The 53,843-nt window shown below is 61.4% G+C and carries 60 protein-coding genes and 2 pseudogenes (1 of these 62 only partly in view); 29 read left to right on the top strand and 33 right to left on the bottom strand.

Annotation, left to right across the window (positions count from 1 at the left end; translation table 11 throughout):
- On the bottom strand, positions 1-3 hold the beginning of the coding sequence (locus NE852_RS16005; protein ID WP_258155824.1) for an endonuclease/exonuclease/phosphatase family protein. Its footprint begins 930 nt before the window's first position; only the first 3 of its 933 coding nucleotides appear in the window; it begins with the start codon at positions 1-3; its stop codon lies off the left edge, out of view.
- A gap of 286 nt (positions 4-289) precedes the next feature.
- Between NE852_RS16005 and petA the strand changes: the two genes are divergently transcribed.
- The 4 genes from petA (at position 290) to NE852_RS15985 (ending at position 3,823) form a co-directional block, all read left to right on the top strand.
- Complete coding sequence (gene petA, locus NE852_RS16000) at positions 290-868, top strand: ubiquinol-cytochrome c reductase iron-sulfur subunit (protein WP_008530762.1); 579 nt, start codon at positions 290-292, stop codon at positions 866-868.
- A gap of 14 nt (positions 869-882) precedes the next feature.
- Complete coding sequence (locus NE852_RS15995) at positions 883-2,151, top strand: cytochrome b N-terminal domain-containing protein (protein WP_008530763.1); 1,269 nt, start codon at positions 883-885, stop codon at positions 2,149-2,151.
- 25 nt (positions 2,152-2,176) lie between these two features.
- Complete coding sequence (locus NE852_RS15990) at positions 2,177-3,061, top strand: cytochrome c1 (RefSeq protein WP_008530765.1); 885 nt, start codon at positions 2,177-2,179, stop codon at positions 3,059-3,061.
- A 219-nt stretch (positions 3,062-3,280) separates the two neighbouring features.
- Positions 3,281-3,823, top strand: a complete 543-nt coding sequence (locus tag NE852_RS15985; RefSeq protein WP_258155823.1) for an adenine phosphoribosyltransferase — start codon at positions 3,281-3,283, stop codon at positions 3,821-3,823.
- Between the two features lie 18 nt (positions 3,824-3,841).
- Here the strand turns inward: NE852_RS15985 and NE852_RS15980 are convergent, their stop codons facing one another.
- Positions 3,842-4,309 (bottom strand): MaoC family dehydratase, encoded by a 468-nt coding sequence (locus tag NE852_RS15980; protein ID WP_008530770.1) that lies wholly within the window; start codon positions 4,307-4,309, stop codon positions 3,842-3,844.
- On the bottom strand, positions 4,306-4,797 hold the full coding sequence (locus NE852_RS15975; RefSeq protein ID WP_008530772.1) for a MaoC family dehydratase: 492 nt from the start codon (positions 4,795-4,797) through the stop codon (positions 4,306-4,308). The genes NE852_RS15980 and NE852_RS15975 overlap by 4 nt, the downstream gene beginning before the upstream one ends.
- Before the next feature lie 194 nt (positions 4,798-4,991).
- On the opposite strand from NE852_RS15975, the gene NE852_RS15970 reads away from it, so the two are divergent.
- Positions 4,992-6,065, top strand: coding sequence for a hypothetical protein (locus NE852_RS15970; protein WP_008530774.1), 1,074 nt, complete (start codon positions 4,992-4,994; stop codon positions 6,063-6,065).
- Positions 6,066-6,084: 19 nt separating this feature from the next.
- Here the strand turns inward: NE852_RS15970 and ychF are convergent, their stop codons facing one another.
- The gene (gene ychF / locus NE852_RS15965; protein ID WP_008530775.1) at positions 6,085-7,188 is read right to left on the bottom strand and encodes a redox-regulated ATPase YchF; all 1,104 of its coding nucleotides are present in this window, start codon (positions 7,186-7,188) and stop codon (positions 6,085-6,087) included.
- Between the two features lie 237 nt (positions 7,189-7,425).
- Between ychF and clpS the strand changes: the two genes are divergently transcribed.
- Complete coding sequence (gene clpS / locus NE852_RS15960; protein ID WP_008530776.1) at positions 7,426-7,737, top strand: ATP-dependent Clp protease adapter ClpS; 312 nt, start codon at positions 7,426-7,428, stop codon at positions 7,735-7,737.
- Positions 7,738-7,739: 2 nt separating this feature from the next.
- Here clpS and NE852_RS15955 read toward each other — a convergent pair whose 3' ends face one another.
- The 5 genes from NE852_RS15955 to NE852_RS15935 form a co-directional block, all read right to left on the bottom strand.
- Complete coding sequence (locus NE852_RS15955) at positions 7,740-8,192, bottom strand: GNAT family N-acetyltransferase (protein ID WP_008530777.1); 453 nt, start codon at positions 8,190-8,192, stop codon at positions 7,740-7,742.
- Positions 8,193-8,196: 4 nt separating this feature from the next.
- Entirely contained in the window at positions 8,197-8,916 is a 720-nt protein-coding gene (pth, locus tag NE852_RS15950; RefSeq protein ID WP_008530778.1) for an aminoacyl-tRNA hydrolase, read from the bottom strand.
- Between the two features lie 197 nt (positions 8,917-9,113).
- Entirely contained in the window at positions 9,114-9,827 is a 714-nt protein-coding gene (locus NE852_RS15945; protein ID WP_008530782.1) for an ABC transporter substrate-binding protein, read from the bottom strand.
- 24 nt (positions 9,828-9,851) lie between these two features.
- Positions 9,852-12,203, bottom strand: coding sequence for an EAL domain-containing protein (locus NE852_RS15940; RefSeq protein ID WP_008530783.1), 2,352 nt, complete (start codon positions 12,201-12,203; stop codon positions 9,852-9,854).
- Between the two features lie 185 nt (positions 12,204-12,388).
- Positions 12,389-12,997: a 50S ribosomal protein L25/general stress protein Ctc gene (locus NE852_RS15935; protein ID WP_008530784.1), complete on the bottom strand. Its 609-nt coding sequence runs from the start codon at positions 12,995-12,997 to the stop codon at positions 12,389-12,391.
- 303 nt (positions 12,998-13,300) lie between these two features.
- On the opposite strand from NE852_RS15935, the gene NE852_RS15930 reads away from it, so the two are divergent.
- Positions 13,301-14,761, top strand: coding sequence for a hypothetical protein (locus NE852_RS15930; protein ID WP_008530785.1), 1,461 nt, complete (start codon positions 13,301-13,303; stop codon positions 14,759-14,761).
- A gap of 68 nt (positions 14,762-14,829) precedes the next feature.
- On the opposite strand, the gene NE852_RS15925 is transcribed toward NE852_RS15930, so the two are convergent.
- Positions 14,830-15,735 (bottom strand): LysR family transcriptional regulator, encoded by a 906-nt coding sequence (locus NE852_RS15925; protein ID WP_008530787.1) that lies wholly within the window; start codon positions 15,733-15,735, stop codon positions 14,830-14,832.
- A gap of 117 nt (positions 15,736-15,852) precedes the next feature.
- Between NE852_RS15925 and NE852_RS15920 the strand changes: the two genes are divergently transcribed.
- The gene (locus NE852_RS15920) at positions 15,853-16,881 is read left to right on the top strand and encodes an aldo/keto reductase (RefSeq protein WP_258155822.1); all 1,029 of its coding nucleotides are present in this window, start codon (positions 15,853-15,855) and stop codon (positions 16,879-16,881) included.
- A 54-nt stretch (positions 16,882-16,935) separates the two neighbouring features.
- Here the strand turns inward: NE852_RS15920 and NE852_RS15915 are convergent, their stop codons facing one another.
- The 6 genes from NE852_RS15915 to lgt form a co-directional block, all read right to left on the bottom strand.
- Positions 16,936-17,868, bottom strand: a complete 933-nt coding sequence (locus tag NE852_RS15915; RefSeq protein ID WP_008530794.1) for a ribose-phosphate pyrophosphokinase — start codon at positions 17,866-17,868, stop codon at positions 16,936-16,938.
- A 105-nt stretch (positions 17,869-17,973) separates the two neighbouring features.
- On the bottom strand, positions 17,974-18,795 hold the full coding sequence (locus NE852_RS15910) for a hypothetical protein (RefSeq protein WP_008530795.1): 822 nt from the start codon (positions 18,793-18,795) through the stop codon (positions 17,974-17,976).
- Between the two features lie 102 nt (positions 18,796-18,897).
- Entirely contained in the window at positions 18,898-20,049 is a 1,152-nt protein-coding gene (locus NE852_RS15905) for a Xaa-Pro peptidase family protein (protein ID WP_008530796.1), read from the bottom strand.
- A 5-nt stretch (positions 20,050-20,054) separates the two neighbouring features.
- The gene (gene pgeF / locus NE852_RS15900; RefSeq protein WP_008530798.1) at positions 20,055-20,849 is read right to left on the bottom strand and encodes a peptidoglycan editing factor PgeF; all 795 of its coding nucleotides are present in this window, start codon (positions 20,847-20,849) and stop codon (positions 20,055-20,057) included.
- 99 nt (positions 20,850-20,948) lie between these two features.
- On the bottom strand, positions 20,949-22,049 hold the full coding sequence (locus NE852_RS15895; protein WP_258155821.1) for a class I SAM-dependent methyltransferase: 1,101 nt from the start codon (positions 22,047-22,049) through the stop codon (positions 20,949-20,951).
- A gap of 19 nt (positions 22,050-22,068) precedes the next feature.
- The gene (gene lgt, locus NE852_RS15890; protein ID WP_258155820.1) at positions 22,069-22,917 is read right to left on the bottom strand and encodes a prolipoprotein diacylglyceryl transferase; all 849 of its coding nucleotides are present in this window, start codon (positions 22,915-22,917) and stop codon (positions 22,069-22,071) included.
- 203 nt (positions 22,918-23,120) lie between these two features.
- Here lgt and NE852_RS15885 point away from each other — a divergent pair, with 203 nt between their 5' ends.
- The 4 genes from NE852_RS15885 (at position 23,121) to NE852_RS15870 (ending at position 25,506) form a co-directional block, all read left to right on the top strand.
- A complete protein-coding gene (locus NE852_RS15885) occupies positions 23,121-23,381 on the top strand; it encodes an accessory factor UbiK family protein (protein WP_008530809.1) in 261 nt (86 codons plus the stop codon).
- A 442-nt stretch (positions 23,382-23,823) separates the two neighbouring features.
- Positions 23,824-24,324 (top strand): YbjN domain-containing protein, encoded by a 501-nt coding sequence (locus tag NE852_RS15880; RefSeq protein ID WP_258155819.1) that lies wholly within the window; start codon positions 23,824-23,826, stop codon positions 24,322-24,324.
- Between the two features lies 1 nt (position 24,325).
- Positions 24,326-25,153, top strand: coding sequence for a pyrroline-5-carboxylate reductase (proC, locus tag NE852_RS15875; RefSeq protein ID WP_258155818.1), 828 nt, complete (start codon positions 24,326-24,328; stop codon positions 25,151-25,153).
- Positions 25,154-25,164: 11 nt separating this feature from the next.
- Positions 25,165-25,506 carry a tRNA-binding protein gene (locus tag NE852_RS15870; RefSeq protein WP_008530819.1) on the top strand — a complete coding sequence of 114 codons (342 nt, stop codon included), beginning with the start codon at positions 25,165-25,167 and terminating at the stop codon, positions 25,504-25,506.
- Positions 25,507-25,562: 56 nt separating this feature from the next.
- On the opposite strand, the gene NE852_RS15865 is transcribed toward NE852_RS15870, so the two are convergent.
- Positions 25,563-26,216, bottom strand: coding sequence for an MBL fold metallo-hydrolase (locus NE852_RS15865; protein ID WP_008530821.1), 654 nt, complete (start codon positions 26,214-26,216; stop codon positions 25,563-25,565).
- Positions 26,217-26,503: 287 nt separating this feature from the next.
- Here NE852_RS15865 and NE852_RS15860 point away from each other — a divergent pair.
- Together NE852_RS15860 and NE852_RS15855 are read left to right on the top strand one after the other, a co-directional pair.
- Positions 26,504-27,120, top strand: a pseudogene (locus NE852_RS15860) (DUF1236 domain-containing protein).
- A 174-nt stretch (positions 27,121-27,294) separates the two neighbouring features.
- The gene (locus NE852_RS15855) at positions 27,295-27,564 is read left to right on the top strand and encodes a hypothetical protein (RefSeq protein WP_008530823.1); all 270 of its coding nucleotides are present in this window, start codon (positions 27,295-27,297) and stop codon (positions 27,562-27,564) included.
- A 149-nt stretch (positions 27,565-27,713) separates the two neighbouring features.
- Here NE852_RS15855 and NE852_RS32755 read toward each other — a convergent pair whose 3' ends face one another.
- On the bottom strand, positions 27,714-27,881 hold the full coding sequence (locus NE852_RS32755) for an aminotransferase class IV (RefSeq protein ID WP_374991987.1): 168 nt from the start codon (positions 27,879-27,881) through the stop codon (positions 27,714-27,716).
- A gap of 341 nt (positions 27,882-28,222) precedes the next feature.
- On the opposite strand from NE852_RS32755, the gene NE852_RS15845 reads away from it, so the two are divergent.
- From NE852_RS15845 to NE852_RS15835, 3 genes are all read left to right on the top strand, one after another.
- On the top strand, positions 28,223-28,714 hold the full coding sequence (locus NE852_RS15845) for a MarR family winged helix-turn-helix transcriptional regulator (protein WP_008530827.1): 492 nt from the start codon (positions 28,223-28,225) through the stop codon (positions 28,712-28,714).
- Complete coding sequence (locus tag NE852_RS15840; RefSeq protein WP_258155817.1) at positions 28,715-29,416, top strand: response regulator; 702 nt, start codon at positions 28,715-28,717, stop codon at positions 29,414-29,416.
- 79 nt (positions 29,417-29,495) lie between these two features.
- The gene (locus NE852_RS15835) at positions 29,496-30,872 is read left to right on the top strand and encodes an ATP-binding protein (protein ID WP_008530834.1); all 1,377 of its coding nucleotides are present in this window, start codon (positions 29,496-29,498) and stop codon (positions 30,870-30,872) included.
- On the opposite strand, the gene NE852_RS15830 is transcribed toward NE852_RS15835, so the two are convergent.
- Positions 30,869-31,324, bottom strand: a complete 456-nt coding sequence (locus NE852_RS15830; RefSeq protein ID WP_008530835.1) for a helix-turn-helix domain-containing protein — start codon at positions 31,322-31,324, stop codon at positions 30,869-30,871. The two genes, NE852_RS15835 and NE852_RS15830, sit on opposite strands and share 4 nt — an antisense overlap.
- A 35-nt stretch (positions 31,325-31,359) precedes the next feature.
- Between NE852_RS15830 and NE852_RS15825 the strand changes: the two genes are divergently transcribed.
- A complete protein-coding gene (locus NE852_RS15825) occupies positions 31,360-32,232 on the top strand; it encodes an oxidoreductase (RefSeq protein ID WP_258155816.1) in 873 nt (290 codons plus the stop codon).
- A 112-nt stretch (positions 32,233-32,344) separates the two neighbouring features.
- Here NE852_RS15825 and NE852_RS15820 read toward each other — a convergent pair whose 3' ends face one another.
- From NE852_RS15820 to NE852_RS15810, 3 genes are all read right to left on the bottom strand, one after another.
- Positions 32,345-32,821 carry a BA14K family protein gene (locus tag NE852_RS15820; protein ID WP_008530844.1) on the bottom strand — a complete coding sequence of 159 codons (477 nt, stop codon included), beginning with the start codon at positions 32,819-32,821 and terminating at the stop codon, positions 32,345-32,347.
- Positions 32,822-32,968: 147 nt separating this feature from the next.
- Positions 32,969-33,184, bottom strand: coding sequence for a cold-shock protein (locus NE852_RS15815; RefSeq protein ID WP_003561293.1), 216 nt, complete (start codon positions 33,182-33,184; stop codon positions 32,969-32,971).
- Between the two features lie 486 nt (positions 33,185-33,670).
- Positions 33,671-34,561, bottom strand: coding sequence for a DMT family transporter (locus NE852_RS15810; protein WP_008530846.1), 891 nt, complete (start codon positions 34,559-34,561; stop codon positions 33,671-33,673).
- A 98-nt stretch (positions 34,562-34,659) separates the two neighbouring features.
- Between NE852_RS15810 and NE852_RS15805 the strand changes: the two genes are divergently transcribed.
- Positions 34,660-35,118, top strand: a complete 459-nt coding sequence (locus NE852_RS15805) for a hypothetical protein (RefSeq protein ID WP_008530847.1) — start codon at positions 34,660-34,662, stop codon at positions 35,116-35,118.
- A gap of 4 nt (positions 35,119-35,122) precedes the next feature.
- On the opposite strand, the gene NE852_RS15800 is transcribed toward NE852_RS15805, so the two are convergent.
- From NE852_RS15800 to NE852_RS15785, 4 genes are read right to left on the bottom strand one after another with little or no spacing between them, the layout of a single operon-like run.
- Positions 35,123-36,265 carry a PQQ-dependent sugar dehydrogenase gene (locus NE852_RS15800; protein ID WP_008530849.1) on the bottom strand — a complete coding sequence of 381 codons (1,143 nt, stop codon included), beginning with the start codon at positions 36,263-36,265 and terminating at the stop codon, positions 35,123-35,125.
- Between the two features lie 59 nt (positions 36,266-36,324).
- Complete coding sequence (locus tag NE852_RS15795) at positions 36,325-37,098, bottom strand: class GN sortase (RefSeq protein WP_008530851.1); 774 nt, start codon at positions 37,096-37,098, stop codon at positions 36,325-36,327.
- Positions 37,088-39,451, bottom strand: a complete 2,364-nt coding sequence (locus NE852_RS15790) for a marine proteobacterial sortase target protein (protein WP_258155815.1) — start codon at positions 39,449-39,451, stop codon at positions 37,088-37,090. The genes NE852_RS15795 and NE852_RS15790 overlap by 11 nt, the downstream gene beginning before the upstream one ends.
- 10 nt (positions 39,452-39,461) lie before the next feature.
- Positions 39,462-39,716 carry a hypothetical protein gene (locus NE852_RS15785; protein ID WP_008530854.1) on the bottom strand — a complete coding sequence of 85 codons (255 nt, stop codon included), beginning with the start codon at positions 39,714-39,716 and terminating at the stop codon, positions 39,462-39,464.
- A 120-nt stretch (positions 39,717-39,836) separates the two neighbouring features.
- Between NE852_RS15785 and NE852_RS15780 the strand changes: the two genes are divergently transcribed.
- From NE852_RS15780 to NE852_RS15765, 5 genes and pseudogenes are all read left to right on the top strand, one after another.
- Entirely contained in the window at positions 39,837-41,039 is a 1,203-nt protein-coding gene (locus tag NE852_RS15780) for a pyridoxal phosphate-dependent aminotransferase (RefSeq protein ID WP_008530855.1), read from the top strand.
- A gap of 53 nt (positions 41,040-41,092) precedes the next feature.
- A pseudogene (locus NE852_RS32750) lies at positions 41,093-41,203 on the top strand (prevent-host-death protein); the annotation flags it as partial.
- A gap of 246 nt (positions 41,204-41,449) precedes the next feature.
- On the top strand, positions 41,450-42,355 hold the full coding sequence (locus NE852_RS15775; protein ID WP_308821667.1) for a glycosyltransferase family 8 protein: 906 nt from the start codon (positions 41,450-41,452) through the stop codon (positions 42,353-42,355).
- Between the two features lie 47 nt (positions 42,356-42,402).
- Positions 42,403-43,269, top strand: coding sequence for a 3-deoxy-manno-octulosonate cytidylyltransferase (locus tag NE852_RS15770; RefSeq protein ID WP_258155813.1), 867 nt, complete (start codon positions 42,403-42,405; stop codon positions 43,267-43,269).
- Positions 43,270-43,361: 92 nt separating this feature from the next.
- Entirely contained in the window at positions 43,362-44,051 is a 690-nt protein-coding gene (locus NE852_RS15765; RefSeq protein WP_008530861.1) for a hypothetical protein, read from the top strand.
- Positions 44,052-44,094: 43 nt separating this feature from the next.
- On the opposite strand, the gene NE852_RS15760 is transcribed toward NE852_RS15765, so the two are convergent.
- A complete protein-coding gene (locus NE852_RS15760) occupies positions 44,095-45,192 on the bottom strand; it encodes a calcium:proton antiporter (protein WP_037173021.1) in 1,098 nt (365 codons plus the stop codon).
- A gap of 229 nt (positions 45,193-45,421) precedes the next feature.
- On the opposite strand from NE852_RS15760, the gene NE852_RS15755 reads away from it, so the two are divergent.
- Positions 45,422-45,709, top strand: a complete 288-nt coding sequence (locus NE852_RS15755) for a DUF2188 domain-containing protein (RefSeq protein WP_008530865.1) — start codon at positions 45,422-45,424, stop codon at positions 45,707-45,709.
- Here NE852_RS15755 and NE852_RS15750 read toward each other — a convergent pair.
- Positions 45,706-46,221 carry a GrpB family protein gene (locus NE852_RS15750; protein ID WP_037173029.1) on the bottom strand — a complete coding sequence of 172 codons (516 nt, stop codon included), beginning with the start codon at positions 46,219-46,221 and terminating at the stop codon, positions 45,706-45,708. The genes NE852_RS15755 and NE852_RS15750 overlap by 4 nt on opposite strands.
- A 63-nt stretch (positions 46,222-46,284) precedes the next feature.
- On the bottom strand, positions 46,285-47,187 hold the full coding sequence (locus NE852_RS15745) for a LysR family transcriptional regulator (protein WP_008530867.1): 903 nt from the start codon (positions 47,185-47,187) through the stop codon (positions 46,285-46,287).
- 94 nt (positions 47,188-47,281) lie between these two features.
- On the opposite strand from NE852_RS15745, the gene NE852_RS15740 reads away from it, so the two are divergent.
- Positions 47,282-48,304, top strand: coding sequence for an NAD(P)H-binding protein (locus NE852_RS15740; RefSeq protein ID WP_258155812.1), 1,023 nt, complete (start codon positions 47,282-47,284; stop codon positions 48,302-48,304).
- On the opposite strand, the gene NE852_RS15735 is transcribed toward NE852_RS15740, so the two are convergent.
- Entirely contained in the window at positions 48,301-49,101 is an 801-nt protein-coding gene (locus tag NE852_RS15735) for an aminoglycoside phosphotransferase family protein (RefSeq protein WP_258155811.1), read from the bottom strand. The genes NE852_RS15740 and NE852_RS15735 overlap by 4 nt on opposite strands.
- 202 nt (positions 49,102-49,303) lie before the next feature.
- On the opposite strand from NE852_RS15735, the gene NE852_RS15730 reads away from it, so the two are divergent.
- From NE852_RS15730 to NE852_RS15720, 3 genes are all read left to right on the top strand, one after another.
- Positions 49,304-49,618 carry a helix-turn-helix transcriptional regulator gene (locus NE852_RS15730; RefSeq protein ID WP_008530872.1) on the top strand — a complete coding sequence of 105 codons (315 nt, stop codon included), beginning with the start codon at positions 49,304-49,306 and terminating at the stop codon, positions 49,616-49,618.
- Entirely contained in the window at positions 49,615-49,971 is a 357-nt protein-coding gene (locus NE852_RS15725) for an SRPBCC domain-containing protein (protein ID WP_008530875.1), read from the top strand. The genes NE852_RS15730 and NE852_RS15725 overlap by 4 nt, the downstream gene beginning before the upstream one ends.
- A 62-nt stretch (positions 49,972-50,033) precedes the next feature.
- Entirely contained in the window at positions 50,034-50,645 is a 612-nt protein-coding gene (locus NE852_RS15720; protein WP_008530876.1) for an ATP-dependent Clp protease proteolytic subunit, read from the top strand.
- A 139-nt stretch (positions 50,646-50,784) separates the two neighbouring features.
- Here the strand turns inward: NE852_RS15720 and NE852_RS15715 are convergent, their stop codons facing one another.
- From NE852_RS15715 to NE852_RS15705, 3 genes are read right to left on the bottom strand one after another with little or no spacing between them, the layout of a single operon-like run.
- Positions 50,785-51,909 carry an alkene reductase gene (locus tag NE852_RS15715; RefSeq protein WP_008530877.1) on the bottom strand — a complete coding sequence of 375 codons (1,125 nt, stop codon included), beginning with the start codon at positions 51,907-51,909 and terminating at the stop codon, positions 50,785-50,787.
- Between the two features lie 25 nt (positions 51,910-51,934).
- Complete coding sequence (locus tag NE852_RS15710; protein WP_258155810.1) at positions 51,935-53,101, bottom strand: MFS transporter; 1,167 nt, start codon at positions 53,099-53,101, stop codon at positions 51,935-51,937.
- Between the two features lies 1 nt (position 53,102).
- Positions 53,103-53,396 carry a helix-turn-helix transcriptional regulator gene (locus NE852_RS15705; RefSeq protein ID WP_008530879.1) on the bottom strand — a complete coding sequence of 98 codons (294 nt, stop codon included), beginning with the start codon at positions 53,394-53,396 and terminating at the stop codon, positions 53,103-53,105.
- Positions 53,397-53,843: the final 447 nt, after the last annotated feature.

Below are 53,843 nucleotides of genomic sequence, written 5' to 3'. Positions count from 1 at the left end.
CATCCGCTCTGGTCCGGCTAGCTTGCGTGATTGCGACAGCGCCTATCACGACGGGTTTTTTGTTGCAATGCAGCATAATGGCAAGCCGGTATTTGCCTTAAAAAATTCATCCGAAATTTCCCGCGACATTGTGCCCTCATCCCCTTGTCAAGGCTGGACATAATTTGCGATCAAGCATAGAACGCGCCGGATTGCCGGGGAATCTATGGCCGAATTGTGTCCAGAGAGATTCGCCGGTAAAGGGGGCAGGGCGGAATTCCGCGACAATTGCGCAGAGGATGGATAAGCCGTGAGCGAACACGTAACGACAAGCGAGGCTTCAACAGAGCCCACTCGCCGTGATTTCCTTTATCTCACCACGGGCATGGCTGGTGCGGTCGGCGCCGTTGCGGTTGCCTGGCCGTTCATCGATCAGATGCGCCCGGATGCGTCGACACTGGCGCTCGCTTCCATCGAAGTCGATGTCGCGAGCCTTACGCCCGGCATGTCGCTGACGGTCAAATGGCGCGGCAAACCGATCTTCATCCGCAACCGCACGCCTGAGGAAGTGAAGGCCGCCGCCGACGTTGCGCTCTCGGACCTCAAGGATCCGATCGCCCGCAATGCGAACCTTCCTGCCGACGCTCAGGCAACGGGTGTTGACCGTTCGGGCGGCAAGGACAAGGAAAACTGGATCGTCATGATCGGCACCTGCACCCATCTCGGCTGCGTTCCGCTTGGTCAGGCCGGCGAATACAATGGTTGGTTCTGTCCCTGCCATGGCTCGGTCTACGACACGGCCGGCCGCATCCGCAAAGGTCCTGCACCGCAGAACCTGGCGATTCCGACCTTTTCATTTGTGTCCGATACCAAAATCAAGATCGGTTGAGGGGAGACTGATTCATGAGTGGCCATTCCAGCTACGAGCCATCAACCGGCTTGGAAAAATGGGTCGATGCGCGCCTTCCGTTGCCGCGCATGGTCTATGACAGCTTCATTGCATACCCGGTTCCGAGGAACCTGAACTACGCCTATACCTTCGGCGCCATGCTCGCCGTCATGCTGGTCGTGCAGATTCTGACGGGCGTTGTGCTCGCCATGCATTATGCCGCCGACACGACGATCGCCTTCAACTCCGTTGAAAAGATCATGCGCGACGTCAACCACGGCTGGCTCCTGCGTTACCTGCATGCCAACGGCGCATCCTTCTTCTTCGTCGCCGTCTACCTGCACATTGCCCGCGGCCTCTACTACGGCTCCTACAAGGCGCCGCGCGAAATCCTCTGGATCCTCGGCGTCGTCATCTACCTCCTGATGATGGCGACCGGTTTCATGGGCTACGTTCTCCCCTGGGGTCAGATGTCCTTCTGGGGTGCCACCGTCATCACCGGCTTCTTCTCGGCCTTCCCTCTGGTCGGCGAGTGGATCCAGCAGTTCCTGCTCGGCGGCTTTGCCGTTGATCAGCCGACGCTGAACCGCTTCTTCTCGCTGCACTACCTGCTGCCCTTCATGATCGCCGGCGTCGTCGTCCTGCACATCTGGGCGCTGCACGTCACCGGCCAGACGAACCCGACGGGCGTCGAGGTCAAGACGAAGACCGACACGGTGCGCTTCACGCCCTATGCGACGATGAAGGATGCCCTCGGCGTTTCCGTCTTCCTGCTGGTCTACGCCTACTTCGTGTTCTACCTGCCGAACTTCCTCGGCCATGCCGACAACTACATCCCGGCCGACCCGTTGAAGACGCCGGCTCACATCGTTCCGGAATGGTACTTCCTGCCCTTCTACGCGATGCTGCGCTCGATCACCTTCAGCGTCGGCCCGATCGACTCCAAGCTCGGCGGCGTGCTCGTGATGTTCGGCGCGATCATCGTGCTGTTCTTCCTGCCCTGGCTCGATACCTCGAAGGTGCGCTCGGCCGTTTATCGTCCCTGGTACAAGCTGTTCTTCTGGCTGTTCGTGATCAACGCGATCATCCTCGGCTGGCTCGGCTCGCAGCCCGCGGAAGGCTTGTTCACCACGATCTCGCAGATCTGCACGCTCCTCTACTTCGCCTTCTTCCTGGTCGCGATGCCGGTTCTCGGTCTGGTGGAAACACCGCGCCGCATTCCGAATTCGATCACCGAAGCGGTCCTCGAAAAGCGCAACAAGGTTGCTGCGGCCACGGCCTGAGCGAGCGACGGGAAGGAATAGAAATATGAAAAAGCTTGTTGCAAGCATTCTCTCCCTGGCTGTCGCTGCCGGTATCGGCAGCGCCGTCATGGCCGAGGAGGCGACGCCCGCCAACGGTGCGGCTCCGGCCCATCACGAGCAAGGCGCGACGCCGCACTACCCGCTGAAGGAGCCGAGGGAGCAGGAATGGACCTTCGCCGGTCCGTTCGGCCATTACGACAAGGGCCAGCTTCAGCGCGGCCTCAAGGTCTACACGGAGGTCTGTTCCGCCTGCCATTCGATGAACCTCGTACCTTTCCGCATGCTCGACGAGCTCGGCTATAACGAGGCGCAGGTGAAGGCTTTCGCGGCGAATTACGAAGTTCAGGACGGCCCGAACGCCAGCGGCGAGATGTTTACCCGCAAGGCGGTCCCTTCGGACCACTTCCCGTCGCCGTTCCCGAATGCGGAGGCGGCAGCCGCTTCCAACAACGGTGCTGCTCCGCCTGACTTTTCGCTGATCGCCAAGGCACGTGAGGTCGAGCGCGGCTTCCCGCGGTTCGTCTTCGACATCTTCACGCAGTATCAGGAAAACGGCCCGGACTACATCTACTCGCTGCTGACCGGCTATGAAGAGCCGCCGGCCGGTTTCGAGATTCAGCCGAACCAGCACTACAACCCGTATTTCCATGCCGCTGCCGTGCTGGCCATGCCGAAGCCGCTTTCCGATGGTCAGGTGACCTATGACGACGGCTCGCCGCAGACTGTCTCCCAGTATGCCAAGGACGTCTCCTCCTTCCTGATGTGGGCTGCCGAGCCGCATCTCGAGGAGCGCAAGCGCACCGGCTTCATGGTCATGATCTTCCTGGCGATCTTCACGATACTGATCTATCTGACGAAGCGCTCGGTCTACGCCAACAAGGACCATTGAGCGTTCCTTGCCGGAATTCGAAAGGCGGCTTACGGGCCGCCTTTTTTGTTGGTTCCGCCCCCGGCAATTGATAGGGTGCACAGGTTTCATGCCCTGAAGTGCGCCACGATCTTTCAAATTCGCTTGCCACGCTTCAGGTTTCTGGTTTTGCGACGTGTCGTGCGGGCAAAACCGCTGTACAATTTTGCGCGACATGCTTTAGCAGAATATGGACTTTCCATGGACAATACGACGTCGGAGCTCGCAGCCAGCATTCGCTCCATTGCAGACTACCCCAAGCCCGGCATCATTTTCCGCGACATCACCACGTTGCTCGGCAATCCCCGCGCGTTTCGCCGGGCGGTAGACGAACTCGTGCAGCCCTATGCGGGCACGAAGATCGACAAGATCGCCGGCATGGAGGCACGCGGCTTCATCCTCGGCGGCGCCGTGGCGCACCAGCTTTCCTCGGGCTTCGTGCCGATCCGCAAGAAGGGCAAGCTGCCGCACGACACCGTGCGCATCGCCTACAGCCTGGAATATGGTGTCGACGAGATGGAGATGCATCGCGACGCAGTTGAGCCCGGCGAGAAGGTGATCCTGGTCGACGACCTGATCGCCACCGGCGGTACGGCCGTTGGTGCGACAAAGCTTTTGCGCCAGATGGGCGCCGAGGTGGTCGGCGCCTGCTTCGTCATCGATCTGCCGGATCTCGGCGGCCGCCGGAAGCTGGAAGAGCTCGGCGTCGTCGTGCACACTCTGGTCGAATTCTCCGGACACTGAGCCCTTATTGGGAGGGTCTCAGTCGAACTCCAAGACACCACTTTCGAAGCGCAAGACGAAATCGCCGTTCTGATTGACGCCTTCGCAGAGAATGGTGTTGAGATGCCAGCCCGGCCGCGACGCGAGCGGCCGGCTGGAGAGGAAGGCGACGGAATAGCTGACGACATCGCCCGCGAAGACCGGCCGCAGCCATTGCAGTTTCTGGAAGCCGGGCGAGGGGCCGAGGTTCGGCGCCGTGAGACCCTGCTCTGCGAGCACCACACGCTGCCGTTCCCAAAAGGCGAGGAAGGTCCGCATCCATGCGGCCGTGGTGTGCCAACCGGAAGCGCACAGGCCGCCAAAGAGGGTCTCTTTCGCGGCTTCCTTGTCGATATGAAAACGCTGCGGGTCGTAGCGTCCGGCGAAGCGGATGATATTTTCCTCAGTGAAGGCGTAGCTGCCAATCTCGGCCTTCTCGCCCACTACGCAGAGTTCCGACATTCTCATGCTGACCGCCCCGAATCCATATTGGCTTCCTCCGGAAGAGCACGCGCGCGGATCATCACCGAATTCTCGGAGACGCAGACAAGTTCGCCGCGCTGGTTTTCCACCTCGTGGCGAAACTTGACGATGCCCATGCCGGCGCGCGAGCGCATCGGCCTGGTCTCGAGCACGATAGACCGACCCTGCAGCATATCACCTGCGAGCACCGGCTTTCGCCATTCCATAAGATCGATGCCCGGCGCGCCCTCGCAGAGCGCGTTCACGATGTAACTGTCTGCCATCATGCGCATGAGCATCGCGGAGGTATGCCAGCCGGAAGCGGCAAGCCCCCCAAGGATGCTGGCGCGGCCGGCGGCTTCGTCGAGATGCATCGGCTGCGGATCGAATTCGCTAGCGAACTCGACGATTTCCTCGGCGAGCACCAGTTTCGGGCCGAGGGGGAAGCGGCGGCCGGGCTCGAAATCCTCCAGGGACAGCTTTTCTGCCGACATTCGTTCCTCCGCCATATCAAGCGCCTAGAACAGGATGATTTTAGGCCGAATCGTCCTAAAAATCTGAATCCTGTTCTACGCTAAAGAGTTAGAGCATGATGTCGCTCGAAAACCGCTCACACTTTTCGGCATCATGCTCTAGTGCTTACAACAGCATCCGCGCGGGCTCAATGATTCCGGGGAGACAAACCGGCATGACGGAACTGAGATCGATACTCGACGAGGCGGCGCGCCAGGGGCTGATTTCGCCGGAGGCGGGCGGACGGCTTCTGCCGTTTCTGACCGAGCGCGGCGTGGCCGTCATCGCGACGCAGCCGGCCATGGCAGCCGAAGGGCAGGCCTGGTCGGATACGGAGACGCCGCGTTTCGTGCGTGGCTTTCACGACGTGCTGATCACCATCGGCGTCATCGTCGCGCTCGTCGGTCTCTGGGGCCTTGCGCCGCTTTACGCGGTGCCGGTGGCCATCATCGTGCTTTCGGAAATACTGGTGCGCCGCCAGCGGCTCGCCTTGCCGGCCGTCAGCCTGACGATCGCGCTGTTCTGCTGGACATTTCTGCTGATGTCGCGCGTCTTCACGCCGTGGACTTCCGAAATCGGGGCTGATCTGACGCAGTTCGTCGCCGGCTTTCCGATCCTTCTCGGTCTCTACTATGCCCGCTATCGCGTGCCGTTATCGCTGGCGCTTACCATCATGTCGACGCTTGCCCTGGTGCTCAGCCTGATTTTGCGTCTGGTGCAATGGCTGAGTGGCAATCCCGCATTTTTCGTCGATCATCTTGCGCTGCTGGCTGCGATTTCCCTCGTCTGCGCGCTCGGCCTCTTTGCGACGGCGCTCTATTTCGATCTCGGCGACCGGTTGCGCCGCTCGACGCGCTCGGATATCGCTTTCTGGCTGCATCTCGGTGCGGCGCCCGCGCTGCTCTACAGCACCGTTTCCTTGCTGTCCGTCGGGGAAAGCGGCCGTATCTTCGACCTGGCAAACATGTCTGCCCGGACGCCCGTGGTCGTCGCGACCGTTGCGGCGCTGATGCTGATCGGCCTTATCATCGACCGCCGCGCCTTCGTCACCTCGGGGCTGTTGTCGCTCGGCGCTGCGATCTTCAGCGTCTTCCGGCACGGAAGTGCGACTGTCGACACCTACATCTACACGACGTTGATCGTCGTCGGGGCGATCGTGCTCATTATCGGAACGGGATGGATGCCGCTTCGGCGGCTGGTGCTGCGTGCGCTGCCGAGCGCGATTTCAGAGAGACTGCCGCCAGGTTGAGGCGGCAGCCCGTTATTTCTTAGGTGTTGAAGCGGAAGTGGATGACGTCGCCGTCCTGGACGACATATTCCTTGCCTTCGTCGCGCGCCTTGCCGGCATCTTTCGCGCCGACTTCGCCGTTGAACTTGATGTAATCGTCATAGGCGATGGTGTTGGCGCGGATGAAGCCGCGCTCGAAATCCGAATGGATGACGCCGGCGGCCTGCGGCGCCTTGGTGCCGCGCTCGATCGTCCAGGCGCGTGTTTCCTTCGGGCCGACGGTGAAATAGGTGATGAGGTGGAGCAGCTTGTAGCCGGCGCGGATCAGCCGGTCGAGGCCCGCCTCATCGAGATCGAGAGCAGAGAGAAATTCCTTGGCTTCCTCCTCGGGAAGCTGGGCAACTTCAGCCTCGATCGCCGCCGAGATGACGACGGTTTCGGCACCCTGCTCTTTAGCCATGGCGGCGACGGCTGCGGTGAATTCATTGCCGGCGGAGGCATCGCCTTCGGCGACGTTGCAGACATAGAGCACCGGATGCGAGGTCAAGAGGTTGAGGCCCTTGAGGATGACGATCTCATCGGGGGCGAGCTTCGACAGCAGCGTGCGCACCGGCTTGCCTTCGTTCAGCAGCTTCAGCGAGGCTTCCATAATCGGCAGCATCGCCATGGAATCCTTGTCCTTGCCGGTGGCGCGCTTGCGCGTCTGCTCGGTGCGGCGCTCCAGGCTCTCTAGGTCGGCGAGCATCAGCTCGGTCTCGATCGTCTCGGCGTCCGCCACAGGATTGATGCGGCCTTCGACATGGGTGATGTCGCTGTCTTCGAAGCAGCGCAGCACATGCACGATGGCATCGACTTCGCGGATATTGGCGAGGAACTGGTTGCCGAGGCCTTCACCCTTCGAGGCGCCGCGCACGAGGCCGGCAATGTCGACGAAGGAGATACGGGTCGGGATCAATTCCTTGGACTTGGCGATGTCGGCGAGTTTGCGCATGCGCGGATCGGGCACGGCGACTTCGCCGGTGTTCGGCTCGATGGTGCAGAAGGGATAGTTTGCCGCCTGCGCGGCCGCCGTCTTGGTGAGCGCGTTGAAGAGGGTCGATTTGCCGACGTTCGGCAGGCCGACGATGCCGCATTTGAAGCCCATGGCTTGATCCATATCTATTGGTAACTTTGCCCTGCCTATGCGGGAATGGCCGCCCCGGGTCAAGGGTTTGCGGCATGAATTGGAAAACCGGCCCGCCCTCGGCTTGAAGATAAGGCGATTTGCCTTCTGCTTTCCGCTGACTGAGATTTACGTCATTGAACTGCCGTGCTCACGGTGCAATATAGTCCGGCGGATGGTTCTTCCGCCTTTTCATGTCATCAACGGGTGGATTTTCCGATGAGTGACAATGACGTTGCCCTGAAACCGAAGACCAAGGTGAAGCCGAGGCTGGAGAAGCCGAAGCTCTACAAGGTCATTCTCGTTAATGATGATTATACGCCGCGCGAATTCGTCATCGTGATCCTGAAGGTCGTCTTCCGCATGAGCGAGGAGACCGGCTACCGGGTGATGATGACGGCCCACAAGCTTGGTTCCTGCGTGGTCGTGGTCTGCGCTAGGGATATTGCCGAGACCAAGGCCAAGGAGGGGATCGACCTTGCCAAGGAGATGGGCTTCCCGCTGATGTTCACAACGGAGCCCGAGGAATAGGCTTAGAGCCGGCGGATCTGGTAGCCGGTCTTGTCCTGCAGAAAACCGCAATTCTCATAGAAGCGCAGCGTCGCCGGGTTCTTCGAGCCAGTCAGCAGCATCACCTTGTAGCAGCCCATTTTCCAGGCCTGTTCAACCGCATGGCCGATGACCGCGCCGGCGTAGCCGCGCCGGCGATGATCGGCATGGGTGACGACGTTTTCGATGAGTGCATAGGAGGCGCCGCCCCGCGTCAGGTTCGGCACGACGACCAGCGTGACGGTGGCGATGGCAAGATCACCCGTAAAGCCGATGAACACGGTCATGCCGGGCTGGGCGAGGATGGCGCAGAAGCGGTCTTCGGCCTTAGTGCCGTCGAGAATGGGATCAGTCGGGTTCAGATGGTGGTAGAGGACTGCAAGTGCCGGAAGATCGCCTGATGCGGCGGGACGGATGGTGAATTGCTGGTCCGGCACCGGCTCAGTCTCCCTTGCCGCCGAACATCTTCTTCAGCATGTCGGCCATCGGCCCGGTCGCCGGCAGCTTCGGCTGATTGTTGCTGCGGGCCTGGCGGATATGCGACTGGCCGGCCGGCTTCTTCTCTTCCTTCCGCGGCTTCTCCTCCTCGGCCTTGCCGCCGAGCGCCAGCGCGATCTTGTTCATCAGCTGCGAATCCTCGTTTCGCACCAGCATGTCGGCATTGTCGGCGAGTGCTTCGAGAAGCGGCTCCAGCCAGGCCTTGTCGGCCTTGGCGAAATCGCCGAGCACATGGTTCTGCACCATTTCCTTGATGCCGGGATGGCCGATGCCGAGGCGCAGCCGCCGGTATTCCTTGCCGCAATGGGCGTCCAGTGACCTGATGCCGTTGTGGCCGCCATGGCCGCCGCCGGTCTTCAGCCGCGCCTTGCCCGGGGGAAGGTCGAGTTCATCGTAGATCGCGACGAGATCCGAGGGCTGGAGCTTATAGAAGCGCATGGCCTCGCCAACGGACTCGCCGGAGAGATTCATGAAGGTCTGCGGCTTGATCAGCAGCACCTTCTCGCCGGCAATCTCGCCTTCGGCAATCTCCGCGCGGAACTTCTTCGACCAGGGTGAGAAGCTGTGGCGCCGGTGAATGGCGTCGACGGCCATGAAGCCGATATTGTGGCGATTGCCGGCGTATTTGCCGCCGGGATTGCCGAGACCCGCGATGATCAGCATGGCCTGTCTTCCCTTACTTGAGCATGTCGCGCAAAAATGTGCAGCGGTTGTGCGATCACGACATACGGAAAATCTAAGACCTACAGCGTGGCTGGCGAATCTGAAAGATCGCCACGCGCTATAGGTCTTTCCCGACGTTCACCACCCGGAAACGAAAGCAAAGTCAAGCGGAAAGGGCAATGGCCTGCCGGGCGGCGTCACTCCGACAGGTTCATCCCGTATTTCAGGTAGATCTGCTTCTGGACACCATCGGCGATCAGCTTGTCGAGGGCGGCCTGCATCTTGACGCGCAGATCGTCGGGAAAGCCCTTCTCGCAGGCGATGCCCATCGGCTGGGCTGAGAGCACGGTCACCATCTCCACCGGCTGATCGGCTTTCAGCTTTTCGAAATAGAGTTCGGAGATCGGCATCATGTCGATGCGCCCGTTCAGCAGCTTGCGCAGCGTGGCGTTGAAATCGCTGGCGACGTCGAGCTTGGTGAAACCACTCTCCTTCAGGATCGTCTCGGTATAATCCTCGCGCTGGGTGCCGATCGTATATTTCTTCGCCTCGTCCAGACTGCCGGCGGTGACGCCCGAACCCTTGCGGGTGATCAGGATATTGCGGTCGATGAGCAGCGGCTCGATCCATTTGAACAAGGGGTCCCGCGCGCTATTGTGGGCGGTCGCGAAGACGCAGGTCATCGGCGCCGTGCGGGCAAGGCTGTAAGCGCGCGCCCAGGGCATGACTTCGATCGTGTAGTCGACGCCGATCGCGGCCATCACCTTTTCGACCTGCTCGACGGTCGCGCCCTTGATTTCCTTACCTTCACGATAGTTGAAGGGCGCGTAATCCTCGGTGGTGAAGGCCACCGTCTGCGCATGGGCGGCGCAGGGCAGCGCCAGGCATGCGAGAAGCAGGAGTTTTTTCATCATGGCATCTCCTTCGTTCTTCGTTCACGAGGCGCGTGCGACGCTGGACTGCGGCGCCACCAATTCCTCGATGAGCTTGGCTGCATGCTGGGGACGATGGAAGAGATAGCCCTGGCCGTAGTCAAGGCCCATCTGGTGGAGCGTACGGCATTCCTCTTCGGTCTCGATACCCTCGGCGATCACGGTGCAGTTCATCTTGTGGGAGAGCGTGGTGATGCTCTCGATCAGCATACGGCTCTTCTGGCGGACATCGTCGTCGCCGTCGTTGATCGCGCGGGTGAAGGACTGGTCGATCTTGATGATGTCGACGGGGAAGCGGTTGAGGTAGCTCAGAGACGAATAGCCAGTGCCGAAGTCGTCGAGCGCAATCCGGCAGCCGAAATGGCGAAGCTCTGTGACGATCATGCGGATCTCAGGGTTGTCGTGCATCAGCACGGCTTCGGTGATCTCGACGACGATACGCTCGGGGCGGATGCCGTGGCGGCCGACGATGGCGGCAAGGCGAGCCGGTAGCGCGGCGTCGAACTGCAGCGGCGAGAAGTTGATGGCGAGATAGGTATCCTGCATGCCTGATATGCGGGAAATCTTCGCGAGGTGGGCGATCGCCTTTTCCATGATGACGTTGCCGACGCGGACGATCTTCGCCGTCTCCTCCGCGACGCTGATGATTTCGGCCGGCGGCATCAGTCCCTTCTGCGGATGGTTGAGGCGCATCAGCGCCTCGAAGCCGGCAATGCTGCGGCCGTTCAGGTTGACGATCGGCTGCAGGAAGGCCTCGAACCAGTTGTCGACGAGGCCGGCTTCGATATTGGCCTCGATCTCGGCGCGGCTGCGGGCGCGGTCGAGCATGACGCTGTCGAAGAGCTGCGCGCCGTTCTTGCCGTCGCGTTTCTTGGCATACATCGCCATGTCGGATTTCTGCAGCAGTTCGGCCGCCGTCGCTGCATGTCTGGGATAGATGGCGATGCCGACGGAAGCGCTGAGATGCATGTCGGGACCGAAGGGCGTTTCGAAGATCGAGGCGATCTGCTCGCACATCACCCTGGCCCGCTTCTCGGCGTCCCTGGCCGGCAGCAGGATGGCGAATTCGTCGCCGCCGAGGCGGGCGGCCTCGTCGGAGGGGGCAAGATGCATCTTCAGACGCGCGACGAGCTCGATCAGCGCCGTATCGCCGGCAGCATGGCCCATATTGTCGTTAATCCACTTGAAGCGGTCGAGATCGACGAAGAGACAGGCGAGTTCTTGGCCTGCGGCGTCGGCGGCCGCGATCTTATTGTCGAGAACGGCTTCGAAGCCCTGGCGGTTGAGAAGGCCGGTCAGGTGATCGGTGATCGCCTGGCGATGGTTGCGGTCCTCGGAGGCCTTGAGCTCGGTCACATCGGTCATGACAGACAGCGAGAGGCGGTCCTGGGCATCGGCTCCGGCTTCCGATTCCATGATGAGGATGTCCATGATGCGGCCGTCCATGCAGATGAACTTGACGGTGACGGCCATGCCGTTTTCCGCTTCGCGGCGCCTGACGAACTTGTCGCGGGTGCTCGGCGTGACGAGGTTGGCGAAGTTGCGGCCGATGACGGCGGCGCGCTGATAACCCGTGGCGAGCAGCCAATAATCGCTGACGGCGGTGATGCGATCTTCCTCGTCGAGCGAGAAGAGCATGGCGGGGGTCAGGTTATAGATGTCGGTGGCGCGGCGATGGGCGACCTTCAGCTCCTTCTCCTCGCTTTCGAGCTTGGTCTGCATCTCGTTGAAGCTGCGGGCAAGCCGGCCCATCTCGTCGTTCGACTGCCAGTCGACGTGATGGCGCGAGCCGAGCTGGCGCGTCGCCTCGATCGCGGCGGTCAGGCGCATCAGCGGCTGGATGACGAAGATCCGGTTGCCGATCAGCGCCGTGCCGAAAACCGCCAGCACCGCGAAGATGAAGATCGAGACGAAAACCACCTCTTCCTGCTTCAGGCCCGAGAACAGGCCGAGCGCCGGGTAATAGACGCTGATGCTGCCGAGGTTCTTCGGGCCGTCGACCGTGTTGTAGATGATGGCGCGCGACACCTGCACGAGCTTGCCGCTGAAGGAGCGCGGAATGGTGGACTGGCTGACGTCGAGCTGGCCCGATTGGTCGCGCACCTCGACCTTGACGATGGCGCCCTGGGAAACGACGGTCGCGCTGATCTGGGTGACGCTGTCCTCGTCGAGATCCCAGAGGGGTTTGGCGAGCGCTTGGGCATTGGCGACAAGAAGAACAGAGATATGGTCGCGTATTTCCTTGTCGGCACGTTCGGAAGAGAGAAAGAGGAAGAGAACAAAAAGCGGAGCCACAAAAACGAGCAGCGCTCCGCAAACTATCGCAAAAAATCTGTTCTCAACGGAATTGCTCATGGTTCCGTCTACTCCCCCGGCCGGCCTTATTTGCTGTCGCGCGTTGGGCGGGCTTCTTCGCAGCTGACGGAGCATGCTTCCATAAATTTCTTAAATGTTGCTGAAACGACAACCATTCCGGGCAACGAAAAAAGCCCGCTTTCCAAGGGAAAGCGGGCCATATGCTTTACAAATTGTCGAAGCGATCAAGCTCCGGCTTCGCCTTCCGCAGCGCTCTCATCGACGCCGCCAGCCGGGGCGATGATGGTCGCGATCGTGAAGTCGCGGTCGATGACCGTGGTGACGCCCTTCGGGAGGGTAACTTCCGAAATATGGATGCTGTCGCCGATCTTCTTGCCGCTGAGGTCAACATTGAAGAATTCCGGGATCGCATCGGCCGGGCAGTGAACTTCGACTTCGTGGCGAACGATGTTCAGAACACCGCCGACCTTGAGGCCCTGGGACTTATCTTCGTTGATGAAGTGAACAGGGATTTCGACGGTCACCTGGGTGTTGCCGGAGACGCGCAGGAAGTCGACATGCAGCGTGAAGTCGCGGACCGGATCGAGCTGGTAGTCCTTCGGCAGAACCTTGTACTTCTTGCCGTCGACTTCGATGGTCGCGACAGTGGTCATGAAGCCACCGGCGTGAATGCGCTTCGTCACCTCATTGGTGTTGAGAGCGATGGCAATGGGGGCCTGCTTGTCACCATAGATGACAGCGGGAATCAAACCGTTGCGGCGAAGTTCACGGGCGGACCCCTTACCAACCCGTTCGCGCGCCTCGGCCTTGAGCTCGTAAGTTTCCTGGCTCATGGCTATTCCTTTCGAGGTTATTTGGAGAGTTCGGCGGCGGCGGGAAGCCTTGTGCCATCGAACCGGAGGCGGATATGATCCAACCTCATCCGCGTTGCCTCCAAGGGTGTCTACGCGGACCGGTGGCCTATATTATAAGTCGCTCGGAAACGCAAGTTGCCGATTGCGGCGCGGTCGTGCGCGAAATCCGCCGCCGAAACAAGCGGCAAATTTGTCATTTCCACGAAAGCGCAAATTGACACGGACGCGCTTCTCATCTTTGGATGGCCGCAATCAAAAGAGCGGCTGAGGAGAAATCGGACTATGCGTCTCAAACTTGTCACGGCAACGAGCTTGCTGGCACTTTGCCTTGTCACTACAGCCCAGGGCGTCGAAATCAACCAGGACGGCGCCAATGCGGTCAAGGACACTCTGACGAAGCTGCTTCCCGAGGATCTGGCGAAGAGCGGTCTGATCACCGTCAATCCGGCCGGCACGCGCTACGAGATCATTTACGATCTGGCGAAGCTTTTGACCAAAGTCGATCCGGCGACCTTCACAATCAATGGTCTGACGCCATTCTCGACATTTGCCACGCCGCTCGACAGCGGCCTCTGGAACATCGAGGGCGATAACAGCCTCAACGTCTCCGGCCACTTAAAGGGCAAGGACCAGAAGCCGACGGATTTCACCTATTCGATCGCTTCGCTCGCCTACACCGGCGTCTTCGATCCCGCGATCAGCTATCTGCGTTCGAGCAGCGCCACGGCCAAGGACATCAAGGTCACAAGCAAGACCGATACCGAGGAAGTCAGCGCCAGCATGGCCAGCATGGAGCAGAAGCTGAGCTCCACCGACAGCGCCGGCGGCAACGGGCGTATCGATTTCGTTGTGGGCGGTTCGGTGTCGGGCTTCCTCGAGCAGGTTTCCGGCCAGCAGACGCCGCCTGTCGAACTCCGCGCCGACACGGTCAATTTCGACGGCAAGGTGAACGGCCTGCCGGCCAAGCAGATCCGCGACATGATCTTCTTCGTTCTCGACCATGTCGACGAGAAGGAATTGAGCCCCGAAAACACCACCAAGATAAAGGGAATCGTGAAGGATGCTTTCCCGCTTCTTACCTCATTCAGTGAAACGATCGGGGTCAACAATCTGACCGTCAGCACAGAAGTGGGCAAGGGCGGCGCCAAAGCATTCGGCTACAACGTCGCCATGGACGGGCCGACCGATGCCATGCGTTTCGGCTTCGGCTTCAACGCGCAGGACATCAGCGTCGACACGCCGCTGATGCCGGCGAGCTATTCGGCCTTTATGCCGACCAGTCTCGATCTGCAGCTCGCCGTTCCCAATCTGGATTTCGCAAGCTTCGGCGATGCCTTCATGGCGATGGATTTCAACGACAAGGCGGCGGAGAAGAGCGGCGAGGAGATGGGCAAGAAGCTCTTCCGGGACGGCCGTCTCGCTGTCGAGTTTCCGAAGATCAGTGCCAAGTCCGATGTCTACGACATCGACATGACAGGCAAGATCGAGGGCAGGGTCGACACCGAGAAGGACTATTCGATGGAGGCGACGATTCTTGCCCGCGATCTCGACAAGACGATCGCCGCGGTTCAGGAGCTCGCCAAGACCGACCCCGACCTCAACCAGGTCTCCTTCGGCATCATGATGGTGAAGGGCTTTGCCAAGACCGACGCTGACGGCCGCTCGCGCTGGGACATCAGCGTCGGTCGCGACGGTTCGGTCACGGTCAACGGCCAGGCGATCAAGGGTGCGGACCAGCCGTAACGCTGCCGGACCGGTCGGGCGGATCCGAATTTTCTCGTTCGAAGAGCAGCAGACGCGCCGCTGAGCTATCACCCTTTGCGGCGCAAGAGCGTCGAGGCCATGTCGAGAAAGACGCGCAGCTTTGGCTGCGCCTGCGAGCGGGCGGGAAAATAGGCGAAGAGGCCGGGCGAGGTCGGCAGAAAGGCCTGAAGGGCCCGTTCGAGCCGCCCCGCCGCCACAGCCTCGCCGACGGAAATGTCGGGCAGATAGGCAAGGCCAAGCCCGGCTTCGGCGAGTTCGAGCAGCAGCAGGAAATCGTTGACCATCACGCTGCCGGGCGCATCGACGGAGAAGTCGCGTCCGGCACGCTCGAATTCCCAGCGATAGATGACGCCAGATGTCGGGTAGCGATAGCGGATCGCCTGATGACGGGTGAGGTCCTCGGGCGTCGCCGGCCGGCCGTGCCGTGCGAAATAGCCGGGCGAACCGACGACCGTCCAAGTGATATCAGGTGTCAGCCGCATCGCGATCATGTCCTTTTCGATCGCCTCGCCGATGCGGATGCCGGCGTCGAAGCCACGTTCGGTAATGTCGATCGCCGCATCGTCGACTGAAATCTCCACCGAGATGTCGGGGTAGGCCTGGCGAAATCGCGGCATCAGCGGCGTAACGATCACAGGTACGGCCATGCGCGGCACGGTGAGTCTGAGATGCCCGAGCGGACGATCGCGGAAGTCCTCCAGCATGTCGAAGGCATCGGCGATGTCGGCTGCGGCGGGGCGAATCCGATGGAAGAGGGCAGCGCCCGCTTCGGTGAGCGCGACGCGCCGCGTGGTGCGGACGAAAAGCGGCATCCCGAGCCGTTTTTCAAGCGCGCGGATCGTCTGGCTGACGGCGGTCGGTGTCACGCCGAGCGACGCGGCGGCAGCAGTGAAGCTCCTGGCGTCGGCGACCGCCAGGAATTCGGTCAGTCCGGTGAAGGGATCGTGTGGCATGGTGCGATTGTGAAGCTAAACTTCATAAGCTTTATCGATCAGGCGGGTTTTTCGCAATAATGCTTTGGTGCATTGTCTGCTCATCCGATCACAACAATCCAACGGATGGAGGATGACATGCAGTACACGACCCTCGGACAAACTGGCCTTGCCGTTTCCAGGCTTGCCTTCGGCGCGATGACCTTTACATCGGGCGACCGCAGCATGGGTTCGATCTACAAGACCGAGGCCGACGTCGCCGACGCGCTTGTCGGCCAAGCGCTCGATGCCGGCGTCAACTTCTTCGATACGGCGGATGCCTATGCCTCCGGCCAGTCGGAAACGATCCTTGGGCAGGTCTTGAAGGCGCGGCGCAGTGAGGTGGTGATCGCGACGAAGGTCGGCTTCCGCACCGGTGCGCCGCTCGGCCAGGCCGGACTCTCCCGCCGCCACATTCTCTGGTCGGTCGATGAAAGCCTGAAGCGGCTCGGAACGGACTGGATCGACGTTTATATCGTTCACAAGGAAGATCCGTTCACGCCGCTGGAGGAGACGCTGTCGGTACTCGACGCCGTCGTGCGCTCCGGCAAGGTCCGTTATATCGGCTTCTCCAACTGGTCGGCCTGGAAGGTGGCGGCAGCGCTTGAAATCCAGAAGGCGAATGGGCTGGCGCCCTTCACGCATGGGCAGATGCACTATTCGCTGCTCGGCCGCGATGTCGAGCGCGACGTTCTTCCGATGATGCAGCGCTATGGCCTCGGGCTCACGGTCTGGAGCCCGCTCGCCTCCGGTTTTCTCTCCGGCAAATACACGCGCGAAACGCTCGGCGATCCCGAGAACCGCTATTCCGGCTTCGACATCCTGCCCTTCGACAAGGAGCGGGGCTTCGCGCTGGTCGAGCGCATGCGGGTGATTGCCGCCGCACACGGAGCGAGCGTCGCCCAGGTGGCGATCGCCTGGCTGCTTGCGAAAAAGGCGGTCTCCAGCGTGCTGCTCGGCGCCTCGAAGCCGCATCAACTGGCCGACAATCTCGGCGCGGCGGATTTGATGCTTGAGGAAGGCGAGCTTGCCGCGCTCGATGCGGCGACCGAGCCTGCGCCGGTCTATCCGAACTGGTTCATCGACAATCTCGTCGACCAGCAGCAAAAGGCGGCTTTCGGCCGCTGAACGTGAGCCAAGTGGTCTCTCCGCCGTGGAAATTCACGCGGCGGAGCTTGCCCGTCAGTCGAAAAGGCTGGAGACGGATTCTTCCTGGGCCGTTCGGCTGATGGCTTCGCCGATCAGCGGGGCCGTCGTCACGACGCGGATATTGTGCGCCGAGAGCACGGCCGTGGTCGGCTGGATCGAATCCGTGATGACGAGTTCGCGCAGCTTCGAAGAGGTGACGCGGGTAACCGCGCCACCCGAGAGAACGCCGTGGGTGATGTAGGCGGTGACGCTGGCGGCGCCCTTGGCGAGCATCGCATCGGCCGCGTTGCAAAGCGTGCCGCCGGAATCGACGATGTCGTCGATCAGCAGACAGTCCTTGCCGGCGATGTCGCCGATGATGTTCATGACTTCGGATTCACCCGGCCGATCGCGACGCTTGTCGACGATGGCCAGAAGACAGTCCAGCCGTTTGGCAAGCGCGCGGGCACGCACCACGCCGCCGACGTCGGGCGAGACGACCATGACGTTGCTGAGATCGTAGTGGCTCTTGATGTCGCGCGTCAGCACGGGCAGGGCAAAGAGGTTGTCCGTGGGGATATCGAAGAAGCCCTGGATCTGGCCTGCGTGGAGGTCGAGCGTCATGACGCGGTCGGCGCCGGCTTCGGTAATGAGGTTTGCCACCAGCTTGGCGGAGATCGGCGTACGGCCGGAGGCACGGCGGTCCTGGCGGGCGTAACCGAAATAGGGAATGACGGCGGTGATGCGGCGGGCTGACGACCGACGCATAGCGTCGATCATGATCAGCAGTTCCATCAAGTGGTCGTTCGCGGGAAAGGCGGTCGGCTGTACGAGGAAAACGTCCTCACCGCGCACATTTTCCTGGATTTCCACGAAGATTTCCTGATCGGCAAACCTTCGGACGCTGGCTCTCCCCAAGGGAACATTGAGATAGTTGCAGATCGCTTCGGCAAGTTGCCGGTTCGAATTGCCTGCGAAAACCTTCATTTTGGTCCGCCTGTTATGCGCTGATAGCCGCGCTTATTAGTCAGCTTCCCCGTGAATGCAAGGGCAAAGGCGCCACAGGGGTCCATATTTGCAAAAAGTTTGTGACTAACCGCCCTGAGTCTGCCGCCAGGAGGAGAATTCGGCGATGGTCTTCGAGCCGATCTGCTGCATCACCGAAGCCGGAACGCCCGCCCAGGGATCGGCCGCGGCCGCCGGCACGCTTTCCTGGCCCTGGATGCGGTGGAGGCGGGCGCCGCCATTGTCGAGAATATCCCAGACGTAGACAACGGTGACTTTGCCATCGTCGCTGAAGGCCGAGAGGTAGCCCTTCAGGATGTAGTCGCTGCTTGAATCGTTCGAACTCTTGATGGAGAGGCCGTGCGCGCGCGCCTCGGCGCCAAGCTGGCGCGAGAGGGGCGTCACCGCCTGCACCGGCGCGCCGATGATCGGCAGGAAGCGCACCGTATTGCCGCGGGCGGAGGAGGGGCCGGAATTGAGGGTGGCGGTCTGTTGGGGCTGCCGCACCTCGGCCGGCTGCGCGGCAGCCTGGCTGCCGGCCGCCGGCGGCAACGACTGTCCCTCGATCGGAGCGGAGGCGGCCGGTGAGGAGCCGTTCCTCGACAGGGCGTCGGCCTGCTCCTGCATTGTCGTCGGCTGTGCACCGGTGCCTGGCCGATAGGTCTGCTGCGATTGATCCTCGGTCTGAGGGTAGGCGGGATGGTAACCGCCCTGCTGCGGGCTTCCGGCGAAGACCTGCTGGCGTGTGCCCGCCAGACGCTCGGCTTCCCTTTGCGTTACCGGGCTCGACTGCACAGCGTCCGCGGAATCGCCGATATCGACCTGCGGCGTCAGCGCATCGGTGGTGTTGCAGGCGGCCAGCAGGGCCGTGACGATCAGGAGCGTGGGCACAATCGCAGCTCGCGTCATCCCTTGTCCGTCCTTCCCACAATCGCGTCAGCCCCGCCCGAATTTATGCGGGCGGGCACCGTCTTCTGTCAATTCCGGATTCTCACCGGTCAATCCCAGCGCTCAAAGACCGATGAAATCGAGCGGGTGGCGCGAAAGCGTGCGCGGCGCATCCGCCGTCGTCAGATAGGTCTGGCCGAGCGTCATCGCCGTGCCCGTATCGGAATCGGCGATGATCATGTGCACGAAGAGCGACATGTTCGGCTCGATCGGCTGCGGATTGCCGATATGGAACATCTGATGCTCCATCCAGGAGGGCGAGAAGCGGGCGCCGAGCGAGTAGCCGCAGGCATTCAGCCGATGGCGGGCGAGGCCGCGCTCGTCCATGATCTTGGCGTGCATGTCGAAGACATCGCCGAAGGTGTGACCGGGCTTCAGCACGGTCTCGATCGCCTCGATGGTCTCGCGGCAGGCGTTGTAGAGCTCGCGGTGGCGCTGCATCGGTTCGCCGATGACGATCGTGCGCATCATGGCTGCATGATAATGCGCGTAGGTGCCGGCCCATTCGAGCGTCAGCTGGTCGTTGGCGTCGAGCTTGCGGCGGCCGGCCTTGTAGCGGCAGAGCAGGGCGTCGGCGCTGGAGCCGATGATGAATTCGTTGGCGGGATAGTCGCCGCCGCCGGAGAAGATCGCGCCCTGCATGGCAGCGAGGATATCGGCTTCGTCCGCACCGGGCTTGGTCAGCCGGATCGCAGCGTCGAGCGCATCGTCGGCGAGAACGGCGGCGCGTTCGACATAGGCGACCTCGGTCGGGCTCTTGACGAGGCGCAGGCGGCTGACGAGATAGGAGGCGTCGACGATCTGGCCGAAGGTGGCCAGCTGCGCGTCGAGCAGGCGAGCGACCCGGCCGGTCATGCCGTGCGTATCATATTCGACGCCGATGCGGGCGCCGAGCAGATCCATGTCGACCAGCAGGTTCTTCAGATCGAGCGTCGGATCGGCATTGACCCTGTCGACCCAGACATGGATGTCGTCGAGGATCGAGGTATGCTTGGCCTGGCGAAGATCGGCCGAGCGGGTGATGAGCGCCATGGTGCCGTCGCTCTTGACGATCAGCGTCTGGAAGAAGCAGTAGCCGAAGGTGTCGTAGCCCGTCAGCCAGTACATGCTTTCCTGGGCGAAGAGCAGCAGTGCGTCGAGCTTTTCTTCCTTCATCTTTTCGGTGAGGCGCGCAAGCCGGCTTGCGAACTCAGCCTTTTCGAAGTGGAGTGCCATTCTGCTCAATTCTCCCTGATTGATATCGCTGAAATCTGGCGGCCGTAGTCCGGCTCCTTGCGATGTGTCGTCCTGCGGTAGGAAAAGAAGCGATCGCTGTCTGGATAGGTGCAGAGGCCGAGGCTCTCGGCGCGTACGCCGGCCTGGGCCAGTCGCTCGACGGTCAGCGCCGGCAGATCGAACATGGCGTGGCCTGATGTTGCGGAAGGTGCGAAGAAACGCTCGTAATCCGGGCTTTCGGCAATGAAACGATCGACGAATTCCGGGCCGACCTCGTAGCTTGCCTGGCTGATCGAGGGACCGAGGCAGGCGACGATGCTGTCGCGGTCAGCGCCCAGGGCCTCCATAGCGGCGACGGTATTTTCGATGATGCCGGTCAGCGCGCCTTTCCAGCCGGCATGGGCGGCGCCGATGACGCGGTTGCCCGGATCGGCAAAAAGGATCGGACCGCAATCGGCGGCGAGCACGCCAAGCGCAATGCCGGGTACTGCTGTCACCAGCGCATCCGCATCCGGACGGGCGCCGTCATAGTGGGCGCCGACCGTCACGACATCGGGCGAGTGAACCTGATGCACGGTTGCCAGCCGCTCGAGCGGCAGGCCGAACCAGGCTGCGACCCGGCGGCGGTTTTCCATGACATTGTCGCGCTCGTCGCTGGAGCTGAGGCCGACATTGAGGCCGCGATAGATGCCTTCGGAAACGCCGCCGGCCCGGGTGAAATAGCCGTGGCGGATGGTGCCGTCCGTTGCTTCGTTCAGCAGTGCGCTTTCGATCGGTGCTGGAAAGGCCGCGTGCTGCATCGGTGATTCCGGAGGTTTCGAAGGGGTTGTCATGTTTCCAAGCGCATCGTTCTTGCGGCGCGTTTCGCGCGGGATGTTGGCCCAGCCGCGTGCGGCCTGTCAATCCACAGGACGAAAGGGCATGAGATCGACTGCGGGATGGGAGACCGCCATGACCTTGAAGAGTTCGCCCATCCGGCCTTCACCGGCGCCGGCAAGCCTGTCGACCGCGGTCTGGATGACCTGCTGGGTCTGCGGCTCGCGGTCGCGGCCGAGGGCGGCTGCACGTTCGAGGATGCCGAGGCCGGTCAGGAAGTCGCCCTGATGCAGGGCGCCGTTCAGATGGAGGCCGGCCGAAAGCGCCGTTTCGGCAAGCTGCTGGAAATCGACATGGCTCGTCAGATCGGCTTCGCCGGGATGGGCGAGCGGCGGATCGAATTCATGCATGCGCACGGCCTGCAGCGTATCGCCGAAGCCGGTGACGAGATGGCCGTAGTCGATGGCGAGCGCCGTGCCGCCAAAGGCGCGCAGCCGCTCGCAGATCGCCATCATTACGGCCTGGCGGGCGGGCGAGATCTCGAAGAGCGTGCCGAGCGACAGGTTCTGCACCGGTTCCGGGAGAAGCGCGGGATCGAGGCCGGCGACGCCGGCGGCGAAGGTCAGTTCGCCATCGGCATCGAGCCCGACCATGCGCTCGCGGAAACCGGTCTGCGTGCGGATGAACTGGCGGATCGGGATCGCGTCGAACAGCTCGTTGGCGGCGATCAGCGTGAAGCCGGACGGTACTTCATCGAAACCGTTGTGCCAGGCGATCTTGTCGCCGTAATCCTCGAGCGTCTGGTTCTGGACATCGCGCAGGCGCTCGCTGGTTTCGACGAGATGCACGGTCATGGTGTCGAAAAGCGGCGGAGCGATGCGGGCGATGACGCGCAGCATGTCAGCCATCATCGTGCCGCGGCCGGGGCCGATCTCGACCAGGCGCACGCCGGCCGGCGTGCCATGGCGCTGCCAGGCATGGACGATGAAGACACCGATCATCTCGCCGAAGATCTGGCTGACCTCCGGCGCGGTGACGAAATCGCCGGAGCGGCCGAAGGGCTCGCGGGTGCGATAATAGCCGTGTTCGGGATCGGCGAGGCAGAGCGAGAAATAATCGGTGACGCTGATCGGGCCGTTGGCCTGGATGATCGCCTTGATCTTTTCGCCTAAAGCGGTGGTCATCTTGCTCGTCCTGCCGTTGTCAGAGCTGCAGCGCAGCCTGGCGGCGGGCCCTCAGCATTGCCCAGAGGCCAAGCAGGATCATCGGAGAAGAAAGCACCATGCCCATGGTCAGCCAGTTCGTGCCGAGGAGATAGCCGAGCTGGGCGTCGGGTTCGCGGAAGAATTCGACGAAGATGCGCGACAGCGCATAGCCGCAAACGAAGACGCCGGTGACGAAGCCCGGGCATTTCAGCGCGCGCATGCCATAGACGAGCGCGGCCAGCACCAGGAGCAGAACGATGCCTTCGAGGCCGGCCTCGTAAAGCTGGCTCGGGTGGCGGGCGAAGGGACCGCCAGTCGGGAAGACCACGGACCAGGGCACGTCAGTCAGCCGGCCCCAGAGCTCGCCATTGATGAAATTGGCGATGCGGCCGAAGAAGAGGCCGAAGGGAACGACGGCGGCGACGATGTCGAACAGGCTCCAGATCGGAATGGCATTGCGGCGGGCAAAGATGATCATGGCGATCGTCGTGCCGGTCAGGCCGCCATGGAAGGACATGCCGCCGTTCCAGATCTCGACCGCGCGGATCGGGTCGCGCAGGACGGCGGAAAGGTCGTAGAAGAAGATATAGCCGAGACGGCCGCCGAGGACGACGCCGAGGGCCGCCCAGACGATGAAATCGTCGAGCTGCGTACGCGATATCGGCGAGGCATTACCAGGCCACAGGCTGTCATTGGCGGCGATGCGGCGCGCATAGGCCCAGCCGAGCAGGATGCCGGCGACATAAGCCAGGCCGTACCAGTGAATCGCCAGCGGACCGATCGAAAAGGCGATCGGATCGATATCCGGAAAAGGCATGATGGCAAGGAGATTGGCTGCTGTCGGCAAGGTTTTCCCACCTGTTTTGTTGCGCGGAACATGCCGCCGCGATCCCGGACGGTCAAGTCCATTGTTCGTGATCGCTCTTTCGCGCTTGTCCCACGCAGGCCCTATCCCGCGCAAAGCGCTTGCATCGCGGGTGGCGAAGCCCTACCTCAATTCCCGAGGCCCCAAAGGGCTGAATTCACCTCATGCGAAGGGAGAAAAACGCCATGACGACCGGAACGAACCGCATCATGGACGAATTCGCCAAGCTGATGACCGATGCGGCCGGTGCCGCCCAGGGCGTCCGCAAGGAGATCGAGACCGCCTTCAACGCCCAGGCCGAGCGTTGGCTGAACAGCATGGATATCGTCAAGCGCGAGGAGTTCGAAGCCGTGCGCGAGATGGCGATCAAGGCGCGCGACGAAAACGAGGCGCTTGCCGCCCGCATCGCCGCACTCGAGGCAAAGCTTGCCGGCGAAAGCCGCTAAATACGGCGCGATCGCAGGGCCGCTGCTCATTTATGCGGGATCTGCCTCAAAGTCCCAATGCGACACAAGATGCGGCATGGCCTTATTGCCACATGCCGCATCTTTCATAAAAAATTCAGGTGAGTTTTTCCACCTGTGGACACTGCCAAAAAAGCCAATTCGCAGAGTCGCTTATTCTCCCTTCTGAATTGAATTTCGAAGAGCCTTTCCACAGTGGCTGGCCCTATTTTCCCTTCTGGGGGCTGGCAGGTGGCAAGGGGCGCTATACACTGATTTTAAATGATGATTCGAAGCGACTTGGTAAGCTCCGGGCAGGTTATCTGCGTTAAAGTCTGGCAGCGGTTCAACGATCATCCGATTGGTGGTTCCGGTATTTGCGTGTGTCTTTCTTGTGTTCGTACCCCAAGTTAGTTCGCATTCATTCCGGTCAAGAAGGTGCTGCATGAGCCTGATGGAATTGGAAGTCGAGCGTCAGTCGAACCCGGTCGATATGATCGAGTACGTGGCCTCCAACAACGACTGGTCGTTCGAACGGTCCGGCGAGGACGAGATCGCGATGACGGTCGAGGGCCGCTGGGCGGACTATCATGTCTCCTTCTCCTGGATGGAGGAATTCGAGGCGCTGCATCTCGGCTGCGCCTTCGATATCAAGGTTCCCGAAATCAGGGTCAACGAGGTGGTCAAGCTGCTCTCGGCGATCAACGGCCAGGTGCTGATGGGGCATTTCGACCTCTGGCGCCAGGAAGATGTCGTCATCTTCCGCCAGTCGCTGCTGCTTGCCGGCGGTGCGGAACCCACCAACCGCCAGGTGGAAGTGCTGCTTTCCAGCGCGCTCGATACCTGCGAGGCCTATTTCCAGGCATTCCAGTTCGTCGTCTGGTCCGGCATGGACGCGGCGAAGGCGATGGAAGCCGTGCTCTTCGAAACGGTCGGCGAGGCATAAGATGCCGGCGAACGCTTTCTCCTCCAAAAATCCCGTCGTCCTGATCGGCGCCGGAAACATGGGCGGGGCGATGCTCTCCGGCTGGCTGAAGAGCGGCGTGCCGGGCTCGGCCGTCATCGTCGTCGATCCCGGCCCGTCGCAGGCGATGCTGGCGACGATCGGCGAGGCGGGAGCGACCCATCTGACCGTCCTTCCGCCAAAATTGAAGGCGGGGGTGCTGTTCCTTGCGGTCAAGCCGCAGGTGATGGAAACGGTGCTGCCTGCCGTGAAGAGCGCTGTCGGGCCGGAAACGGTCGTCGTTTCCGTCGCAGCCGGCAAGACACTCGGCTTCCTCGAAAAGCATCTCGGCCAAGCCGCCATGGTGCGCGCCATGCCGAACACACCGGCCATGGTCGGACGCGGCGTCACCGGCGCCTTTGCCAATTCCGCGGTCAGCGCTCCGCAGCGCGAACGCGTCCATGCCCTTCTGCGCGTCTCAGGCCCGGTCGAATGGGTGCCTGACGAGGCCGATATCGATGCCGTGACGGCGCTTTCGGGCAGCGGTCCGGCCTATGTGTTTTATCTCGTGGAATGCATGGCAGAAGCAGGCCGTAAACTCGGCCTGCAGGCGGACCTCGCCATGCGTCTTGCGCGGGAAACGGTCGCGGGGGCTGGTGAACTTTTGCACCAGTCCCCCGACGAAGCCTCGCGGCTGCGGCAAAATGTGACCTCTCCAGGCGGCACGACGGCGGCAGCGCTCGCCGTGCTGATGGCCGAGGACGGCATGCAGCCCCTGTTCGATGCGGCCCTCGCCGCTGCGCGCAAACGGGCCGAAGAACTGGCCGGCTGACAGAGATCCAGATGGCCGAAGAGATCACCTATGCCGATTTCGAGCGCGTCGACATTCGTGTCGGCACGATCATCGAGGCGAGCCCCTTTCCGGAAGCGCGCAAGCCGGCATTCAAGCTGGTCATCGATTTCGGCCCCGAGATCGGCCTCAAGAAATCCTCAGCGCAGATCACCGTGCATTACACGCTGGAAAGCCTGGTAGGCCGGCAGGTGCTCGCCGTCGTCAACTTCCCGCCGCGCCAGATCGGGCCGGTCCGCTCGGAAGTGCTGACGCTGGGCTTCGAGGACGAGAACGGCGCGATCGTGCTTGCGGCGGTCGAACAGCCGGTGCCGAACGGCAAGAAGATGATGTGAGCGAAAGCTCACATCGCTTTGTCGGGCGTCTTGCATGATGCACCCGCGTCGAGTGCTTACCGAGGCTTGATTTCCTGCAGAAACGGATTGCTGCGCCGCTCGTCGCCGATGCGGCTGCCGGGGCCGTGGCCGCAGATGAAGCCGACGTCGTCGCCGAGCGGCAGCACCTTGTCGCGGATCGAATCGAGCAGCTGCTGATGATTGCCACCCGGCAGGTCGGTGCGGCCGATCGAGCCGTTGAAAAGCACGTCGCCGAGATGGGCGAAATTCTGCGCGCGGTTGAAATAGATGACGTGGCCAGGTGCATGGCCAGGGGTGTGATAGACCTCGAATTCGTGGGCGCCGAAGGAGACCTTGTCGCCATCCTTCAGCCAGCGGTCGGGCAGAACGTTGCGCAACCCCGTTATGCCGTATTTTTCGGCCTGGGTCTCGATGCGCTGGAGCAGAGGCAGGTCATCTTGATGCGGGCCGACCACATCGACGCCGAGGGCTTCCTTCAACTCCCTGGCGCCGCCCGCATGGTCGAGATGGCCGTGTGTCAGCCAGATTTCCTTGATGGTCAGGCCGCTTTTCTCGATCGCCTGAAGGATCAGCGGCACATCGCCGCCCGGATCGACGACAACACCTTCCTGGGTATCGGGGTCGAAGAAGACCGTGCAGTTCTGCTGGAAGGGTGTAACCGGGATGATGCCGGCCTGGAGCATGCCCATAAGTGCCTCGCGTGGTGTCTCGAATGCTCAGCATATAGTCCGAAACGACGGTGAGGGCAGCCGGAATCTTCTGCGTTTCGGGATTGTTTCACGGCCAAAAGACAGGCTGAAACAAGAATTTATGAATCTTTCCGCCATCGGCACGGGTCGGAAAAATCGCATTTTATCCAGATTATTCAAGCGTTTGCGTGATGCATCTCATGCGTGCCGTTTCCCGGCGGGCAACGCACGGGAACATCGTGGAACGCCGCGCGTTGTCCGGCCATCGAAACCAAGGAGACGCTCACATGACCTTGAAAAGAAACATCCTGTTGGCTGGAGCCGTGCTCCTGGCGAGCGGTGGTCTTGCGCAAGCGGAGATGGTGGCGACAACCATCAATGATCTCAACGTCCGCGCCGGCCCCGGCCCGCAATATCCGGCCGTCGGTCTTGCCACCCGTGGCTCGACCGCGGTGCTGGACGGCTGCATCGAGGGCAGCCGCTGGTGCCGCGTCGATTTCAATGGCGTGCGCGGCTGGGTCTATGCCGATTACCTGCAGGTCGACCGCGGCGGCACTCCCGTCATCGTCGAACAGCACCGCACCGAGATCGGCGTTCCGGTCGTGACCTACGAGTCGACCGCCAGTGTCGTGCCCGCTGAGCCGCAGCCGGCGCCTGGGATGAGTTGATCGGTCCTGTCGGGGCTGTCGAGACGATCACGCCACCGGAGACGGTGCGGACCTATATCGAGACCAATCCGGCTGATACCGTGCGGCTCGGCGGCGATGTCGTGGTCGGCGCAGAAGTGCCTGCCGACGTCACTTTCCAGACGATTCCGGATTACGAATATCGTTATACCAGGATCAACGACCGGCCCGTCCTGGTCGATCCCGGTACCCGCCGGATCGTTTACGTCTACCAATGACGCATGAGAAGTCACAAGCGAGGCGGTGTCGGGCCGCCTCGTTCCCACTTCTGCGCGCCTTAATCCCGCATCGGTTGATTTTTCTCACGCTTTTCTCCTGAATATGATAAAATACTAATATGCCGAGGGTTCGGCATGAACGGGCGATCGGGGAGATCGCCACAGGAGGAAAAAATGGAAGCGCTACTTCCGCTCGTCATCCAATTGATTGCAGGCGCCATCGGCGGCAACGCCGCAAGCGCCGCCTTGAAGCAGCAGGCGCTCAATGTCGTCGCTCGCACGATCGCAGGCGCGATCGGCGGTGTGGGCGGCGGAATGCTGCTCAGCATGGTCGGCGGCGAAGCGGCTATGACCGGGCTGATCGCCGAGGGCATCGGCGCCCTCATCGGCGGCGGCATTCTCTCGACGCTCGCCGGCGTGGTCATGGCGCGGGCGCATAGGTAAAAGCTTCGGCAGGTTTCCCTGGCCGGATCGATTTGCATGAGGCGTTTATTCGGCGGCGACCGCCGCCGGATAGACTTCCACCATATAGTCGTTCAGCAGCGTTTCGGAGCTGAAGCCGGGAAGCTCTTCCGGCTGGATCGAGCGCTCGATCACTCGATGCCGCGGCGCCTGGCTGGTTCGATGACGGTCCGGCGGGTGATGCCGTTCAGGAAGCAATCCGGGACCGGCGTCTGGATGACGCCGTCCTTGATGAAGAAGATGTTGGCGCCTTTGGCTTCGGGCGACCTGGGATAGTCGAGCATCATAACTGAAGCCATCCTCAAACTCCTCCGGCGCTTCATGCGCCATGCCTGTTGATTGTTGTCCCCATTACGTTTTATCCACAGACGCAAGGGGAAATCACGTATTGCATCGGAGTTGCGGGCGGGCCTTGGTTTTTCCTGCATAGTTCCTCAAATCGGAATCGATTTGAGAATGACGTTATGCAGCAATTCAAGTGCTACAAATCCTTTGCCCGTCTGAAAGACTGCGGCGCTGTAGGGTAATACAGTCCGGACGGGGCTCCCGCAGAGTTCCGGGAAGCAGATGGCGACGCAAAAACTGACATATCTTCGCGAAGCATTTCCGAAATGCGCGGAAAGAGAAAGGAAAATGCCGAGTGTCACGACAGACCGGAGCGAAAGCAGGCAAGCCGGAGCCGCTGGCCACGCCGATGGAAGATACCGACATCATCGATTTCGAGATCATCGAGCTGTTTTTCTTCGCCTATCGCGACTTCGTTTCCGATCCTGACGCCATTCTCGAAAAGAGCGGTTTCGGCCGGGCCCATCACCGCGTCGTGCATTTCGTCAATCGCAATCCCGGCATGACGGTGGCCGATCTTCTCGATACGCTGAAGATCACCAAGCAGAGCCTTGCAAGGGTGCTGAAACAGCTGATCGATTCAGGCTATATTCGCCAGGTGGCCGGCCCTGAAGACCGGCGGCAGCGCAAGCTCTATCCGACGAAAACGGGGCGTGAACTGGCGCTTGCCCTTGCGGAGCCCCAATCGCGCCGCATTGAGCGGGCATTCGATGGTGCTTCTGCGGAGGCGCGAGAGGGCGTAAAGGCATTCCTCAGAGGCATGCGGGACAGACAGAAGGCGGATTGAATGGCGGTCAAGACAGGAATTTCCGACGATGCGGCGCATCTGCTGGTGGTCGATGACGACTCCCGCATCCGCGCCCTGCTCAATCGTTACCTCGCCGAGAACGGCTTCCGCGTCACCGTCGCCGCCGACGGCGCTGAGGCGCAGCGCAAGCTCGCCGGGCTCGATTTCGACCTCATCATCATGGACGTGATGATGCCCGGAGAATCCGGCATCGACGTCACCCGTGGGCTTCGGGCCATCAAGAACGTGCCGATTATCATGCTGACGGCGCTGGCGGAATCGGGCAACCGCATCGAAGGCCTGGAGGCGGGTGCCGACGACTATCTCTCCAAGCCTTTCGATCCGCGCGAGCTGGTGCTGCGCATCAACAATATCCTGCGCCGCAACGCCGGCGGCGAGGGGCCGAAGATCGAGCAGGTCATGTTCGGGCCCTATACTTTCTCGCTCACCCGCAAGGAACTGAAGAGAGCGAGCGAGGTGATCCGGCTGACCGACCGCGAACAGGAGATCATGCTGCTCTTTGCGCGGCGCGCCGGCGACACGATTCCCCGCCACGAACTGATCGGCAACGACACCGAGGTCGGCGAGCGGACGATCGACGTGCAGATCAACCGGCTGCGGCGCAAGATCGAGGACGATCCGGCCAACCCCGTCTGGCTGCAGACCGTGCGCGGTATCGGATACAGGCTGAGCATCGACTAGAGCAATTCCAGCAAAAATGTGAACGGTTTGCGTCCGGAATTGCGCTAAAACAAAGAGATAGAGATCAGGACCGGCGCTGATGGTGACAATGGACAGCTTGCGGCGGGAAGACCGCACTCCCGCGCAGGGCTGGCGCTGGATCGTCCGCTGGCTGCGCCGCCGGTTGCCGACCGGGCTCTATGCTCGGTCGCTGCTGATCATCATCATTCCGATGGTGCTGTTGCAATCGGTCGTCGCCGCCGTCTTCATGGAGCGCCACTGGCAGATGGTAACGGAGCGGCTGTCGCTTGCCGTTACCCGCGACATCGCCGCGATCATCGAGATCGTCGAGACCTATCCGCAGAATTCGGACTATGGCGATATCACTCGCATCGCGCGCGATCAGCTCAACCTGCAGATCTCGATCGAGCCGGACGGCGACCTGCCGCCGCCGCGCATGAAGCCGTTCTTCTCGATCCTCGACGGCATCCTCAGCGATGAGATCACCAACGAGATCCATCGGCCGTTCTGGATCGACACTGTGGGTAATTCGAACCTCGTCGAGATCCGCATCAAGCTCGAGAACAAGATCCTCAGGGTGCTGGCCAAGCGCAGCCAGACCTATGCTTCGAACACCCATATTTTCATCGTCTGGATGGTCGGCACCTCGCTGGTGCTGATCGGCATATCCATCCTCTTCCTGCGCGGGCAGATCCGGCCGATCCTGACGCTGGCGCGGGCGGCCGAAAGCTTCGGCAAGGGGCAGAAGGCCGACAATTTCTATCCGCGCGGCGCCGACGAGGTTCGGCGCGCCGGCCTTGCCTTCATCCAGATGCGCGAGCGAATCGAGCGGCAGATCGAGCAGCGCACGGCAATGCTTTCGGGCGTCAGCCACGATCTGCGCACCATCCTCACCCGCTTCAAGCTGCAATTGGCGCTCGCCGGCGACAATCCCGACCTGCACGGTTTGAATGATGACGTCAACGACATGCAGACGATGCTGGAGGCCTACATGGCCTTCGCACGCGGCGAGGTCGAAGAGGATGTCGGCGAGCTGAAACTGAGCGAGATCTTCCAGAAGCTGGAATCCGATTTCGCCCTGCGCGGCAAGACGTTCAACTATTCGATCGAAGGCGACGACGACATATCCGTCCGGCCGAACGCCTTCATGCGCCTCGTCACCAACCTGGCCTCGAATGCGCAACGTTATGCGCACAGGCTCGACATCGAGGCCAAGCACAATGCCAAATGGCTGACCGTGGTCTTTGACGACGACGGGCCGGGCATTCCGGAAAAGAACCGTGAGGACGTCTTCAAACCGTTCTTCAGGCTGGATTCGGCGCGCAATCTCGATGCGTCGGGCACCGGGCTTGGCCTTGCGATCGCCCGCGACATTGCCCGCAGCCACGGCGGCAACGTCATGCTCGGCGACAGCCCGCTCGGCGGGCTGAGGGCGACGATCCGCATTCCGGCTTAACTCGCTGCCGTCAGCTTCACGGCTTTGCGTGCATCGAAATCGTCCAGACGTTCGACGATCCAGCGCCAGAGCGTTACGACCTGCATGAGGAGATCGCGGCCGAGCGGCGTCAATTCATATTCGACCCGCGGCGGAATCTCGGGATAGAGCGTGCGGATGACAAGGCCATCGTTTTCGAGGGTGCGCAGTGTCTGCGTCAGTACCTTCTGGCTGATGCCCTCGACCCTTTCCAGCAGGCGTGAGAAGCGCAAGGGTGCGCCGGCATCGGAGAGCGTGTGCAGGATGCGCAGCGGCCACTTCGCCGCGGCCCGCTCGATCAAGGTGCGCGCCCGCAAATCCTGTTCGTCCGTCATGTTGCAGCAGAAATCGAATATGTCGCTGGTCACTTCAGTTACCTCGAGGTGCGTATAGATCTTGCCGGTACCTTCTTTCGATCGGAAACAATAGAACATACATGGGCCGGGAGCCAATCAAGGAGAGGTTTCCGATGTCGAAAGTGTGGTTGATTACGGGGAGTTCGCGCGGTCTCGGCCGGGCGCTGGCCGAGGCGGTTCTGGCCGCCGGAGACAATCTGGTGGCGACGGCGCGCAATCCCGACCAGCTTGCCGATCTTTCCGAGCGTTATGGCGGTCAGGTATTGACGCTGCCGCTCGACGTGACCGACGAGGCGGCGGCAGCCGCGGCGGTCGAGGCCTGCGTGGCGAGATTCGGGCGCCTAGACGTGCTCGTCAACAATGCCGGTTTTGGCAATGTCGGCTCGATCGAGGACACCAGCCTTGCCGATTTCCGCGCCCAGATCGAGACCAACCTGTTCGGGACCATCATCATGACCAAGGCGGTCATTGCGCTGATGCGCGGGCAGGGCACGGGCCGTATCATTCAGTTCTCGTCCGTCGGCGGGCGCATCGGGCCTGCTGGACGCGGCGCCTATTCGGCGGCGAAATTCGGCGTCGAAGGTTTTTCCGAGGTGCTGTCGAAAGAAGTCGCACCTTTCGGCATCAAGGTAACGGTGATCGAGCCCGGCGGCTTCCGGACGGATTTCGCCGGCGCCTCGACGGTGCTGGCCGAGGGACGGGCGGAGTATGCGGATACGGTCGGGGCGACGGTGCGTTTCCAGCGTGAGTATGACGGCCGACAGCCCGGCGATCCCGCCAAAGCGGCCGCGGCCGTCATCCATATTGCCGGTCTCGAAGAACCGCCGTTGCGACTGCTGCTCGGCAGCGACGCGGTGCGCAATGTTGAAAAAGCCGATGCGGTGCGCATCAGGTCGGACCAGGAATGGCGCGCTGTCAGCGTCTCAACCGATTTCGATCGGGATACGGAAGTGGGGCCGATGCCTTGGGAGAAGAAGGCCGGTTAAGGAGGCCAAAATAAAAGCGCCGCGGGAAGGCGGCGCTTTGCGTAAAAACAAAAATTTAGAGCGGTTCTGCGCTTCCATGAAAAGGTGAGCCGCTCTAGGGATCGTTGAGCGATCAGCCGGCGGTGCAGAAGTGGCTGCGGCCGTCACCGCCAATATAGGTGCCGCTGCGCGGATCGAAGGAGCGGTAGCGGTAGGAGCAGTAACGCTCCCATTGCGGCGACCAGGGCTCTACCGCCGTGCGAACCGGAGCATAGTATCGCGGCTGCTCGACATACTGCGGCTGCTCGACATATTGCGGTTGCTCGACATAGACGCGGCGCGGGGCGCGGTAGACCGGAGCGGGCTCATAATATCCCGACTGGTAGGGCGGGTCGATGTAGCGGGGCTCATCGTAAACAGGACCGTTGTTGGCGTTGGCGATGGCCGAGCCGACGATCAGGCCGGTGGCGAGGCCGACAGCGCCGCCGACGAGGGCGTCGTTGTTATGATGGCGCCAGTGGTGGTCACCGGCCGATGCTTCGCCGATGACGGAGAGAGTGAGCGCGGCAGCCGTTGCTGTCAGAAGAAGAGTTTTGGCGAGCCTGTTCATAAGTGTAGGTCCTAATCCCCGGGAACCGAACGCCGGTTCCTTCTCGATGGTGATAGTCCTAAAGAATTATAGCTGAACGAAGGCTGAACGACAAAACCCGGCATTGCTGCCGGGCTTCAACTCGAATTCGACAGCCTTGTTAAGGGCTCAGCCGGCAATCTGCAGATTGACTGCCTTGGGGCCCTTGCCGCGGCGATCCGGCTCCGTGTCGAAGCTTACCTTCTGATTTTCCGTCAGACCGGCCAGGCCAGAGGCCTGAACGGCAGAAATGTGAACGAAGATATCGGCGCCGCCCCGGTCCGGCTTGATGAAGCCGAAGCCTTTGTCGGTATTGAAGAATTTTACAGTGCCAGTCTCGGCCATGCCTCAGGTCCTTTTCTCTCTGCCCGCCATCCACACGGGCAGCATCATAGCATTGCCTCCTTGCGGGAGGTGTTGGCAGGCAATTCTTGAAATGTGAGAAAAAGGTCCCCTCTACCTCGGCCTGTTCCAGGCAGAACTTTCGCCTGCCTTATCGGAACCGGCTGACCGGGATATTAGCGTTCCCGGCGCGCAAATACTGAAGGACTTCCCATGCTCGCAAAATGCCCGAACGAGCCGAGAGTGCTGCGTTTAAAGGATTTTGGCAAGCAAAAGTTTTTTAACGTATCCTTGCGGGCACACCCCCGCCGATATCCAAATTGCGCAAAAAAGCAAAATTTCCGCCGCGAATGGGGAATGATTAACGTTTTATATCGTCTGCAATGTAAGTTCCGGGCAGAATTTGCCAAAAATGCAACGTAAACGCGCTTTTGCACTCCATTTGAAAATTTTTTCGAATCCGGCATTCACCCATATTTGGACGCGTGTTCAGCTGGCTGGCAGGCGCCGGCGGGCAAATCCGGGAACGAGCTCGACTACAAGCATAGCGATAAACATTAGCGCGCAACCTGTATAACCAGTCGCCGGCATCGTCTCGCCGAGCAGGAGGGCTGCGAGCGACGCGCCGAAGAGAGCTTCGGACGAGAGAAAGATCGCCGCCTGCGAAGGCGAGGTGTAACGCTGGCCGATCACCTGCAGCACGAAGGCGAGGCCCGAGGAGAAGATGCCGACATAGAGGATCTGAGGTGCCGCCGCCCATATCGCCGAAAGGCTGACCGGTTCGACAGCTGCGGCAATGGTGAGCGCGCAGACCGCGGTGACGGCAAATTGCGTGGCCGAGAGGGCGAGCGGCCTTCCGGTTTCGGAAACGGTGGTGCCGGCAAGCGTGATCTGGATCGCCCAGAAGACGGCGCAGACGACAGTCAGAAGATCGCCCACCGTCAATGCCGAGAGATGACCGCCGGACAGAAGATAGATGCCGGCGACAGCCATCATTGCGCCCGGCCAGATGATCCAATGTGGGGCACGGCGCAGGAAGAACACGGCGATCAGCGGCACGAACACGACATAGAGGCCGGTGATGAAGCTGGAATTCGTCACCGTCGTCGTCTGCAGACCGATCTGCTGCGTGGCTGCGCCGCCGAAAAGGGCAAGGCCGGTCAGGATGTAGAGTTTTGCATGGCGCGCGCTTGTCTTTGCCCTTGCCTTGCGGGCTTCGAAGACAACGAAGGGCACCACAGCCACTGTGGCGACGGCAAAACGCAAGGCGATGAACCAGAAGGGGCCGATTGCCTTCATTGCCGTCGATTGCGCGACGAAGCCGCCGCCCCAGATGGCGGCTGCAAGCAACAGAAGGAGATTCGCCTGAACGCGCGTCATGTCGTCCTCGATTGGGAAGGGAGGTATGCCCGGCGGTTAGCAGTTGCGTTTCTTATAGGCAAGGGCGAAGACTTCACGCCAATCGTTGGAGGTAAGGCATGCAAGGCAACGAGCGGTCGGCCGCGAGCCGCATGGAGGCAGGATATTCCGGGACTCCGCTTGCCAGGAAGCTCGGCCTTGCGCCGGGGCAGGTGGCTGCTCTTCTCGATGTTCCCGAAACGATCGGCGAGATCAACGGTTTCGACGGTTTTGCTTCGCTGGTGCGCGCGCTTCCCGCGTCGCCTGAACGCATATTCGACTATGTGCACCTGTTCACCGCTGAACGAGCGCTGCTGGAGGCTGTTGCGCCCGTGCTTTTACATATCCTGAAACCGGACGGCATGATCTGGATCTCCTGGCCGAAGAAGAGTTCGCACAGGCCGACCGACGTGACAGAGGGCGTGCTGCGGGAGATCCTGCTTCCGACCGGTCTGGTCGACGTCAAGGTCTGCGCTGTCGACGATGTCTGGTCCGGATTGAAATTCGTCATCCGCAAGGAATTGCGCGGCTCGCTCTGACCTCTCAGCCGTTGTTGGCTTCGGCTCTGGAGATCCTCAGCAGCGCGCCGTCGTCCTCGTCGGTCACCATCAGCAGCGCGCCGTCGGGCGCGACGATGACATCGCGGATACGGCCGTATTCGCCTTCGAACAGGCGCTCCTCGGCGACGAAGGCACCGCTCTCGTCACGCTGCATGCGCGAGAGCAGCTGGAATTTCAGCGCCGCGACGAGAAAATTGCCGTCCCATTCCGGGAACATGGCGCCGCGATAGACGACGAGCGCGCCGGGCGCCATTGATGGATCCCAATAATGCAGCGGCTGCTCCAGCCCTTCCTTGGCGGTGCCTTCGCCAATCTTGGCGCCGGAATAGTCGCGGCCGTAGGTGATGATCGGCCAGCCGTAGTTCTTGCCCGGCTCGGGCTGGTTGATCTCGTCGCCGCCGCGCGCGCCGTGTTCGACGGTGTAGAGTTTGCCGTCCTTGGCATCGAAGGTGATGCCTTGCGGGTTGCGATGGCCTTTCGACCAGATTTCCGGCAGCGCCCTACCGCCGTCCTTGAACGGATTATCGGCCGGGATGCTGCCGTCGGCATTGATGTGAACGATCGAGCCGGCGTCGTCCTTCCAATCCTGCGAGCGGTCGCGGTCGCCGCGGTCACCGACGCTGATGAACAAAGAGCCGTCGGGAGCAATCGCGATGCGCGAGCCATATTGGATACTGCCCGAGGTGAAGAGCCGCATGGTGAAGACGGGCGTCACGGCCTCGAGCCTCTTTTCATCGGCGGAAAGCGTGGCGCTGAAGGCTTCGGTGCCGGAGCCTTTGCGGTTGGCGATGGCGGCGGTGAAATAGAGTTTGCGGGATGTCTTGAAGTCCGGTGCGAGCGCCACGTCCATCAAGCCGCCCTGGCCACGGTCGCTGACCTTGGGCACGCCGCCGATCGGTACGGAGACTTTGCCGTCACGGACGATGCGCATGCGGCCCGGCCGCTCGGTGACGAGATAGCCGCCATCGGGCAACACCTCGACCGCCCAGGGATGCTCGAGTCCGTCGGCGAGTTTTTCGACGTGGAGGGTCGGGCCTTGCGTGTTGACGGTATCGGCCGCGTCGGCCGAAACGGCGCTCGCCAGGACCAGCGCTGCGGCGAAATGGAAGGCGGATATTCTGTTCATTGGCTTTTCCGTCGTCTCTCCATGCGGAACGTGGAGCGGGCAGGGGACGGCTTCAACCCTCACTCGGCCTGCAATAACGGCTTTGTGTTCGCCGGTTGAATGGAGCCGGTCGCCTGGCTGTCGACCAGCTCCGCTTCGACGATATAGCGCAACGGTCCACGCTCGGAGGCATTGAAGGGCCAGCAGGTGGCGAGCACCAGATGGCGGCCGTCGGAGGCGGGATCGATGCCGCTTGCATCCCATCGGGCGATGCGGCCTTCACCTGCTTTGAAGGTCAAGACCTTGCCGTCGCGGCGGGTGACCTCGATCGCATCGCCCGGCCTTATATATTGCAGCCAGCGAAAATGCGTGTCGCGATGGGCGGCGATGACGGAGGTGCCTTCGTCGCCGGGCTGCGGTGTGTTGGAAAGCCAGGCCGGACCGAAGGCGAGCGCTTCGCCGGAGGCGCCGGCGAGTACGATCGCCTCCTTGCCGAGGCGCGGCGCGCGCACCTTGGCTTCCGTGGTGAAATCGGCCCAGGGCCAAGGCTTGCTCTCTTCGCCGCGCAGCTCGGCGGCAAAGGCGCGTTTCAGCAAGACCTGCGAGAGCTCCGCCTTCGCCTTCAGCAGGAAACCGTCGCCGATCAGTGCCAGGCCGTAAAGGGCGAGACCGGCAATTGCGAAGGCGATCATCCTTTCGATCGGCGAAAGACGCCAAAGGAAGAAGCCTTTCCTTCTCCGCGTTTTCGGCCTGTCGTGGGCCGTGGCAGCGGCCATGGCGAGTTCCAGATAGGTTGGAAGCGGCTCGAATTCGACCGCTTCCTCAGCCTGGCTTTGGGGGAGCCTAGAGACCATTGCGTTTGGCTCCGGGTGTGATCAGGCCCTTGAGGCGGCGGCGCCAGACGGCGAGCCCGCTTGCCGCCGTCAGTGCCAAGAGCAGCATGGTGAGCCCGCGCATGATCTGTTCGTCGGCGCGGGTTGCCGTCTGCGGCAGGTTCACGGTCGAGGTCTTCCGCGCGATCAGGGTGGCGGCTTTCGCCGTCGGCGCCGCGGCCATCATGCTAGCGATCTCGGGCGTTGCCGCTGCGGCCTGTTCCGGTTCGGCACTTCCATCAGGTGTGGCTGCGCCGTGACGTTCCGTGCCGTCAGGCGGCACGGCATTTTCGCCGAAGACCTTTCCGAAATCCCAGCCCTCGGGCAGGTTGAGCGGCAGCTTCGCTGAGCCGAGCGGCTCATTCGCCGGCCGCGAGGGGGTGACGTCGACGGCGACCAGGCTGGTGACGCGGGAGACGAGATGGTAGGCAAGGGCCACCGTCTCGATGTCCTTGTCGAGCGCTGCCGGCTCCTGACGCTCATAGGCGCGGGCTTCGAAATCGTCGATCTTGCGCCGCGCCCAGAGCTTGGAGATGCCGGTTCCGTCGGCGGCATTGGCGATGTCCATCTCGACGCGCCAGGGCTGATCGCCCGTCTTGCCGACGATCTGCAGTTTGCCGGCCGGCTTTACCTGCGGCAGTTCCGCGGTCAGCACGACGGGTTCGCCACTATAAAGGTCAGGCATCGGATTCGGCGTGATGTCCTCGGCCGTGATGCCTTCGAAGCTTGCAGCGATATCGGTCATAGCGGGATTCTGCAGCTTGGCGAAGAGTTCGCCCATGCGGCTTGCCACCTGGTCGGTCGAGCCGATCTCAGTGAACGTGCCGCGGCCGATCTCGGCCGCCTTGGTCATGAAATAGGTGTTGGGCGCCGAGCCGATGCCGACGGTGAAGACGCGGGCATCGCCGCGGTTTGCCGCGATTTCCTGGAAAAGCTGCTGTTCGTTGCCAATCGCGCCATCCGTGAGAAACACGACCTGGCGCAGCGCTCCCGCCGCGACAGGTCCCTGATTGCGCAGCGCATCCTCGAGGGCCGGCAGCATTTCGGTGCCGCCGTCGGCGGTCAGGCCGTTGACATAGGCGATGGCCTTTTCGCGGTTGTCGGGTGTCGCTGCGACGAGGCCCTTGAAGTAATCGGTCATCGTGTTGTCGAAACGGATGACGTTGAAGCGGTCGTCCGGGTTCAGCCTGGAGATGGCAAGCGCCAGGCTCTGTCTTGCCTGCTCGATCGACTGGCCGGACATGGAGCCGGAATTGTCGATGACGAAGACCACCTCGCGTTTTGGCGGGGCTGCCGCATCCGGCGCGGTGGGCGGGGTGACGAAGGCGAGCAGATAGGTCTTGCCATCCGTCACTTCGCGGAACAGGCCGGCGCTCGGCGTCTTGCCCGGCGCGGCCTTCCAGGTGAGTTCGAAGTCCTTGTCGGCGGGAACGGCGTCGCCCTTCAGACTGATCGTCCTCGTCTGGTCGCCATCCTGCCGGATATCGACTTCGTGGAAGGAGGATTTGACGTCGCCGAGCGGGAAGCCGGCCTTGAGATTGACGGTCAGCGCGACCGGATTGATCCTGGCGTTTTCGCGCGGATCGAGCACGGGGGCTTCGATCTTGTCGCGGTTTTCCACCGGGTCGGATGGCGCTGCGAAGCCGGCGCCATTGTTGAACTCGACGGTCTGGACGATCGGCGCCGGATTGTAGCGCGGCGCTACGACCATCGGGAAGCGGAGCGAGAATTCGCCGCCGGATTGGTGGACCGTCTGCTGGTATTCGATCTGCACGACGATCTCTTCGCCGGGGCCGATATTGGCGACCTGGTTGGTGAAGATGTTCGGCCGCTGCTGTTCGAGAAGTGCGGTCTTCTTGCCTTCGGCCTTGGCCTGCTCGTAGATCGCGCGAGCCTCCTGGCGCGGCTTGATCTGGCCTTCGATGAAGCGTTCGCCGATCTGCATCTTCAGCGCGTCGACGGCGGAATTATCCGGCAGCGGGAAGACGTAAGTGCCCTCGACCCAGCCTTGGCTCGGGTTGCGGAAGCGCTGCGTCACCTTCACCCTGGCGATCGGGCCGGAGACGTCGATTGCGACATCGGTCTTCAGCCGCGGCGCTTCGACAAAGAAGCCCGGCTCCTTCGACGGGAAGAGCAGCGAGCCGCTGTTGACGTCGTTCGGCCGGACAAAGGCGACGAACTGGCTGGATGCCTGCCGCGTCTCGGCGCGGGCGGCGGAGGCAAGTCCCGCCATCGCGGTGATGCAGGCGACAAAGGCGGTGATGGCGACAAGACATGAAATGGAGACCCGGCGCATGCGCATGCGCCGGACGGCAAACTCATCTTCCAGGAACATTGGCCTACCCTCAATAACCAATTTTGGATGAGAGAATGATGCGGCTTCGATCTCGGCGGGCTCGCGACGGAATTGCGGCGGCGCGCGGCATTTGTTGCGGCTTATTCATGGCGATCGCCGAATCCGACGATGCTTCTGATTTCAAGGGATAAATCCGGACGACTTCAGAAATTGATTCAAAATTTTCGGAGGGCGATTTTGCCGCCTGCAGCCGTTTGTCCAGAGCGGTCGGCCGGTCGGGTGGCCGGTGCTGCGAAACGATCAATAAGAATCATTGCCCCCATCACGCCTTTGCGCTTGAAATGCTGTCATACATTGGACATAGAGCTAACCGCAGAACTCCGGTCCCGGCTTTCTGCCCGTTTCAACCAATAGGACCGATATCATGGCCTTCCTTGCCGATGCTCTTTCCCGTGTGAAGCCTTCAGCCACCATCGCCGTTTCCCAGAAAGCGCGCGAGCTGAAAGCCAAAGGACGCGACGTGATCGGCCTCGGCGCAGGTGAGCCGGATTTCGACACGCCGGACAATATCAAGAAGGCGGCCATCGACGCGATCAATCGCGGTGAGACGAAGTACACGCCGGTCTCCGGTATCCCCGAGCTGCGCAAGGCGATCGCCGCGAAGTTCAAGCGCGAGAACGGTCTCGACTATTCCTGGGAACAGACGATCGTCGGCACCGGCGGCAAGCAGATCCTGTTCAACGCCTTCATGGCGACGCTGAACCCCGGCGACGAAGTCGTCATCCCCGCACCTTACTGGGTGTCTTATCCCGAGATGGTGGCGCTCTGCGGTGGCACGCCGGTTTTCGTTTCGGCCACCCAGGAGCATAACTTCAAGCTCCAGCCCGCCGATCTCGAAAAGGCGATCACTGCGAAGACCAAGTGGTTCGTCTTCAACTCGCCGTCCAACCCGACGGGTGCTGCCTATACGCATGCCGAGCTGAAGGCGCTGACCGACGTTTTGATGAAGCATCCGCATGTCTGGGTGCTGACGGACGACATGTACGAGCACCTGACCTATGGCGACTTCAAGTTCGCCACGCCCGTCGAAGTCGAGCCGAAACTCTACGACCGCACGCTGACGATGAACGGCGTCTCCAAGGCCTATGCGATGACCGGCTGGCGTATCGGCTATGCGGCCGGCCCGCTTCAGCTCATCAAGGCGATGGACATGATCCAGGGGCAGCAGACCTCGGGTGCGACGTCGATCGCCCAGTGGGCTGCCGTCGAAGCTTTGAACGGCACGCAGGACTTCATCCCGGCGAACAAGAAGATCTTCGAAGGCCGCCGCGATCTCGTCGTTTCCATGCTGAACCAGGCCAAGGGCATCGTCTGCCCGGTGCCGGAAGGCGCCTTCTACGTCTATCCGTCCTGCGCCGGCCTGATCGGCAAGACGGCGCCGTCGGGTAAGGTCATCGAAACGGACGAGGATTTCGTTTCGGAGCTTCTGGAATCGGAAGGCGTTGCCGTCGTTCACGGCTCGGCCTTCGGCCTCGGTCCGAACTTCCGCATCTCCTATGCGACATCGGAAGAGCTTCTCGAAGAAGCCTGCCGCCGCATCCAGCGCTTCTGCGGCGCCTGCAAGTAAGCGGATTGCTGCAGCATCGATCAAAGGCCCGCCGGCGACGGCGGGCCTTTTGTTTGGGCGGCGTTGACGATGTGGCTGCATGTGTCGAGGTGTGCGAGACCGTGGTGGTGACACGCAACGGCCGGCCGGTATTCGATCTCGCGCCGCATCAGAAGCGCGGAGGGAACGCTTGCAGCTTGTGATAGTCAACCGGCTGCTCGCAGATCATCTGCTTGCGTTGCGGCTCTGATCTCACATTCGGATTCAACAGGCTGCGCATTGGATTCCGCTTCGCCTCGCAAGTCATTGAAATCCGATTCAAAACGTGACGAGGTGCGACGGTTCGGCGGGTTATCTGCGGTTGCGGGCCGACGCCAAACCAACTAGATATCCGGCATCAAGTTTAAGTCGCCACTTCGGGAGCCGTGATTTTGCAGCAGAGCGCCGTTATCGTATGTTCGGATGTCAACATGTTGCCGGCCGCCTGCTGCACCCTGCTTTCCGTCAAGCGCAATCTCGCAGGCTCTCCCGTGGAGTTCCTGCTTCTCGGCATCGACCTCCAGCCGAAGGAGATCGCAGAGGTCGAAAGCTTTGCGCGGGTGCACGGCATGACGATCAAGGTGCTGCCCTACGAGACGCCGGATGCAGCGCGGCAGACCCGGGGACGCTGGTCCATGGCGACGCTGGCGCGGCTCTATATGGATCTGCACGTGCCTGCTCATGTCGAGCGCCTGCTTTATCTCGATGCCGACGTGCTGGCGGTGGCGCCCCTCGACGAGCTCTTTACAATGGATATGCAAGGAAAGGCGCTCGCCGCGGTCGATGATTACATCATGGCCTTTCCCGAGAAATCAGGCGCGCGGCAGCGTAAGATCGGCATGCGCGAAGGCGGCCGCTACTTCAATGCCGGCGTGCTGCTGTTCGATTGGTCGGTCTGCCGGGCGAGGGGGCTTTTCGCCACGACGCGGGCAACCTTCGAAGAGCGGTCGCATCTTTTCCAGTACAACGACCAGGATGTGCTGAACGTCACCTTTGACGGCGACTGGCTGGTGCTCAATCTGCGCTTCAACACGCAGACGGGGCTTGTGCCTTTCGTCGCCCGGCCGGCAATCTTCCATTTTACCGGAAGACGGAAACCATGGCAGGCGACCGTTCCCTGGGTGCATCGCCGGATGGCCAAGCGCTACGTCGAGGATCTCCGCGATACGCCGTGGGCCTCCTTCTGCACGCAGCCGTCGGTGACGCGCCGTATCGGGGGGTTCTTCAACTATCTTGGAAAGCGGATCAGCGGCCGGACGCGGTTCGCCCAGACGCGCGCCTATTTCGGCAACAGCTAATGCGGCGTGCAGAGCCCATCGTCCTTGGAAAGTGCATGTGAGCCGATATGGAAGCAACCCCCAGCAATACGCAGATCAACGCCCCGGACGGCGGCTTCAACTTCCTGACGCCAGAGGCATGGAAGGCGCTGCTGTCGCGCTATTCCCATATCGTGCTGGTGGCAAACAGCGAGGCGGTCGATTTCGAGCGGCTGCGCAGCGAATTGCCCGGAACGGCGCTCTACGTCTTTTTCAACAAGGTCTACAAGGTTCTCGACGAGCCTTTCGTCGGCAATGCCGTGCTGGTGGCCCGCAGCGGTGTGATGGGCGCCAATATCGTGCACAGGCGCGAAGTGGCGGATGTCCTGCGCTTCTTCACGGGCGACGATTTCCTCGGAATCGTCAATGTTCGCGTCGCCACGGAGGAAAATTTCAGCGAGGAGAGCCGCTTCGAAGGCGCGAAAGCTCGCCACCTTGATCTGACGCAAATACTCGGCGATCTCTATCCGGTAGGCAGGATCGCGACGAGCGGCTTCGCATTGGCGCTGTGGCTCGCCGACCTGCAACTGCCGGGCAAGATCGTGCTTGCCGGTTTTTCGGCGAAGAGGAGCGAGAAGTGGAAAGTCTTCGACGTGCACGACTGGACGTTCGAGCAGATCTTCCTGCGCCTCTTTGCCAGAATGGGGTCGATCTCGATGATGGGCGGCGTCGATGCCAGCCCCTATTCGGCGCTCGCCAAACGCTTTCCCCAGGTGCCGCCGATCGAGATCGCGATGACGGCGGCCGAAGTCTTATCGGAGCGGCTCGACAATGCGAATGGCCAGATCGACAGGCTCATGTCCGTCACCAAAACCATCCGCGCCATTGAGAATTTCTTCCGGCGCTTCAAGCCGAAAACCCGTAAGCAGCGCTTTCTCGAAAAGTCGAAGGAATGACTGTCGCAGGCCCTTGCCGGCAGGCTCGGGCTGCTTCGAATACCGGTTCAACTCTTTATAACGCTCACGACCGTGGGCCATCGAGGTAGAAAATGGAACAGCAGACCGTCCGGATTTTCGTGGGATTCGATTCCAAGGAAGTCGTCGCCTATCACGTCCTCGCACAGAGCATCATCGAGAAGTCGTCGATCCCGGTGGAGTTCTCGCCGATCGTGCTTTCCAATCTCGGCGGGGTCTTCACCCGCGAGCGCAACGCACTGCAATCGACGGAATTCTCCTTTTCGCGTTTCCTGACGCCCTATCTCAGCGGCTATCAGGGCTGGAGCATCTTCATGGATTGCGACATGCTGATGCGCGTCGATATCGCCGAGCTGTGGGCCTTGCGCGACGATCGTTACGCCGCCATGTGCGTCAAGCACGACTACCAGCCGAAGATCGAGACGAAGTTCCTCGGCCAGACGCAGACCAAGTACGAAAAGAAGAACTGGTCGAGCTTCATCCTCTTCAACAATGACAAATGCCGGGCCTTGACGCCCGACTTCGTCAACACGGCGACGGGCCTGCAGTTGCATCAGTTCAAGTGGCTCGATAACGACGACCTCATCGGCGAATTGCCGGTGACCTGGAACTACCTCGTCAACGAATACGACTATCGGGAAGACGCCAAGAACGTCCATTTCACCGATGGCGGGCCGTATTTCGAGGAGTACAAGAACGACGACTATGCGGAAGAGTGGTTCGCGGCTCGTGAGCGCATGCTCTTCGTCCAGCAGCGCGCTTAAGACTGCCTGCTCTCCTTCTCCCCGCCCGGGAGGAGGAGAGACCTCACAGCCCCAGCGCCGTCAGCATGATGAAGGTGGCGAAGAGGATGAAATGCGTCATGCCCTCGATGGCGTTGGTTTCGCCGTCGTTGAGGTTGATCGCTGCCGCAATCAGCGTGATCGCGACCATCACCGTCTGCACAGGCGTCATCGCCATGATGAAGGGCTGGCCGGTATAGAGCGCGATTCCCTCCATGACCGGCACCGTCAGGATCACCGTCGATAGCGAGGCGCCCATGGCGATGTTGACCGTCGCCTGCATGCGATTCCTGAGTGCTGCCCGCAATGCTGTGAGGATCTCCGGGGCTGCCGAAATCGCCGCGACGACGGCGGCTGTCACCGCGACCGGCGCGCCGCTGCCGCGCAGGCCTTCGGTCATGAAGGCCGACATGAACTCCGCAAGCCCGCCGATGACGACGACGCCGACGAGAATGGTGACGATCGAGACTGCCGTCGACTCGTCGGAGCCGTGGTCGTCTTGGCTTTCCGTCTTCCGCTCAGGGCGCGGATAGCTGTAGCTGAAGAAATAGCTGTGCTGGCCGACCTGCATGCGCAGGAAGAGGCCGTAGAGCGCGATCATCGCAATGATGGTGAAGGCGGAATAATAGTGCCATTTATCGCGCGGCACGAATTCCGGAACGATCATCGAAATGCCCATGGCGGTGAGGATCATCACGCCGTAGGTCTTGCCGGAATTGTCGTTATAGGGCTGCTCGCCATGCTTGAGGCCGCCAAGCAGGGCGGCGAGTCCGAGAATGCCGTTGATATCGAGCATCAGCGCCGAATAGATTGTGTCGCGCACCAGCGAGGCAGAACCCTCGCCAGTCATCATCATGGCGAGGATGATGACTTCGACGGCGACGGCCGAAAGCGTCAGGATCATCGTGCCGTAGGGATCGCCGACCTTGACGGCAAGGAGTTCGGCGTGATGGGCGACACGGATCGAGACGAGCACGATAGTGCCGATGAGGGCAGCGGCGGCAATCAGGGCGACGCCGCGTCCCATTTCGATGACCGCGTGTTCCGTAAAATAGGCGATCACCGCCACGGCGAATGCGATGACCAGAAACTTTTCCTCTTTAAAGCGTGACGCGATCTTCAAGGCCCGGCTCTCGTTCCGATTCATGCCTTGTATCTAAGTCACTGATTTCGGATGGGAAGCGCGCTCCGGTACTCTGCCATTTGCAGTCTTGGCCGTTTAATGAAATACTCGACGTCATCGGGGCCGGAATGCAGATCGCGGCGTCCTCGAATTCTCGTCAAGCAGCCGCGATGATCCGGACTCTGTCCGGAAGCGTGCGATTGCGCCAGAAGAAGATGAGGAGACATGCATGATCAAGGTGGTCTATGAAGTCGTGCCGCACGACGGCGGCTGGGCCTACCGACTGGGAGGCGTCTATTCCGAAGCATTCCCCAGCCATGCCGACGCGCTTGAGGCCGCCCGTATTGTCGCGGCCGAACAGCAGGTCGGCGGCGATTCCGCCGAGATCAGCTGGCAGGACGAGAACGGCAAGTGGCATGAGGAATATGCCGAGGGCGGTGACCGTCCGGAAACCGAAGTGGTGGATGGTCTCTGGCATGAGCGCGCGTCCGGAGCATCGCAGAGCGCCGGACGCTAGCGGCTCCCCGTCAATGCCTGCATGACGATCGTATCGACGAATTCGCGTTTCTCTGCTGTATAGCGATCGCCGTCCATTCTAAATTCCGCAGCCAGCCTATGTTTGAGCGCGGCATAATCGGTCGCCGCCTGCGGATGTGCGATCAGATAATCCCGGAAAGCCAGTCTGTTTCGATGCGTGCGGTTGCCGGCCGGACAAAGATAGACCCGTTCCGCTGGCTCGGAACCTCTCGACAAGAATGCCCAAACCTCGCCGTCGTAGCGGTTGCCGCGTGGCTCGTAATCTTGCGAGAGCAGTACCCGCGTCGCATCCTCGATATGCTCGAGGCCGGGAACAACGATGTCGATATCGATCAGCGGCTTGGCGGTCATTCCCGGTATCGAGGTGCTGCCGATGTGATCGATAGAGAGCGCTTGGGGTACCCAGGTCAGCAGCTTGTCGTGAATGCGCAGGAAGGCCTGCGGCCACTGCGGGTCGTAGCTCACAAGTTCAACCGGCTTGTGCATGATCATCTCCATCCCATCGCTTCGCGACTTGCGCATGATTCTCGGTGAAGATCGATTCCGATTTCAGGGTCAGTCGCCAGTCGAATAACGATGATAGTCCTGGAGGCCTTTGACCAGCGCATCGAAGGTGGCGCGGCAGCGCGGCGACGTTTTCAAGCTCTCATGCATGGCCACCCATGTGCCGAGCGGGATCTCGAAAGCATCGGGCAGGACGTGCATGAGATCAGGATCCTCTCGTGCAAGTCCGGTCTGGCAGATGCCGATGCCGACGCCGGCGCGAATTGCGGAAAGCTGAGCAAGATTGCTGTCCGTCCTGTAGGAGAATTTGATGCCTTCAGGCGCCGGATGGCGTTTCATCATCATGCGGACATAGGCCGTCTGCCGGTCGAAGCCGATGAGCCGATGGCTGGCGAGGTCTGCCATGGTTTGCGGAATCCCGTGCCGTTCGAGATAGCGGCGGTGGGCGTGGAAACCGAGCGGGATATCGCCGATGCGGCGCACGATGAGCGCATCCTGCTGCGGCTCGGCCATGCGTACCGCGATATCGGCCTCCCGATTCACGAGGTCTTCGATCGTATCGGAAGCCGAGAGCTCGATTTCGAGTTCGGGATGGTTCTCCTGCAGAGGTCCGAGAATGTCCGGCAGCACTTCGACGGCGATGACTTCGCTGGCACTAACCCGGACGGTGCCCGCCACACGCTCGGGCTGGCTGGATGCGGTGCGCAAAAGGGCGGCGGTGGTGGCCGCCAGCGTTTCGGCATAGGGCTTCAGCGCCAGTGCGGCGTCGGTCGGCAGCAGGCCGTTCGGCGATCGGGTGAAGAGCTCCGCGCTGATCGCCTGCTCCAGCGCATCGACATGGCGGCCTATCGTCGGCTGGGTCAGCCCGAGTTCGCGGGCGGCGGCCGAAAGGGACCCCTGCTGGAGCACGGTCAGGAAACTGCGGTAAAAATCCCAACTTGGTTCGATATCCATATATTTATGTATAGCAGGTGCACTTATTTCGTCAATTTTGTTTATCTCAAGTCGAAGGCATAATGAGCTCATCCAATCCAAGGAGATGATTGTCATGAGTGAAGATATGAAGAGCACGGCGCTCATCCTCGGCGCCACCGGCGGTATCGGCGGCGCAATCGCGCGCAAGCTTTTGGCGCGCGGCTGGCGCATCCGGGCGCTCAACCGCGACGCCGCCAAGGCATCCAAGAACGAGCCGGCATTCGAATGGGTGCAGGGCGACGCGATGAATGCCGGCGACGTGCTGCGGGCCGCTGAAGGCGCCGGTCTGATCGTCCATGCCGTCAACCCGCCCGGCTACCGCGACTGGGAGAGGCTGGTGCTGCCGATGCTCGACAACACCATCGCCGCCGCCCGCGCCGTCGGCGCGCGTATCGTGCTGCCGGGTAACGTCTACAATTTCGGTTCTGACGCCCTGCCGGCGCCGACGGAGGAAAGCCCGCAGCATCCGGTGACGAAGAAGGGTGCGATCCGCGTCGAGATGGAGAAGCGGTTGGAGGGAGCATCGCGATCGGGCGTCGGTGCCATCATCGTTCGCGCCGGCGATTTCTTTGGTCCAGGCGCAACGGCCAACAGCTGGTTCTCATCCGGCTTTGTGACACCGGGCAAGCCGGTCGGCACGATCCGGAATCCGGGGCGGCGCGGCGTCGGCCATCAGTGGGCCTATCTGCCCGACATGGCGGAAACCGTCGTCCAGCTCGTCGATCGGGCCGATCGGCTGCCGCCCTTTGCCGTCTATCATATGAATGGCTTCTGGGACGCGGACGGCATGCAGATGGCGGAAGCGATCAAGCGCGTTTCCGGCGGCAAGGCGAAGATCGGGCGTTTTCCCTGGTGGATCATGCCGCTCGCCGCGCCCTTTATGCCCATCATGCAGGAGATCAAGGAGATGCGCTATCTCTGGAAGGTGCCGCTCAGGATGAGCAACGCCAAGCTTGTGGCTGAACTGGGCAGTGAGCCGCGGACGCCGATCGATGAGGCAGTGAGAGCTTCACTCGTGGCGCTCGGCTGCCTGCCGGAGCCGCATCATGGCGCGGCATCGGCCTTCGTCGAACATTCGCTGCAGGATGCCGGTTAGATGTCAAGCTCGGACAGCGCGATCCGCGCGACCGTCAAGGCCGTTTCGGCCTGCTCAAAGTTGGGGTCGCTGAGGAACCAGGCGGCGGAAAGGCCGGAATAGGCTGCGATCCATTGCAGCAGGCGTTTCGGCTCCAGCCGGGCTTCCGCTGAGACGATGGCGAGCTGGCGGCGAAAACGGGCGGGATCGGTGATGGTCGGCAGTTCTTCGTTGGCGAAGATATTGGCGAAATCGAAGCCGCGCTCGCCGTGGAGCCGTTTCGGATCGATCGCCAGCCAGCCGCGTGCCTCGAAATCGAGGACATTCTCGTGGTGGATATCGCCGTGGAGGACGGCGAGCTCGCGCGGATCGGCAAGGAGGGCGTTGGCAATTGCGGAGCAATCGGCAAGCGTTCCGCGATATTTGTCGGCGGCCGGCTCGAGATCGCGGAACCAGCGGCTGAGAGGCACGGGATCGGGCAGCGGTTTTTCGCGCGGCGCATGCAGCCGGGCTGCCGTGCGACAGAGAATGCGGCTCGCCTCATCGTCTTCGCCGTCCATCGCCATGGCAAGCAACGAGCGTTTCCCGGTTGCCCTTTCCAGCAGTACAGCGTCGCCCTCGTGGGCGTAAACATGGGCCGCGCCGTCGCCGTCCCACCACTGCATCAGCAGTGCGCCGTATCGTTCATCGATATCGGTCGCGACTTTCAGCATGGCGGGCCTGTCCTGCCAGAGGACCGGCAGCAGGCGGCTCGAATGGGTGATGATGGGCTCGCCGTCCGATATGAGCGACCAGCGATTGAGATAGGAAGCAAACATGCGTCCTATATAGGGATACTGAATGCAGAAATCCCACTTCTCGATTGCAAAACTCGGGTCGCTTGCACAGGGGTTTTGCGAAAGGAATTCCTGTCATTTTTTGAGGCCGAGAGATCAGTCGTCGAACTTAGGATTTCCGCGGCAACAGAAAGCTGCCTCGAAATAGCTTGCGAATCGCATAAGTCAGTGCTTATGTGTTCGCATGATCGAGAATGACTTCTTCCGAGCTTTGGCAGACCCGACCCGCCGTGCGATCTTTGAGAAGCTGGCGGCAGGGAGCATGAACGCGAGTGCCTTGCGCGAAGGCATGGAGATTAGCCAGCCGGCGATGTCGCAACACCTCGCAGTTCTGCGCAGTGCAAAACTCGTGAGGGAAGAACGGCAGGGGCGTTTCGTGAATTACGAAGTCGATCCCGATGGCTTGGTTCTCATCGCCCAGTGGCTCGCAAAATACCGCGCCTATTGGCCGGAGCGTATCGCAGCACTCAAAGTCTTGCTGAAGGACATGGATCAATGAACGAAGGGAAGACCAAGGAGCAGGATAGCGGCGTCGAGTTGGAGTTTGACTTGGGCGATCCGCCGCAAAAGGTCTGGCGTGCTGTCACCATTCCCGAACTTCGGGAAAGATGGCTGCCGAAAGAAGCATTGGCTGATCCCGATGCGATCACCGTCACCCCCGGCCAGAAAGTTCGCTACAAGCTGCGGGACGATAATCCGCCTTTCCTTGAAAGTACCGTGACGTTCACGATCACCCCGAATGCCACTGGCGGCACTTGCCTTCGGATCGTCCACGAACTGACGGACGCAAGATTCGATGGAATGGCAAGAGCGGCGAACAGCAACAGCCCGCCCCTCATGCTCGCCGCCTGATACGGCGAGCATCCCCCTTAAATTCTGAAAGTCTGGCAATTCTGAAAGTCTGGAGGTCGCCGATGCGCGAAGCGATGCAACTCGTCCCTATGGTCGTAGAACAGTCCAGCCGGGGGGAGCGATCTTTTGATATCTATTCCCGGCTTCTGCGCGAGCGGATCATCTTCCTCAATGGCGAGGTGAACGATACCGTTTCGGCGCTCGTCTGCGCGCAACTGCTGTTCCTGGAAGCGGAAAATCCCAAAAAGCCCATCAACCTCTATATCAATTCGCCGGGCGGCGCCGTGACCAGCGGCTTTGCCATGTACGACACCATGCGCTTCATCCGTGCTCCGGTTCATACACTTTGCATGGGGACGGCCCGTTCAATGGGATCGTTCCTGCTGATGGCAGGCGAACCCGGCGAAAGAGCCGCATTGCCCAATACCAGTATCCTCATTCACCAGCCCTCCGGCGGCTTTCAAGGGCAGGCTTCCGACATGCTGATTCATGCCGAGGAAATTTTAAAGACCAAGCAACGCATGACGCGGCTCTACGCGGAGCATTGCGGACGTTCCTACGAAGACTTTGAGCGCGGGATGGATCGCGACCGCTTCATGACGGCGGAGGAAGCACTTGAATGGGGTCTTATCGACCGTATTCTGAAGGTGCGGGAAGACACGAGCAGCCTATAAGCCGAGAAAATCGCTGGCGTTGGCAATGCCCCCGACAACCGGCGTTGTAGGAGGCATTGCTATGGATCATCCAGACGATTCCTCACCTAGGTAAGTGGCTGGACCTCTCGGTGGAATTTCCTAATGCGGATAGAAAGGCTCAGGCGACCTTTTCGAGGGTGGGATAGTCGATATAACCCTTGTCGGTGCCGCCGTAGAAGGTCGACTGGTCCGGCGTGTTGAGCGGCAGGTTGTGTTCAAGGCGCTCGACGAGGTCGGGATTGGCGATGAAGGGCTTTCCGAAAGCGACGAGATCGGCGCGGCCGCTTTCGACGGCACCGACCGCCAGTTCGCGATTGTAACCGTTGTTGACCATCCAGGCGGCTTTGCCGCCCGCCTTTTCATAAGCCTGGCGCAGCGCCGTGTAATCGAAGGCGGGATTGTCTCCCTGCTTATAATCACGGTCGCCGCCGGTCTGGCCTTCGATGACGTGGATATAGGCGAGGTCGTATCTGGCGAGGCCCTCGACGACATGGGTGAAGGTTGCCTGCGGATTGGAATCGTAGCTTTCGCCCGACGGCGTCACCGGCGAGATGCGGATTGCGGTGCGGCCGGCGCCGATTTCCTTCACCACGGCATCGACGACTTCGAAGGTCAGGCGAGCACGGTTTTCGATCGAGCCGCCATATTGATCGGCACGGTCGTTGACGCCGTCGCGGATGAACTGGTCGAGAAGGTAGCCGTTGGCGCCATGGATTTCGACGCCGTCGAAACCGGCATCGATCGCGGCGCGGGCGGCCTTGCGGTAATCCTCGACGATGCCGGGGATTTCAGCGGTTTCGAGCGCACGCGGCTCGGAGGTGTCGGCAAAGCTGCCGCTGCCGTCGGCACTGACCAGATAGGTCTTGGCCTTGGCGGCGCGGTTGGTCGAGGAGACCGGCTTGGCGTCGTTCGGCTGCAGCGTCGTGTGCGAGATACGGCCGACATGCCACATCTGGACGACGATCTTGCCGCCGCCAGCGTGGACTGCCTCGGTCACGCGCTTCCAGCCGTCGAGAGCCTCTTTGGTATAAAGGCCGGGCACATTGGCATAACCCTGACCCTGATGGGTGATCGCGGTCGCTTCGGTGATGATCAGGCCCGACGTGGCGCGCTGGCGGTAATATTCGACGTTGAGGTCGTTCGGAATTGCGCCCGGCGAGCGGTTGCGGGTGAGCGGCGCCATGACGATGCGGTTCTTGACCGTGATGTCGCCAACCTTGGCGGGTTCGAAAAGCTTGGCCATGATAGTCCTTTCTTTTGCGGGAGGATCACTCGGCAGGAGCAAGGGCGGCCCGGCCCCTGGCGGAGAGATAGGTAAGCGCCGTGGCACCCAGGCCGATCAGGGCCATCAGGGCTGCGGCGAGCGGAACGCGGGTGAGGTCGAAGCCGGCATCGATGACCAGGCCGCCTGCCCAGGCGCCGAGCGCATTGCCGGTGTTGAAGGCGCCGATATTGATCGTCGAGACGAGGTTCGGTGCATCCTTGCCGAAACCGACGACGCCGACTTGAAGCGCCGGCACCGCGGCAAAGCTTGCCGTCGCCCAGAGGAAGAGGGTGATTTCAGCCGGAATGAAGAAGCGGCTCGTATAGCTGAAGGCGAGCGAGGTGACGGCGATGGCGGCGAAGACGCTGGCAAGCGTCGTGCCGAGGCGCCAATCGGCGAGCTTGCCGCCGATGAGATTGCCGACGGTCAGGCCGAGGCCGATCAGGAACAGGGTCCAGGTGACGCCTTCCGGCGAGACGCCGGTGACATCGCGCAGCAGCGGCGCGATATAGGTGAAGAGGGCGAACATCGAGGCGGCGAAGAAGACGGTGGTGGAGAGCGCCAGCCACAGGCCGCCATTTCTGAGTGCTGCGATTTCGCGCAGGATGCTGCCGTTTTCCTGTTTCTTGTCCTTCGGCAGAATGGCGATCAGGCCAAGAATGGTGAATATGCCGATGACGGTGACGACGCCAAAGGTGGCGCGCCAGCCATAGGCCTGGCCGATCGCGGTGCCGAGCGGCACGCCGAGGACATTGGCGAGCGTCAGTCCGGTGAACATCAGCGCCACGGCGCGGGCCTTGCGGTCTTCCGAGACGAGACCTGCGGCGACGACCGAACCGATGCCGAAGAAGGCGCCGTGGCAGAGCGCGGTCACGATGCGGGCGATCATCAGCACCCAATAGTCGCTCGCCAGGGCACAAAGCAGATTGCCGGCGATGAAGAAGGCCATCAAGGCAATCAGTGCTGTGCGGCGCTCCAGCTTCGCCGTGGAAATGGCCATGACGGGCGCGCCGATCGCGACCGCCAGCGCATAACCTGTCACCAGCCATCCGGCCTCGGGGATGGTGACGGAGAGGTCGGCAGCGACTTCCGGCAGCAGACCCATGATGACGAATTCCGTTGTGCCTATCGCAAAAGAGCTCAAGGCAAGGACGAGAAGGGCGAGGGGCATTCTAGAGATCCTGGGCTAGCTGCTTGAGGAAAGCGGCGATCATTTCTTCATTGCGTTTGTAGAAGATCCACTGACCGACGCGCCTGGTGGTGACGAGGCCGGCGCGATGCAGCGTTCCGAGATGGGCCGAGACCGTGGATTGCGAGAGGCCGCAGCGTTCGAATTGGCTGGCGCAGACACCCATTTCAAAGGGATGCTCCTGCGTCGGAAAATGTTCCCCTGGATTTTTCAGCCAGTTCAGAATGTCCATCCGGGTGGGATGGGCGATTGCCTTGATGATCTCGTCTTTGTCCATCGTCGTCTACCGAACTATAAATCGTCTTTGATCGATATATCGATCGGCAAGCGCCGATATGCAAATCACGGTGACGTGAGGTGATGGTCTTTAGGGAGTGCGCAAATTTTGGGCAAAAAAGAGGGCCACCGGAAAACCAGGGCCCTTTGAATTGTGAAGGTCAAAAACCTCCAGAGGGGAACAGCTAATGCGGTGGTACTGGGAGAGAAACCACGAAATGCATCAGCTGAATTGGATATGGTGCTTCCTTAGGCAGGTTTCAATGCTTTTTTGTGCATGCCTGCTATGCGCCGCACAATTTTTTTGCGGTGCGGCATTTATCGAGGAGGCAAGGCAAAAAAAGAGGGCCGCTGGAAAACCAGGGCCCTTATAAGTGTGAAGGTCAAAAACCTCCAGAGGGGAACAGCTAATGCGGTGGAACTGGGAGGAAAAGCCACCATGTGCATC

Source organism: Rhizobium sp. Pop5, from assembly GCF_024721175.1.
Classification (GTDB): domain Bacteria; phylum Pseudomonadota; class Alphaproteobacteria; order Rhizobiales; family Rhizobiaceae; genus Rhizobium.
Note: the sequence above shows the minus strand (reverse complement) of the source record. Positions and strands in the feature narration are given on the sequence as shown.

What these genes read in the sequence shown, in the direction of transcription:
- NE852_RS15855 (WP_008530823.1), top strand. Translation starts at nt 27,295, where the DNA reads ATGGAAGCGCTACTTCCGCTCGTCATCCAATTGATTGCAGGCGCCATC.
- NE852_RS15885 (WP_008530809.1), top strand. Translation starts at nt 23,121, where the DNA reads ATGACGACCGGAACGAACCGCATCATGGACGAATTCGCCAAGCTGATG.
- NE852_RS15750 (WP_037173029.1), bottom strand. Translation starts at nt 46,221, where the DNA reads ATGATCATGCACAAGCCGGTTGAACTTGTGAGCTACGACCCGCAGTGG.
- NE852_RS15730 (WP_008530872.1), top strand. Translation starts at nt 49,304, where the DNA reads ATGATCGAGAATGACTTCTTCCGAGCTTTGGCAGACCCGACCCGCCGT.
- NE852_RS15815 (WP_003561293.1), bottom strand. Translation starts at nt 33,184, where the DNA reads ATGGCCGAGACTGGCACTGTAAAATTCTTCAATACCGACAAAGGCTTC.
- NE852_RS15835 (WP_008530834.1), top strand. Translation starts at nt 29,496, where the DNA reads ATGGTGACAATGGACAGCTTGCGGCGGGAAGACCGCACTCCCGCGCAG.
- NE852_RS15865 (WP_008530821.1), bottom strand. Translation starts at nt 26,216, where the DNA reads ATGGGCATGCTCCAGGCCGGCATCATCCCGGTTACACCCTTCCAGCAG.
- NE852_RS15725 (WP_008530875.1), top strand. Translation starts at nt 49,615, where the DNA reads ATGAACGAAGGGAAGACCAAGGAGCAGGATAGCGGCGTCGAGTTGGAG.
- NE852_RS15715 (WP_008530877.1), bottom strand. Translation starts at nt 51,909, where the DNA reads ATGGCCAAGCTTTTCGAACCCGCCAAGGTTGGCGACATCACGGTCAAG.
- NE852_RS15930 (WP_008530785.1), top strand. Translation starts at nt 13,301, where the DNA reads ATGCGTCTCAAACTTGTCACGGCAACGAGCTTGCTGGCACTTTGCCTT.
- pgeF (WP_008530798.1), bottom strand. Translation starts at nt 20,849, where the DNA reads ATGCAGCACGCGGCCTTTCCAGCACCGATCGAAAGCGCACTGCTGAAC.
- NE852_RS15980 (WP_008530770.1), bottom strand. Translation starts at nt 4,309, where the DNA reads ATGAGAATGTCGGAACTCTGCGTAGTGGGCGAGAAGGCCGAGATTGGC.
- NE852_RS15880 (WP_258155819.1), top strand. Translation starts at nt 23,824, where the DNA reads ATGAGCCTGATGGAATTGGAAGTCGAGCGTCAGTCGAACCCGGTCGAT.
- NE852_RS15795 (WP_008530851.1), bottom strand. Translation starts at nt 37,098, where the DNA reads ATGGTCTCTAGGCTCCCCCAAAGCCAGGCTGAGGAAGCGGTCGAATTC.
- NE852_RS32755 (WP_374991987.1), bottom strand. Translation starts at nt 27,881, where the DNA reads ATGGCTTCAGTTATGATGCTCGACTATCCCAGGTCGCCCGAAGCCAAA.
- NE852_RS15970 (WP_008530774.1), top strand. Translation starts at nt 4,992, where the DNA reads ATGACGGAACTGAGATCGATACTCGACGAGGCGGCGCGCCAGGGGCTG.
- NE852_RS15755 (WP_008530865.1), top strand. Translation starts at nt 45,422, where the DNA reads ATGATCAAGGTGGTCTATGAAGTCGTGCCGCACGACGGCGGCTGGGCC.
- NE852_RS15915 (WP_008530794.1), bottom strand. Translation starts at nt 17,868, where the DNA reads ATGAAGGTTTTCGCAGGCAATTCGAACCGGCAACTTGCCGAAGCGATC.
- NE852_RS15735 (WP_258155811.1), bottom strand. Translation starts at nt 49,101, where the DNA reads ATGTTTGCTTCCTATCTCAATCGCTGGTCGCTCATATCGGACGGCGAG.
- NE852_RS15870 (WP_008530819.1), top strand. Translation starts at nt 25,165, where the DNA reads ATGGCCGAAGAGATCACCTATGCCGATTTCGAGCGCGTCGACATTCGT.
- NE852_RS15935 (WP_008530784.1), bottom strand. Translation starts at nt 12,997, where the DNA reads ATGAGCCAGGAAACTTACGAGCTCAAGGCCGAGGCGCGCGAACGGGTT.
- NE852_RS15765 (WP_008530861.1), top strand. Translation starts at nt 43,362, where the DNA reads ATGGAACAGCAGACCGTCCGGATTTTCGTGGGATTCGATTCCAAGGAA.
- NE852_RS15905 (WP_008530796.1), bottom strand. Translation starts at nt 20,049, where the DNA reads ATGGCACTCCACTTCGAAAAGGCTGAGTTCGCAAGCCGGCTTGCGCGC.
- clpS (WP_008530776.1), top strand. Translation starts at nt 7,426, where the DNA reads ATGAGTGACAATGACGTTGCCCTGAAACCGAAGACCAAGGTGAAGCCG.
- NE852_RS15895 (WP_258155821.1), bottom strand. Translation starts at nt 22,049, where the DNA reads ATGACCACCGCTTTAGGCGAAAAGATCAAGGCGATCATCCAGGCCAAC.
- NE852_RS15840 (WP_258155817.1), top strand. Translation starts at nt 28,715, where the DNA reads ATGGCGGTCAAGACAGGAATTTCCGACGATGCGGCGCATCTGCTGGTG.
- NE852_RS15945 (WP_008530782.1), bottom strand. Translation starts at nt 9,827, where the DNA reads ATGAAAAAACTCCTGCTTCTCGCATGCCTGGCGCTGCCCTGCGCCGCC.
- NE852_RS15790 (WP_258155815.1), bottom strand. Translation starts at nt 39,451, where the DNA reads ATGTTCCTGGAAGATGAGTTTGCCGTCCGGCGCATGCGCATGCGCCGG.
- pth (WP_008530778.1), bottom strand. Translation starts at nt 8,916, where the DNA reads ATGCTGATCATCGCGGGTCTCGGCAATCCCGGCGGCAAATACGCCGGC.
- NE852_RS15710 (WP_258155810.1), bottom strand. Translation starts at nt 53,101, where the DNA reads ATGCCCCTCGCCCTTCTCGTCCTTGCCTTGAGCTCTTTTGCGATAGGC.
- ychF (WP_008530775.1), bottom strand. Translation starts at nt 7,188, where the DNA reads ATGGGCTTCAAATGCGGCATCGTCGGCCTGCCGAACGTCGGCAAATCG.
- NE852_RS15985 (WP_258155823.1), top strand. Translation starts at nt 3,281, where the DNA reads ATGGACAATACGACGTCGGAGCTCGCAGCCAGCATTCGCTCCATTGCA.
- NE852_RS15720 (WP_008530876.1), top strand. Translation starts at nt 50,034, where the DNA reads ATGCGCGAAGCGATGCAACTCGTCCCTATGGTCGTAGAACAGTCCAGC.
- NE852_RS15780 (WP_008530855.1), top strand. Translation starts at nt 39,837, where the DNA reads ATGGCCTTCCTTGCCGATGCTCTTTCCCGTGTGAAGCCTTCAGCCACC.
- NE852_RS15830 (WP_008530835.1), bottom strand. Translation starts at nt 31,324, where the DNA reads ATGTTCTATTGTTTCCGATCGAAAGAAGGTACCGGCAAGATCTATACG.
- NE852_RS15820 (WP_008530844.1), bottom strand. Translation starts at nt 32,821, where the DNA reads ATGAACAGGCTCGCCAAAACTCTTCTTCTGACAGCAACGGCTGCCGCG.
- NE852_RS15800 (WP_008530849.1), bottom strand. Translation starts at nt 36,265, where the DNA reads ATGAACAGAATATCCGCCTTCCATTTCGCCGCAGCGCTGGTCCTGGCG.
- proC (WP_258155818.1), top strand. Translation starts at nt 24,326, where the DNA reads ATGCCGGCGAACGCTTTCTCCTCCAAAAATCCCGTCGTCCTGATCGGC.
- NE852_RS15805 (WP_008530847.1), top strand. Translation starts at nt 34,660, where the DNA reads ATGCAAGGCAACGAGCGGTCGGCCGCGAGCCGCATGGAGGCAGGATAT.
- NE852_RS15770 (WP_258155813.1), top strand. Translation starts at nt 42,403, where the DNA reads ATGGAAGCAACCCCCAGCAATACGCAGATCAACGCCCCGGACGGCGGC.
- NE852_RS15705 (WP_008530879.1), bottom strand. Translation starts at nt 53,396, where the DNA reads ATGGACAAAGACGAGATCATCAAGGCAATCGCCCATCCCACCCGGATG.
- NE852_RS15825 (WP_258155816.1), top strand. Translation starts at nt 31,360, where the DNA reads ATGTCGAAAGTGTGGTTGATTACGGGGAGTTCGCGCGGTCTCGGCCGG.
- NE852_RS15810 (WP_008530846.1), bottom strand. Translation starts at nt 34,561, where the DNA reads ATGACGCGCGTTCAGGCGAATCTCCTTCTGTTGCTTGCAGCCGCCATC.
- NE852_RS15995 (WP_008530763.1), top strand. Translation starts at nt 883, where the DNA reads ATGAGTGGCCATTCCAGCTACGAGCCATCAACCGGCTTGGAAAAATGG.
- NE852_RS15745 (WP_008530867.1), bottom strand. Translation starts at nt 47,187, where the DNA reads ATGGATATCGAACCAAGTTGGGATTTTTACCGCAGTTTCCTGACCGTG.
- NE852_RS15925 (WP_008530787.1), bottom strand. Translation starts at nt 15,735, where the DNA reads ATGCCACACGATCCCTTCACCGGACTGACCGAATTCCTGGCGGTCGCC.
- NE852_RS15940 (WP_008530783.1), bottom strand. Translation starts at nt 12,203, where the DNA reads ATGAGCAATTCCGTTGAGAACAGATTTTTTGCGATAGTTTGCGGAGCG.
- NE852_RS15975 (WP_008530772.1), bottom strand. Translation starts at nt 4,797, where the DNA reads ATGTCGGCAGAAAAGCTGTCCCTGGAGGATTTCGAGCCCGGCCGCCGC.
- NE852_RS15920 (WP_258155822.1), top strand. Translation starts at nt 15,853, where the DNA reads ATGCAGTACACGACCCTCGGACAAACTGGCCTTGCCGTTTCCAGGCTT.
- NE852_RS15990 (WP_008530765.1), top strand. Translation starts at nt 2,177, where the DNA reads ATGAAAAAGCTTGTTGCAAGCATTCTCTCCCTGGCTGTCGCTGCCGGT.
- NE852_RS15910 (WP_008530795.1), bottom strand. Translation starts at nt 18,795, where the DNA reads ATGACGCGAGCTGCGATTGTGCCCACGCTCCTGATCGTCACGGCCCTG.
- NE852_RS15740 (WP_258155812.1), top strand. Translation starts at nt 47,282, where the DNA reads ATGAGTGAAGATATGAAGAGCACGGCGCTCATCCTCGGCGCCACCGGC.